This window comes from Paraburkholderia dipogonis (assembly GCF_046027395.1).
GTDB lineage: Bacteria > Pseudomonadota > Gammaproteobacteria > Burkholderiales > Burkholderiaceae > Paraburkholderia > Paraburkholderia dipogonis_A.
In genome coordinates, this window is record NZ_JAQQEG010000052.1 from 1 (window position 1) to 57166 (window position 57166).

Consider the following 57166-nt stretch of genomic DNA (forward strand, 5'->3'; position numbering starts at 1 on the left):
CGCCCCCCCCGCCCAAATGGCGCGGGCCGCCCCCCATCGCGGCAGCCGGCGCGTTTCAGTTTGAGCGCACAATAAGCGCGATCCGCGCGCGCACGACCCGATGAGGAGGCGATATCATGGCCACCCGAAAATCCACCAGCAAGTCCAGGCGCCCCGTCGCGCGCGGCAAGTCGGGCCGGCCGCCGCGCCAGCGGCACGCCCAGGCGCACGCGGCGCATCGCGCCAAAAGTCCGAAGAAGTGGTCGCACCACGTGATGGAAACCAGTGACGCGATGGATATCCAACACGATGTTTTCAAAACCGGCAGCGCCGAGTCAATCGCACAATCGCTCAAGCAGTCGTCCACGAAAAGCCGCCGCCGCAAAGGCACGCCGTTCCAGTCGGCCATGTCGATGCTGAACTTCTATATCAATCGCGCCGGCAGGAACCTGTCGAAAACGCGCCGCGACACCTTGCAGCAAGCCAAGCGCAAGCTGCGCGAAGCATTCGGACGCGCGCCGTGAAATGACGCGTCAGTGACTGACGCGTCCAGGCGCACCTTTCTTCAACCGGCCGCGCATGCAGCATGCGCATGCGGCCCTCACCGGATGCTCATGCACGAAACTTTGTGGTTTCTCATCGTTGGTGCCGTGCTCGTTTTTATGGGCCTGGCGGCAACGGCACTGCGGCGGCTACCTATGAGCGCCGCCATGTTTTATCTCGCGATCGGCTACTTCCTCGGGCCGCCCGGCATTGGCTTGCTGCGCCTCGATATGATCGCCGATGCGCGTGTGCTGCGCACCATCACCGAAGTCGCACTGCTCGTCTCGCTGTTTGCCATCGGCCTGCGGTTGCGGCTAGGCATGCTCGAAAAACTCTGGACCGTACCACTGCGTCTCGGCTTCCTTGCGATGCTCGCGACCATTCCGCTGCTGATGCTGTTCGGCGTGTACGTCCTGCATCTCGGCTGGGGGCCGGCCTTGCTGCTCGCGGCGATCCTCGCGCCGACCGATCCGGTATTGGCCCACGACGTTCAAGTGCACAACCCCGGCGATCACGACCTGCTGCGCTTCGCGCTCTCCGGCGAAGGCGGACTGAACGACGGCATCGCGCTGCCCTTCGTGATGCTCGGCCTGGCGCTATGCGCGGCGCCCGCCGCCGAAGCGGGCGATCTGTTGAACCTGGAGCTCGCGGGCAGCATCGTGTGGGGCGTGGCGGGCGGGATTGTCATCGGCGGCGCGCTCGGCTGGGCCACGACCCACGCAGTGGCATGGCTGCGCACGCGCCACGCGCAGGCGCTCGGACTCGAGGGGTTTTTCGCGCTCGGTTTGATCGTGCTGTCGTTTGGCGCCGCGCAGCTCGCGCACACCTATGGCTTTCTGGCCGTGTTCGCCGCCGGTGTCGCGATGCGCCGTGTCGAACACCGCGCGAGCGGCGGCCAGTCGCCTCGCGAAACCATCGGCACCGTCGATTCCGAAGACGTCGAAGCGACCGCGGCGAATCCAAGCAAAGCGCACGCGTATATGACGGAGTCGGTGCTCGGCTTCACGATCGAACTCGAACGCATCGCCGAGGTCGCCGTCATGGCGATGGTCGGCAACGTGCTCGCCACGATGCACATGCCGCTCTTCACCTGGCAGACCATTGCGCTGACCGCCGCGCTGTTCGTGCTCGTGCGGCCGATATCGGTGGAGTTGTCGCTGCTGGGTTCGAGCGCGACGCCGACGCAGCGCCGTTTGATGAGCTGGTTCGGGATACGCGGCATCGGTTCGTTTTACTACCTGGCGTACGCGCTCGAAAACGGCGCCGCGGCCGATGTCGCTCCGCTTGTGCATCTCACACTGGCTGTGATCGCGGCGTCAGTGGTGATTCACGGTGTCTCGGCTACACCGTTGATGAACTGGTATCGCCGGCTGCGCAGTCATGAAGGTTAGTCACGATCATTCAAACACGTTGATGCGCGAATCAGGTCTCTGCGCGACCGTCGATTGGAATCGCTAGAATACGGGACCTTTATGCTGCAACAAGCCTTCGCACCTTCGATGACTCCACCCGACAATTCCCAACGCACGGCACGGGCGAGCGCCGCCAACTCGCTGTTTGCCTTTCTCAAGTCGTTGCCGCTCGGCGAGCGCCTGATCGAAGGCAGCTTCATGGCCGTGCAGGCGGTCGCCGGCGCGAGTCTCGCCGTCGCCATCGGTCGCATGCTGCATACCGAGCAAACCTTCTGGGCCGCCATCACGGCGATCGCGGTCAGCCAGCATAGCTACGTCGACACCCGCAACCTGTCGCGCGATCAATTCATCGGCGCGATGGTCGGCGGCTTGTGCGGACTCGTGGGCGCCACGTTCGGCGCCGGCTATTTCGCGGCGTATGCGGCCACGGTGGGCGTGGCGATTGCCCTGTGCTGGATCCTGAACGTCGGCAGCGCGGCGCGTCTGGGCGGCATTACGGCGACGATCATGCTGCTGGTGCCGGGCATGGGGCCCGCGTGGGACAAAGCCCTGATGCGCCTCGGCGAAGTGACGCTCGGCACGATCTGCGCATTGCTGGTGGCCTTCCTGATGTCGTGGATCGAACGGCGCTGGTTCGGCAAACCTGGCAAGCCTTAGCTAGTTTTCAGTCAGATCGCTCTCTTGCGGACGACGCCGGTAGCGTCCCGGCGGCACGCCGACGCTTTGCTGAAACGCCTTGCCAAAGGCGGCCTCCGATTGATAGCCCACCGCCTCGCCAATCTCGGCCGCGCTGCGCTGCGTGCGGCGCAGCAGATCGCACGCGATGGTCATGCGGATCTGCGTGAGAAAGTCCATCACCGTCATGCCCGCGCGCTCGTTGAAATGGCGAGCGTAAGTCGCGCGCGACATGGCGGCGAGTTTGCCGAGTTCGGCGATGGTCCACGCCCGTTCGGGAGCGCGCAGCATGCCTTGCACGGAAGCGCCCAGGCGCGCATCGGCAAGCAGCGCGAGCACGCCTGAAGCCGATGCATTCTGCTCGCCGTGTGCCCTTAGCGCCATGGCGAGGAGCGCGTGGCTCAGTGCGGTGACGATCGCGAGGGCGCCCGCCTGGCGTCGTTCGGCCTCGCTGCGCATCAGCCTGATCACCGTTTGCAACGAGTCCAGCGTTTCCATGCCGCCCAGCGAGACATGGAACGGATCGGGCAACGCGTTCAGCAGCAAGGCCGACGAACCGGGCGAGTAGACAAAGCGGCCGCACAGAAGATCGAGGTCGGCAGGGATGCGCGCGCCGTCGTGGCCGTCGTTGCGTCGCAAAGGCAGCATGCCGTCATGGTCTTGCGTCAACGGTGCAGTGGCGGCCGAGCGTTGCATATCGCGCACTCGATGCGCCGCGCCGCGTGGAAACAGCATGAAGTCGCCCGCGCGCAATGCACGCTGCGCGCCGTCGGCGGTTTCGACGACGCATGCGCCATCCAGCACGACGTGGAACGGCGCGATGCCCGCCGCCTCTGGGCCATGATCGATATCGAAAGCGCCCGAGAGCAGGCAACGCAGATCGAGGCTGGCCTGGGGCCGGGCGAGGTCGATCAGTCGGCTGAGCGTATCCATGAGACGATCGCGCTAAAAATTGAGTGAATCGAGTATTCAGGATATCGCGGCGCAGCGCAATACTTGTCTCACGACGCCGGCACCCGCCGACGCACAACAGACCAAGGAGCACCGCCATGTTGAACTGGATCGAATACCGTCAAGAACTGGTCGGCCGGATCGGCGAGATCGCCAAACTGTCTCCGGAGACCGTCAAGGGCTATCAGGCGTTGTCGAGCGCCGGCCAGAAGAAGGATCTGCTCGGCGCGAAGACGCGCGAACTGATTGCGCTCGCGGTGGCGGTCAGCCTGCGTTGTGACGGCTGTATTACCGTGCACACCGCCGAAGCACTCAAGCATGGCGCGACGCGCGAGGAAATCGCCGAAGCGCTGGGCGTAGCGGTTGCGATCAATGCGGGCGCCGCGATGGTGTACTCGGCTCGCACGATGGATGCCGCCGCGGCTTATGCCGCGCAAGCGGCTGATGCGGGCCAGGCTGCTACGGAATGAGCGGATGCGCGGCGAGATGCTTGTCTACCTGAGACAGCGCAAGTGGCCGGAGCGGGAGCCTGATAGGCGTCCGCTCCGCCAGCCGCGCCGGCGGATGCCACAACCGCGCACCGCGTTCACAGACCGTGCTGTCCTCACACGGCGTCCAGCCGGCGCGGCTGGGTGCGGCCGGTTTCGCTGGCCGCTGCCACTACGCCGCCGGATGCCGCGCCTCTTCAAGCTGCTTACGTCGCGGCTCGCCCTGACGCTCCAGCATCCAGCCCGGATATTCCGCGGGCAGCGTGCTGACCTGATCGAGTTTCGCGAGTTCGTCCGCGGTGAGCGAAACGCCCGTCGCGGCGATATTGTCGTCGAGCTGCTCGACCTTCTTCGCGCCGACGATCACCGTGGTCACCACCCGTTGATGCAGCAGCCACGCTAGCGCGATCTGCGCGACCGACACCCGCTTCACCTCGGCGATATCGCGCATCACGTCGATACAGTCATAAGCGCGCTCGCGATTGACCGGCGGAAAATCGAACGTCGTGCGACGGCTGCCCGCTTCGCCCTGCTGCTCACGCCCAAACTTGCCGCTCAGCAAGCCGCCCGCGAGCGGACTCCACACCATCAGGCCGAGGCCTTCGCTGTGCAGCATCGGCGCGAGTTCCCGTTCGAGGTCGCGGCCCGCCAGCGTGTAATACGCCTGCAGCGTTTCGAAACGCGCGAGCCCAAGGCGCTCGGAAATGCCGAGCGCTTTCACGATCTGCCATGCGGCCCAGTTCGATACGCCCACATAGCGCACATGGCCGTGCTGCACCAGCGTGTCGAGTGCGCGCATGGTTTCCTCGATCGGCGTGGCCGGATCGAAACCGTGGATCTGATACAGGTCGACGTGATCGAGTTGCAGACGCTTCAGGCTCGCCTTCACACCGTCGATGATGTGATAACGCGAGGCGCCGCGCGCGTTGGGAAACTCGCCAGTCTGGCCGAAGACCTTGGTGGCCACCACCACTTTGTCGCGCGGCACCTTGAGGTTTTTCAGCGCCTGGCCCGTGATCTGTTCGGAGAGGCCCTCTGAGTAGACGTCGGCTGTGTCGATGAAATTGATGCCCGCGTCGAGCGCCCGGCCGACCAGCCGCTCCGCGTCCCCCTGTTGCAGATCGCCGATCTGCTTCCAGATGCCCCCGCCGCCGCCGAAGGTCATCGTGCCCAAACATAATTCTGAAACAAACACACCGGTACGGCCCAACTGGTTGTATCGCATCGTCGAAACTCCATCGTGGTTCGTGGATGGGTGAGGCGTAGAGAGTACTGCAATTGGCAAAGTCCGGCAGAGCGTGAGGCGGAATTGCGCGTGTCGTACCTCCTTATCCACGCTTCAAACTCCTTACGATTTGTGTAGCCGTGCGCCGGCTGCGTCACGCTGAGCGCCGACGGCAAAATTTGCCACCGCACAGCCGTCCATTGCGACATAAATACCGGCATGGGCTCGTCGGCAAAGCCCGCGTAAACCTGCCAGACTGATTCCTGATCCTTGCAACCGGCTGCTTTCGCCGTCCTCTGGATATGCCCCGCCCCGCCCCCATCTACGCCAGCATGACTCCGGCCTCCTCCACTACTGCCGCTTTGGGCGCGTCGCCCGCCACCGCATCCGTCGCGACGCCCGCCATTGGGCTGTCGACGGCCGGCGCGCTGGCCGATTTCCATCCCGCGGTCGCGAACTGGTTTCTCAAGACTTTCCCCGCGCCCACCGATGCGCAAGCCGCCGCGTGGCCGCAGATTCGCCGTGGCCGCTCCACGCTGGTGGCCGCGCCGACGGGTTCGGGCAAGACGCTCACCGCCTTCCTGTCCGCGCTCGACGATCTGGTCCGGCAAGGCCTCGGCAACGGCGGCGCACTGCCCGACGAAACGCTGGTGGTCTACGTGTCGCCGCTTAAAGCGCTCTCCAACGACATCCGCCTCAATCTGCAACTGCCGTTGCAAGGCATCGCCGCGGAACTCGACGCGAGCGGCTTGCCGGCGCTGGACATCCGCACCGCCGTGCGGACGGGCGACACTACGCAGCAGGAACGCAACGCGTTGAAGAAGCGCGCGCCGCATATCCTCGTGACCACGCCGGAATCGCTTTACGTGCTGCTCGGCTCGGACTCCGGCCGCCGCATGCTTTCGACCGTGCGCACGGTGATCGTCGATGAAATTCATGCGCTCGCCGGCAGCAAGCGCGGCAGCCATCTCGCGCTCAGTCTGGAGCGGCTCGACGCGCTATGCCAGCGGCGTTTGCCGCGTATCGGCCTGTCGGCAACGCAAAAGCCGGTAAGCGCGGTCGCGCGCTTTCTGGTGGGCCGCGGGAGTATCGACAGCGGCATTCCCGCCGATTGCGCGATCGTCGACGTGGGTCATATTCGCGAGCGCGATCTCGCGCTCGAAATCCCGCCTGTGCCGCTCGAGGCGGTGATGCCCAACGAGGTATGGGAGCGCGTCTACGACCGTCTCGCCGAACTGGTGGCGATGCACCGCACCACGCTGATTTTCGTCAACACGCGCCGCATGGCCGAGCGCGCCGCGCGTCATCTGACCGAGCGGCTGGGCAAGGAGGTGGTCGCCGCGCATCACGGCAGTCTCGCGAAGGAACATCGTTTCGATGCCGAGCAGCGCCTGAAACGCGGAGAATTGCGCGTGCTGATCGCCACCGCTTCGCTGGAACTCGGCATCGATATCGGCGACGTCGATCTGGTCTGCCAGATGGGTTCGCCACGCGCGATCGCGCCGTTCCTGCAACGCGTCGGACGTTCGGGCCATCACGTGGGCGGCATGCCCAAGGGCAGACTGTTTCCGAATTCTCGCGACGATCTGATTGAATGCGCCGCGCTACTCGATTGCGTGCGGCGCGGCGAGCTGGACGCGCTGCGGATTCCACGCGCGCCGCTCGATGTGCTCGCCCAGCAGATCGTCGCGGAAGTGTCGAGCGCGGAATGGAGCGAGGACGCGCTGTTCGACCTGATGCGGCGCGCCGCGCCGTACGCGGACCTCACGCGTGACCAGTACGACGCCGTGCTGCGCATGCTCGCAGAAGGCTACACGAGCCGCAACGGTCCGCGCGGCGCCTATATTCATCGCGACGTGGTGAGCGGCACGCTGCGCGGCCGGCGCGGCGGCAAGCTGGTGGCAGTTACGTCGGGCGGCACGATTCCCGAGAACGCTGACTATGCCGTCGTGCTCGAACCGCAGGCGATCAATATCGGCACCGTCAACGAGGATTTCGCCGTCGAAAGTCTGGCCGGCGACGTGTTTCAACTCGGCAACGCGTCGTACCGGATTCTGCGGATCGAAAGCGGACGCGTGCGCGTCGAGGACGCGCAGGGCCAGCCGCCGAATATTCCGTTCTGGCTCGGCGAAGCGCCGGGGCGCAGCGACGAATTGTCGTTCGGCGTCGCGCGTTTGCGCGAACAGATTGGGCGTCTTCTCGACGCAGAGGACACGGCGGCCGGTTTTGCGGACGCGACCGGCACCGAGGTCGAAACACTCCCCGTCCGCATCGACCACGCGATCCACTGGCTCGTCGACAACCTCGATCTCGACGAAGCCGCCGCCCGCCAGATCGTCGACTATCTCGCCCGTGCGCGCGCCGCGCTCAGCGTGCTGCCCACGCAGAACACGCTGGTCATGGAGCGTTTCTTCGACGAATCCGGCGGCACCCAGCTCGTCATCCACGCGCCGTTCGGCAGCCGGGTGAACCGCGCGTGGGGCCTCGCGCTGCGCAAGCGCTTTTGCCGCACCTTCAACTTCGAGCTGCAAGCCGCCGCCACCGAGGACGCGATCGTGCTGTCGCTGACCGGCAGCCATTCCTTCGTGCTCGACGACGTGTGGCGCTATCTGCATTCGAACAGCGCGGAGCATCTGCTGATTCAGGCGCTGCTCGATGCGCCGCTGTTCGGCGTGCGCTGGCGCTGGAACGCGACCACCGCGCTCGGCCTGCCGCGTTACACCGGCGGGCGCAAAACCGCGCCGCAATTGCAGCGCATGCGTAGCGAAGATCTACTGGCGAACGTGTTTCCCGAGCAGGCCGCGTGTCTGGAGAACGTAGTCGGCGAGCGCGAGCTGCCGCACCATCCGTTAGTGGACCAAACCGTCGACGACTGTTTGCACGAGGCAATGGACAGCGAACGCTGGCTTGCGCTGCTGCGCCGTATCGAACAGGGCGACGTGCAACTCGTTGCGCGCGACTTGCCGGCGCCCTCGCCGCTCGCCGCCGAAATCCTCAACGCGAAACCGTACGCCTATCTCGACGACGCGCCGATCGAGGAGCGTCGCACGCAAGCCGTGCTGAACCGCCGCTGGACCGACCCGTCGAGCGCCGACGATCTCGGCGCGCTCGATGCCGAAGCCATCGAAAGCGTGCGCGATGAAGCGTGGCCGCAGGCGCGCAACGCCGACGAGATGCATGAAGCGTTGACCGGCCTTGCCTGCATCACCGAGACCGAAGCGCGCCGCAATGAAGGCTGGCCGACATGGCTCGCGTCGCTGGCCGAGTCCGGCCGCGCCACCCGCCTGCCACTCGCCGGCGACTCCGCCGTGTGGCTGCCGGTCGAACGCGTCACCTGCTTTCAGTCGCTCTATCCCGACGCGCGCTTTGCGCCGCCGCTCGCCGCGCCGAAAGGCTACACAGAGACCTGGAACGCCGACGACGCCCTGATCGACGTGCTCCGTGCGCGCCTGACCGGCTTCGGCCCCCTGCCGGTCGGCGCGATTGCACAGGCGCTGACGTTGCCGGCGGCATCGGTCGAACAGAGCCTGACGCGCCTCGAAACCGAAGGCTATGTGATGCGCGGCCGCTTCACGCCGCAAGCCACCGACGAAGAATGGTGCGAACGACATCTTCTCGCGCGCATACACCGCTACACGGTAAAACGTTTGCGTCGCGAGATCGAGCCGGTGGAGCGGCATGATTTCATGCGCTTTCTGTTCGAGTGGCAGCATCTGACGCCGGACACACGCAGCGAAGGGCGCGACGCGCTGGCCGCGGTCCTCGAACAGCTCGAAGGCTTCCAGGCCGCCGCGGGCGCGTGGGAGGAAGACATCCTGCCCGCGCGCGTGAAGGCCTACGCGAATACTTCGCTCGACGAACTATGCCGCGCCGGCAAAATAGTCTGGACCCGCCTGACGGAACGCGCGCGCGGCGCTACGGGGCCCATCCGCAGCACGCCGATCGTGCTGCTGCCGCGCGCGCAAGTACGCATATGGAGCACGTTGCTCGATCCGTCGAAGCAACCGGAGTTGTCGGCACGCGCGCAGAGCGTGTATGACACGCTCGTGCAGCACGGCGCGATGTTCTTCGACGAATTGCTTGCTGAAGTTCGCGTATTGCGTATGGAACTGGAGAGCGCGCTGGGCGAACTGGTGGCCGCGGGTCTCGTGAATTCGGACAGTTTCGCGGGCTTGCGTGCTTTGTTGAAGCCGGTCGCCAAGCGCAACGCGTTTTCCAGCAACAGGCGCGCGCGTTCGAGCGCACTGATCGGCGGCATGGACGACGCGGGGCGCTGGGCGCTGGTCAGCCGGCCCACCACTGCTACTGCGTCTGAGACCGTGCCGGAACGCCGCCGGCCATTCCCACCTGAAGTGCTGGAACATGTCGCGATGACGCTGTTGCGCCGTTATGGCGTGGTGTTCTGGCGTCTGCTCGAACGCGAGGCCGAGTGGCTGCCGCCATGGCGAGACCTGCTGCGCATTTTTCAACGGCTCGAAGCGCGTGGCGTAATTCGCGGCGGGCGCTTCGTGAATGGCCTCGCCGGCGAACAATTTGCTCTGCCCGAAGCGATTCCCGTGCTGCGAGAAGTGCGGCGGCATGCGAACGACGGTGCTTTTGTCTGTGTCGCCGGGACCGATCCGTTGAATCTCGCCGGCACTTTGCTGGTCGGCGAACGTGTGCCCGCTGTGGCGGGAAACCGGATTCTGTATCGCGACGGCGTCGTGGTGGCCACGCTCGTGTCGGGGACTTTCTGGTTCGAAGCGTCGCTGGAAGCGGTTCCCGCCGAAAAGGAAAAGGCTCGCGTGTGGCTGGCGCGACGGTTTTAGCTGTTTAGAATGAGCGCGGGTTGCGGTCGAATACCTGCGCGTGACCGGAAAATAACACGTAAAAAACACGTAAAAAAGGCCTAAAGACGGAAGACTTACTGACCGTTAATCTTTATAAGCCCTAATTCCAATCGCTTCGCTACAATGGGGACAGTCTTAAGTATGATGAAGACTGTTTGCCGACTCCGCCTTCACGGCGGCCACCGGCACACACCGCCCGGGGATCTCATGAACGACGACCAACACGAGCAGGTGCTTTATGCCCAGTTCGGCACAAGCAGCCCATGCTGGCGTCTGTCGAACGACAGCAACGCGCTCGAACTCACGCCCGTCACTGGCGACGTGCCGGCCAATGTCGCTATTCCGCTGAATCCTCAGCAGGCCTCGCAAATCCGCTGCCTCACCGGCGTGACCTCGCATCTCGTCCTCGACGTACGGCTGTTCGGCGAACCGCTGCGTTTGCATCTCGTCGGCAAAAAACTCACCAGCAACAGCTGGGCCGGCACCGCCTCGGCCTATGACGACACCGAATCCGTCGCCCGCGATCTGGTCCACGGCCTCTCGTTTGCGGAACAGGTCGTGTCCGAAGTGAATTCGGTCGTCGTAATCGTTGACCGGCATGGCCGAATACAACGCTTCAACCGTCTTGCCGAAGAACTCACGGGCGTCAAGGAAGAGAACATCATCGGCCGCAACGTATGGGCGTTGTTCATGTCCACCGAAGACGGCGCGGCCTCCAGCCAGAACATTGCAGGCTTCTTCAATCGCGGCGTGTCGTACGAAGTCGAGCGGCGTGTCAAAACGGTGCATGGCGAACGGCTCTTTCTGTTCCGCAATAAATTCGTCCACAGCGGCAGCGGCGTCGAGGAACAATTCCTGATCTGCTCGGGCACCGACATCACCGAGGAACGGCTCGCGCAGGAACGCCTCACCGAACTGGCGAACACCGACTCGCTCACCGGCCTCGCGAACCGCAACGCGATCCAGGACAAAATCCGCACCGCCATCGAAGACGCCGCGCCGGACGAAGCGGTCGGCGTGCTGTTCCTCGATCTCGACAACTTCAAGAAGGTCAACGATCACTACGGCCACGTATTCGGCGACCGCCTGATCCGCGACGTGTCGGCGGCCATCAGCGAGTGCCTGAACGAAGGCGATACGCTCGCGCGCCTCGGCGGTGACGAATTCATCGTGCTCGCTGCCAGGGGCACGGCGCACCAACTCGAAACCACCGCGCAGCGCATTCTCGAACGCATGCGCACGCCGTTCGCCCTCGGGCTCGTGGAGGTCTACACGGGCTGCTCGATCGGCATCGCGCTGTCTCCGGAACACGGCGACAGCCTCGAGTCGCTGATCCGTTCGGCCGACACGGCCATGTACGTCGCCAAAGACGAAGGCAAACGTACGCACCGCGTGTTCTCGCCGGAAATGAACCGCCGGGTCGCCGAGTACATGTGGCTCGACACCAATCTGCGCCGCGGCCTCGAAGAGGGGCAGCTGACGCTGCACTACCAGCCGAAACTGTCGCTCGCCACTGGCGTGGTGCAAGGCGTCGAAGCGCTGGTGCGCTGGAATTCGCCGGAGCGCGGGCAGATCATGCCCGCCGAGTTCATCCGTTACGCGGAAGAGTCCGGGCTGATCGGCGTGCTGGGTCGCTGGGTCATGGTAACGGCCGCGAAACAGGCCGCCAAATGGAAGGCGGACGGCTACAACCTGCGCGTCGCGATTAACGTGTCGGCGCGGCAACTGGTCGATACGGCCGTGGTCCGCCATTTCAGCGAGGCGCTGCAGGCCGCCAATCTCGATCCCTGTCTGATCGATCTCGAACTGACGGAGAGCTGCCTGATCGAAGACGAAACGGCTGCGATCGATCTGATCAAGCAGTTCCGCCAGCTCGGCGCGCAGGTTCATCTGGACGATTTCGGCACCGGCTATTCGTCGCTGTCGCAGCTCGGCCGGATTCCGCTCGACGTCATCAAACTCGACCGTAGCTTCGTGCGCTCGATCAACGCCGACACCAAAGCGCAGGCACTGGTGCGCTCCATGGTGGCCGTCGCGCAGGAATTGAATTTCAAAGTGGTCGCCGAAGGGATCGAGACCGAGTCGGAAGAAGTGTTCATGAAGGGCTTGGGCGTGGATTACGTGCAGGGCTTCCTGTACGGCCAGGCCATGCCGGCGGCTGAATTCGAACGCTGGTTGCAGGACAGACAGAAGCTCAGGCTGATTGCCTGAGCTTCTGTCGCCGCCCCCGTTGCGGCCTGTTGTGGTCGCCCCCCGGTCAGTTCAGGCGAAATTGGCCGCGCTGACCGTCGTCTGACGCAGGTTCGAGGTGCGGCGATTCTGCAGCATCACCAGCCGCTCCATGAAGGCGAGGTCCTTCTCCTCGATCGTGAAGGCGGCGTCGACCCAATCCTCGGTAATCTCCATCAACTCGGCGCGCGAGAGTTGCAGCACGCGCTGGCGCGCGCGCAGCATCGCCCGGACGCCGTTCATTTTCGGCTTGAGCGTGTCGATGAAAGTACGGGTCGCCATATAGGCTTCGCCGGGCTCGAACAACTGATCGACCAGACCTTTGCCGTAGTGCCATTCGGCCGTATGCGATTCGCCGACGCCGATCAGCTCCTCCGCGAGCCGCATGCCGGCCTTGCGCGCCACCAGTGAATAACCGCCCATGCCCGGGAACAGATTGAACGCGATCTCCGGGAAGCCCATGCGTGCGTCGTTCTGCGCAAGCAGGAAATGATGCGCGAGCGCGGCCTCGAAGCCCCCACCGAGTGCCGTGCCCTCCACCATCGCGATCGAAATCGCCCCCGTGTCGAATCCCCGCGACGCCGCATGCACGCAATCCACACAGGCCCGTGCATAAGCCATGAGCGCCTGACGCTTGCCGGCGCGGATCGCGTCCGCGAAGAAATCCAGATCGCCGCCGACGTTGTACATGGTCGGAATCAACGAACCGGTGACCCAGAAATCGATCGGCAACCCCGACTCTCGTGCTGCCTGCGCGAGTTCCAGGATGTCGTGAACCAGATCGAGATTGAAACAGGGACGCGGCTGCGCCCGCAACATCATCCACATGACGTTGCGGCCTTCTTCGTAGTAAGCCGAGATTTGCGAAAGATTGCCGGCTTCGAGGAACGGGCGGCAGGCGTGGTGGTTATGCAGATTCATTTTGAACGGTCCTTTTAAGGTTAAACGCTGGTATTGCAATGCGAGCCTAAAGCAGACCGGAATCGGATGGGAGCGGGGTAACCAACAGATGAATGCAAGCCGCGTTCAAAAGCCCGCCAGCAGGCGCTCTGCGGGAAAGAGGCAAGTCGATGGCATGTCGCGCGGACGCAAACGCTTGCGCACCGAAGATGGGCGAAATTGGGCCACAAATAGGCACACCGCGTGCAATCAATTTGCGCACGGGCAAGGATTGAATTTCTTGCCGGATGGAAAAGAAAAAGAAATAGTCTTCGATTAGAAAATGCAATCGAAAATAATCAACGACGAATGGTTTTTTCTCTGATTGGTGGGCTAACAGACGGTGTATCCGCTTCGCATGATCAAACGCGGGCGGCCCACCGCGCCCCGCGCCTTTCCATCAGCGTCTTATTGCAGACGCGCGGACCAGTGGCCCGCTTCTTCCGCGCTCATGCCGACGGCCAGCGCCGCGGCGAGAATCTGCGCCCACGTGGCCGCGTCCACGGGAATACCCTCGGCCTCGCGCTGCGCACGCGTCACGCGCTCGGGTTCGCCGGGCTCATAGATACGGCCGGCGCCCGCCGCGAGCGGCGAGGCCTTCACCCAGTCGATAAACGCGTCGGCTTCGGCTTGCGCGTCCGGGGCGTCGAAGGCGGCCGGATCGATGATCACCGACAGCATGCCGTTGATGATCGCGTTGGTCGTGCCGAGCGTGGTCGAGTGCGTGGTAAAGCCGCCGGACAGCGCGCCGCCGAAGATCTCGCACAGGGCCGCGAGCCCGAAACCCTTATGGCCGCCGAACGGCGTCAGCGAACCAAACGGCGCTTCGTGCATGACTTTGGGTTCGAGCGTGGCCCGGCCCTCGTGATCGATCAGCGCGCCGGGTTGCACCTGTTTGCCTTGGTTATACGCAACGCGCGTCTTGCCGTATGCCACCGTGCTGGTCGCGAAGTCGAGCACGAGCGGCGGCTTGCCGGGCCGCGGATAAGCGGCGCAAAACGGATTGGTGCCGATGCGCCGGTCCGCGCCGCCGAACGGCGCGACGAGCGGATCGCCCGCCACGTTGACGAAGTGGAACGACACGAGACCCGCCCGTGCGCACTGTTCGGCCCAATGACCGATACGCCCGATGTGATGCGCGCCACGCAAGCCGACCGCGCAGATGCCGAGGCGCTTGGCGCGCTCGATGCCCTGCTCCATGGCCTCGAACGCCACCACCTGGCCGAAGCCCTTGCCGCCTTCGACGGTCAGCACGGCGCCCACGTCTTTCACCAGGTCAGCGTGCAGGTTCAGCTGAAGCTCCCCGTCGGCGAGCGACGCCACATAGCGCGGAATCATCCCCACGCCATGCGAGTCGTGACCGGTCAGATTCGCCGCCACCAGATGGTCGGCGACCAGTTCCGCTTCACGTGGCGTGCTGCCCGCCTGCTCCCAGATCGCCCTCACATAGGCATGCAATTGATCGGCCGGAATCCGGGGCGTGACGGGTTGAGCGGTCGAGTTATCGGTCATTCACAGTGTCGGCGGACGTGACGGGTTCAGGGCAAACGACGGTCGAAGAGCATGCTCAAGGCGCGGCGGCGATCACCTCGGCGACCGCGGCCGTGAGCTTCTTGCCGTACGGCACGTGCAGGAACTCGTTCGGCCCATGTGCATTCGACTTCGGTCCGAGCACGCCGCACACCATGAACTGCGATTTCGGGAAGCCCGCCTTCAGCACGTTCATGAGCGGGATGGTGCCGCCCTGCCCCATGTAGGCGACGTCAGCGCCGTAGTGTCGGCGCGACGCGTCGTTGAGCGCGGTGGCGAGCCACGGTGCGAGGTCGGGCGCGCTCCAGCCGCTCGCCGCCCCCGCGTCCGGCTTGAACGTCACCTTGGCGTTGTACGGCGGATCGACTTCGAGCAGCGCCTTCAGTTCGGCGACGGCCTTCTCCGCCTCGATCATCGGCGGCAGACGCAGCGACAGCTTGAACGCCGTACGCGGACGCAGCACGTTGCCGGCGTCGGCCAATGCGGGCAAGCCGGCCGCGCCCGTCACCGACAGCGAGGGACGCCACGTCGAATTGAGCAAGGCCTCTTGCGGATCGGTGGTGGTGGGCAGCACCTGGCGGCCGTCCTGGCCGCAGGCCCACGGCAGCTTCTTCCAGACGTCGTCGCCGAGAATCCGGGCGGTGGCTTCCGCTTCGCGCAGACGATCCGCCGGGATATCGACGTGGAAACCCTTCGGCAATAGCGTGCCGTTGGCCGAGTCTTCGAGACGGTCGAACAGTTGCCGCATGATGCGGAAGCTCGACGGCGCGATGCCGCCATAGCCGCCCGAGTGAATGCCTTCGTCGAGCACCTGCACTTCGAGGTCGCCGGCGACCAGTCCGCGCAGCGACGTGGTGAGCCACAGCTGATCGTAGTTGCCCGCGCCCGAATCCAGGCACACGACAAGACCTACCTTGCCGAGCCGCTCGCGCAGCGCGTCGACGTACGGGAGCAGATCGTAGCTGCCCGACTCCTCGCAGGTTTCGATCAGACCGACGCAACGCGGACGCTCGACGCCTTGCGCGTCCAGCGCGGCGAGTGCGGTGATGCTCGCGTAGATCGCATAGCCGTCGTCGGCGCCGCCGCGGCCGTAGAGCTTGTCGTTCTCAAGCTTGGGCGTCCACGGTCCGAGGTCGTTACGCCAGCCGTCGAACTCGGGCTGCTTGTCGAGGTGCCCGTACAGCACGATGGTCTCTTCGCTGCCCGACCGGGTCGCCGCCGACTCGAAGAAGATCACCGGCGTGCGGCCCGGCAAGCGGATGATTTCGAGTTTCAGGCCACGCACGGGCTGCTGTTCGGCCCATTGCGCCGCGTCGGTGATCACGCGCTCCAGATAGCCGTGCTTGACCCACTCGGGATCGAACGCCGGACTCTTGGCCGGCACGGCGATGTAGTCCGTCAGCGCGGGCACGATCTCGTCGTTCCACTTGCGGTCCACGAATTCGCGTAGGGTCTCGGGGTTGATGCGGTGAGCCTGCTGGGTATCGTCGGAGATCATGATGGCGGTCCGTGGGGATATGTTCTGTCGAAACGATCATGATAGTCCCGATGCGGGATTGGCTGAACCCCTCGCCGCGCATCGGGCTTGCAGAATGGCTTCCGCTGCCGCTCATTCCGGCCGTGTCGAGCGGCCCAAGCCTTTGCGGCGAGCTTACGCAAACAAAACAATCGCGCGACAATCGCGCCATAGGTCGCGTATCGGGAGCCGCTTCATGGGGGGCAACGTTGTCGTTCAGGCCATCGCCGCAGTGCTGGCGCTGGCGCTCTATTTTCTGCCGGCCATGCTGGCGGACCGGCGCAAACGCCATGACGTGCTGACGCTGGCGCTCTTCAACGCCTGTTTCGGGTGGACCGTGTTCGGCTGGCTGCTTGCGCTCTATTGGGCATTGCAACCGAACCCGCCGAAGAACATCGCGGGCGAGATCGTGGAGACGCGCAAGCTCGTGAAGATGCGAGCGTTTTCGTCCGCGCTGCTGGTGCGCGTGCAACGACGCGCAAGCGCGCGGGAACGCTCGGAAAAGTGAATCAGGCGTGGCGTGGATGAAGCAGAAAACAGACTGGTCGGCCGAAGCACCGGCCGACCGTGCGGGCTCTGTTCAGGCCGCGCGGCTCATGCGGTTCCACAGCACGGAACCAGCGGGAATGGAGCGCGGCTCGGCACGTACGCTCGCGGGTGAAAACATCTCGCGGCGCAATTCGCCGTGTTCGTCGAACCATTCGCAAATCAGCCAGTCACCGGGGTTGAGTGCCACTGGGCCTGCGTACGTCACCGTCATTCGTGAGCCCCCTTCCTTCAACGTGACGACGTCGCCGACATTGAACTGAGCGGCTGGCGGTGTCTGGAATGCGTCAATGGTAGCGGTCAGCATATTCATCCCCCTACGGAACCGTTGAACGGTATTTAAGTCATTGCGCCGGTTTTTTCGACTTTAGACCTGCTGAAGGAAAACGCTAAAAGATTTGGCAAGATTAACAATCGAAATTAATCGCTGCAAGTGCTTTTTATTGATACCGTTTTCATTGGCAGTGGAATGGCTTCCACTGCCGGCGGTCGATGGGTAAAACCGGGAAAACCCTTCAATGCGCCGCCTGGCCGCCCGTTCATGCGGCACTGCACTATCGCAAGACTTGCTGCGGGGTGTCGGCGCAGCCAGTAGAAAATGCGAACGCCGTTTCGTCATATCTAATGCGTCAGCAGACGGGTATTCAGGGTTTATTCCGATCCACCACAACAGAATTACCTGTGAATAACGAACTCACCGGTAAATGCGCCATGCTTAAAATCGGCCTTGTTTAAAAAAACGCCTAATAATTTCCGGCAGCTTTGTTGAAAACGATTCCCGCCGCCAGATTTTCAAACCGGCTGCGCCGAGCGGCGCAGCGCGAGTTGCTGGTGCCGCACCAGGAGATTCTGGAGGCGAGTTCCGGCCTTGCTGGTAACGGCCGGAACCCGGACGAGTTCTCATATTTTTCCGAAAGAACGGGGGCGCCGGCGCGGTTCGCGCGGGAAGTCTGGTATGACGATCGTCACGATAGATGCCGCCGGTACGAATCCCCCTAGCCAGCCGGGCAGCGTCGGGTAACGCGGCAGCCGCTGCCCCCGGTACTACCCGTCGTTTCGGCGCGTCTGGTTTCATGGTCACAGTTAGTCGATCCCTACAGGAGGCGGCGAGATTCCGTGAGAAACCAGCGAGGTGCAGCGATGACAGTTTCGGCAATAGGTAACGGCCCCACGAATTTCAACCATGCGGACACGAACGCGAGGCAAGACGATTCCGCGGATACTCAGCAGAGCACAGCGGCGGAGCAACGTGCTGGTGCGTCCAGACAGCTGATGGACCAGCAGTCGTCGAGCGCGACGCGAGGCGGCCAGCTAACTGATCAGCGAACACGAGGCCCGTCATTCGCGGCATCACAGGGCCGCACGCAAACCGGAGGGGAGGAGCGGAATGACCCGGCACGATTTCAGGGCGTGACGTCCGCGACGCCGAATGCAAGTGCGCTCACGTACCCGCCCAGACCCACATCCAGCTTTGCGAGCACCCTCTCCCGGGCGCGCCTGGACGCCGCGACCACACAGCAGGCCGGCGCGGCGCTGTTGCCGCTGGACGCCTCCCACCGAGAAGCGCCGGCGCATGGTGCGCAGCCGGGCGTAGGCGCTGCGGCCAACATGGCAGCAGGACATTCGGTTTCGAACGGTACGCGCGCCGACGGTCGAGTCAAGCGGCAGACGCCTCCCGTTCCCGATCAGTATGCGCAGACTTTCCACGCTTACGCAGGGTCCGCGGCAGGAGCGAACGGCTTGAGTTGGCTGATGCTCGCTTCGGCGGCCGGGCAGACGGACGGAGTGCATAACCATTGCGCGGGCCAGACCTGGCTAACCATGCATGAGGGGGTCGCCGGTCAATCGCACGACCTGATGGCAGCGACGCGCGCTGTTTATCAGCGGCTTCTCGACCCTTCCGCGCGGCGTTCGACGCTTAACGAAATTGGCCGCCTACAGACGGCGAACAGGTATGCGCCGCCCAGTGATGTGCCAGGCTACGAAATGCGTCCGGGTGGCGTGAGATTGACGAACCCCGATGCTCTCGTCAACGATTTGCAAGGTCACTTTTCGACCCCACTCCCGTCGCGAGACGGGTTGGGCACCGCGCAGGATACGTTCACGGACGTGACCTTGAGATTGGGGGACGGGAGTGAGCATGCGATCCTCATCCAGCGCGTTGACCGGTCGGCAGATTATCGAAACGATGAGTATCAGCTTTACGACCCGAATTACGGGGTGTTCAGATATGAGGGCTTTGACTCCCTGGACACTGCCATCCATCAGCTCTACGAGCATGGTTACAAGGAATTTGGTGGCGTTACCGGGGACGTCGACGACCTACTACGCAGACACGCTCACCTGGCGCCTCTACACGGGCGTCGCACCGGACGCCTATCAGGCGATGATGCAGAACGCCACGCTTCGTGCTTTCAGCCTCGAACGGCCCCCCCCGTGCTCGTGCCGACGGATCCCGGCCAACTGCCTCCGCCCCCGGATTTCGACCAGCCGGGTCCATCAGGCTGGGACGGTGGACCGCATACCGACCTCAAGCGATCCACCGGCGCGCAAGATGCCGCCGATCGACGACAGACTCAGCGTTGTCGAACCTTTGCTACCGGTGATAACCGTCGAGCCCGCGTTATAGGCCAACTGCACATTCTGTACAGCATTGGGATGACTGACCGCCACCGCACGACCTTGAGCATCGTAGTTCCACGTCGCAATGCGATTGCCCGACTCGTCGACCTCTCCGGTCAATGCTTCTTGAACCGCGTGTCGCCGTAGACATAGCGGCGCACATAACCGTCCGGCCAGGTGATCGAAACAAGATTGCTATTCGCGTCGTATCCGTACTGGGTCAGACCACCTAACGGATCATTGAGACGCGACAGACGACGCTTATCGTCGTAGTCGAGCCGAAGCGCGATGTCCTTGCTGGCATCCGTGCCTTCGGCGTGCTGCGTAACAGTGGTCAGCAAACCGGAGCCGTCATAGTTCAGCGTACGAACAAAGCCTGTCTTTGTGCGTTCAGTCAGCAGCGCGCCCTGGCCGGAGTACGATTCGACAGTGTCCGTATTCACGTCGGTGAGAGTCCATCCAGAGCCGCTTTGCGCAAGTACCAGGCCAGTGAAGGCCTTTGTTCGCCAAGTGCCAGCCGACCAATTGAAAGTAGCGGGCTCCCCGTTCTCCCGATAGGCCAGCACGGTTGATGTGCTGCCGTTATTGGCATTCGCCAATCCCAGGCTACGCTGCCAGCTATGGAACCAGACCGGCCCCATCACCGTCGCGGATGCCGTCAGTGACTTTGACCGGTACGTCCGCGTGAAAAGCATTGGAATGTCGTCGCCGCTGACGAAATCGGCGACAGTCAACGTAACCACTCCGCTGCCGGGGAAAACCGGGTCAGCAACCGGACAGCTCGCCTCCGGCTGGTCATCCGCCGGTGTCGCACACCACGCGTCGATAAGCGGCAAACTAGCGCAGTTGTAGTACTGCATGCCACCTGGTACGCCGGCGTAAGCATCCCATCGACAGGTGGGCGAACCTGGCTTTGCGCCAGTGGCTGCCCACACCGCATTGCAATCAGCGGCGTTTGCGCCGAACGCCATCATGAGCAACATGAATGCGGCCAGCAGACGGGCCGCCATTCCCCGGCCTCTCGTTAATTCTGTTTCTTATCATCGTTGTCCCTATTGGTTGTACTTGGTTAAAGCCCAAGCACCCTATAAGGACTGCAACGAACGAAAAATCCGACAACTCCTAAAAAAACGGCAACCATGTGCCAGTTCTGACGCGAGTCGACAAACACCGACCTACGTCGTAGGAACTTCGAATTGCAACGGTCAGACGACACCGAACCGCACTACGGAAATGTCTGATCCGATATCAACACACGAGAATGTCGGCTGAGCGCCGAGATGCAAAACCAAGGAGAAAACGGGGCGACGTAAAAGGCATTCCTGAGGGAGTGCCTCATAGCCGCCGCATTTTACAAGTCCCGCTTCACTTCCCCGCCACATACGCCTTCACAGCCGGCAACCCATCCTTCCCGTCATACGTCTTCACGCCCGCCAGCCACTTGTCGAGCACCGTCGGATTCGCCTTCAGCCATTCGCGCGCGGCCTTGTTCGGATCGGTCTTGTTCATGATCGGCAGCATCACGTGGTTCTCGATGTCGGTCGTGAACTGCAGGTTCGACACCAGCTTCGCGACGTTCGGGCAGCGCGCCGAATAATCGCTCGGCGTGACCGTCAGCACTTTGGCTTCGCCGTAGTTCGGGCCGAACACAGCGTCGCCGCCGGACAGATAATCGATCTTCATCTGCACGTTCATCGGATGCGGCTCCCAGCCGAGAAACACGATCGGCTTCTTGTCGCGGATCGCGCGGTTCACTTCGACCAGCATGCCCGCCTCGCTCGACTCCACCAGCTTGAACTTGCCGAGGCCATATTGATTGGTGTCGATCATCTTCTTGATCAACGCATTGCCGTCGTTGCCCGGCTCGATCCCGTAGATCTTGCCGTCGAGCTTGTCGTAGTTCTTCGCGATGTCGGCGAAGGTCTTGATGCCGGACTGATATGCGTAATCCGGCACCGCCAGTGTGTATTTCGCGCCGGTCAGATTCGGTGTGGGTAACACGCTGAGCTGGCCGGACTTCTTGAACGGATCGATCATCGGGTCCATGGTCGGCGACCAGTAGCCGAGGAACACGTCGATCTGCTTGCTCTTCACGCCCGCAAAGGTGATCGGCACCGAGGCGATCGTCTTGGTCGGCTTGTAGCCGAGCCCTTCGAGCACGGTCGACGCCAACCCGGTGGTCGCCGCGATATCGGTCCAGCCGACGTCGGCGAATCGCACGTCGCGGCAAGTGGCCGGTTCCGCGGCAAATACAGACGACACAGACAGCGCGCACAACGACGCAGCCCACAAACGTTTCATGGCGTTCCCTCAGGGTGATTGATGTTTGACTGGTTCTAATGAAGCGGATTGTTTTGCGTTGGCTGATTCCCGCTGTCCATCACGCGGACAAGCGCCGCTCGACGCTCGGCGCGTGACCGAACTGCGCGCGATACGCCTTGCTGAAATGACACGCCGAATGAAAGCCGCACACCGCCGTCACGCGCGCAATCGACGCATCCGTATTGCGCAGCAACTCACGCGCGCGCCGCAAACGCAGCGTCAGGTAATAATGCGTGGGCGACACGCTCAGGAACATCTTGAACATGCGCTGCAAATGACGTTGCGACAGATGCACGAGCCGCGCGAGCTCGTCGAGCGATAACGGCTCCTCGATATTCGCTTCCATCAGCCGCACGACCTCGACCAGTTCCGCGCGTGAGAAACCGACCCGCGCGTCGACGGGAATGTGTTGGTAATCGGTCGAGCCACGAATCCGCTCGACGATGAACTGCTCGGACACTTGCGCCGCCACCGCATGGCCCAGCCGCATGCCGACCAGCTTCAGCATCAGGTCGAGCGGCGCGGTGCCGCCCGTGCAGGTCATGCGGTCGCGGTCGATCACGAACAGTTCGTCGGCGAAACGCACATGCGGGTAGCTCTTGTGCAATGGCGACATGTCTTCCCAGTGCACGGTGCAGCGATAGCCGTCGAGCAAGCCCGCGGCCAGCAGCGCATACGGTCCCGTGCAGATACCGCCGAGCGGAATACCTTTGTCGGCCACCTCGCGTAGCAGCGCGATCACCGTGTCGTCCACGTAATCGCGCACATGCCAGCCGGCGCAGACGATCAGCACATCCGGCATGCCGGCTTCGGCCAGCGTCGTGGTGGGTTTCACCGTGATGCCGTTGCTCGCTCGCGCCGGTTCGCCGTCCGGCGAGATCACCGACCACCGGTAGTGCTCCGCGCGGCCCACGTAGTTGGCCATGCGCAGGACCTCGACCGCGCTGGTGAACGCGATCATCGAAAAGTTCGGCAGCGTCAGAAAGCCGACGTGCGCGAGCCCGGACAGCGGCGAATCGGCCTCGGGCTCGACAGGCGTGAGCGCGTCGCGCTTCATAGGCGGCTCAGCCGTGTTGCGCGGCCGGCTCGCGGCGCACTTTCATGACGCTGCGCAAGCCCGACAGCAGCGGCGCGCGCGCCATGCCCGGCGACCGGCCGAAGCTTTCCGTGATGCGGTCGAGAATGATCGCGAGCATCACCACTGAGAGTCCGCTTTCGAAGCCAAGCCCGATATCGAGCCGTTGAATACTGGCCAGCACGTCGTTGCCGAGACCGCCCGCGCCCACCATCGACGCGATGATCACCATCGACAAAGCCATCATGATGGTCTGGTTGACGCCCGTCATGATCGACGGCAGCGCGTTCGGAAACTGCACCTTGTAGAGCAACTGCCACGGCGTGCAGCCGAACGCCTGCCCGGCTTCGACGATTTCCCGGTTCACATGCTTGATACCGAGCGACGTGAGACGCACCGCCGGAGGCATGGCGAAAATCACCGTCGACAGAATCCCCGGCACGCGGCCGAGGCCGAACAGCATCGCGGCCGGAATCAGGTAGACGAACGCCGGCATGGTCTGCATCAGGTCGAGCACGGGACGCACGATCATCTCGACCGTGCGGCTCTTCGCGGTCCAGATGCCGAGCGGCACACCAAGCAGCAGACTGATCAACGTCGACGACAAGGTCAGGCCGAGCGTGATCACCATCTGATCCCAGAACCCGGTGCCGTAGATCAGCAGCATGGCCAGCAGCGTGAACAGCGCGAAACGCCAGCCCACCCGCCACAATCCAATGCCGACGAAGAACGCCATCAGCGCCCACATCGGCACTGCTTGCAGGCCGTGTTCGATCACCGCGGCAAAGCTCTCGATCACCTTGCCGATGGAGTCGAAAGTTTTTGCGTCGTGGTCGAGCAGGTAATGAACGCCGTGATCGACCCAAGCGCCAAGTGGAATGACTTCAGACATGGGAACTCCGATGGCGCGTGAGAACGTTCAGCACGTTCGTCTTGTTGACCGAACCACAGTAGGAGCCGTCGGCTTCGACAACCGGCAGCGGCGCACGGCTCGCTACCACGAGTTCGACGACGTCGTCGAGCGGCGTGGTGCGGCGGATGCATTCGATCTGGTTGAGCTGCGGCGAGGCGCTGCCCAACGCGTCGCGGCACACGAAGCCGCGAATCTTGCGTTCGCGGTCAACCACGAACGCGTAGTCGGCGCTGCCGTTGAGCGTGGCGGCCACACTCGACGCATCGATCTGCGGCGAGTGCTGCATGAGCGGCACGGCGTCGGTCTGCATCAGATCACCGGCGGTCAGATAACGGCTGGTGTCGATGCCTTCGAAGAACGCGCGCACGTAATCGTCGGCGGGATTGGTGATGATCTGCTGCGGCGTGCCGACCTGCACGACCCGGCCGCCCTCCATGATCGCGATGCGCGTGCCGATGCGCATCGCCTCTTCCAGATCGTGCGACACGAACAGGATAGTGCGCTGCTGTTCGCGTTGCAGGTCGAGCAGCACGTTCTGCATTTCCTTGCGCTTGAGCGGATCGAGCGCGGAGAAAGCCTCGTCCATGATCATCAGCGACGGGTTGACCGCCAGCGCCCGCGCGAGACCCACGCGCTGCTGCATGCCGCCGGACAGTTGCGCGGGCAGCTTCTCCGCGAACGGGGCGAGGCCGACCTGTTCGAGCACGGCCATCGCGCGCTTCTCGCGCTCCTTGCGGCCCACGCCCGCCACTTCGAGGCCAAACGCCGCGTTGGACAGCACGGTGCGCTGCGGCATCAGCGCGAAGGACTGGAACACCATGCTCATGTCCTTGCGGCGCAGCGCCGTCAGCTCGGAGCGCGGCACGCTGGCCACGTCGCGGCCGTCGATCAGCACCTTGCCGGCCGTGGGCTCGACGAGGCGATTGATCAGGCGGATCAGCGTCGATTTGCCGGAGCCGGACAGGCCCATCAGCACGAAGATCTCACCTTCCTTGACTTCGAACGATACGTTGTGGACGCCGACAATCTGACCGGTGCGCGCGAACACTTCCTCTTTCGTCGCGCCGCCTGCCAGCATGCCGATCGCCTGTTTCGGGTTGGTGCCGAACACCTTGCACAGCCCTTCGACCACGACCTTGGGGGAATTCATTGAATGCTCTCCTATGTCGACCGGAGTTAGCGCTTTAGCGCTTACTCCGGTCCCATGCACCGCGTCGACCGGAGTTGGCGCTTTAGCGCTTACTCCGGTCCCATGCACCGCATCGACCGGAGTTAGCGCTTTAGTGCTTACTCGGGTCCCATGCAAGATAGTTGCTGCAGTGGCGGACGTCCGTCCGCGCTGTGCATACATAGTTGCCAGAAAAAAGTATGGCTAGCCGACTATTTGCGACAACCACATGTGGAAATGCGACACCCATTTTTTGGGCACGCCGGCCGGTGAGGGCTGGAGCCTTGTGGGGCAAGGGTTTGGAGGGTGCTGCGGGGGGCGTTGAGGCGTGTCGCGCCAGAGCAAGTGGAGGCGGTGCGCGATAAAAAAATGCAGTTCGGCGGGGTCTGCGGGCACGGTTTCCGCAGCGCAGCAAGCACAAGCGCCAGAAACCTCCGTTCAAAACGCCTACGTTTGCCCCGCTCGACGGTCAGACGTGCCCGCTGAGACGGCATTCACGACACCGACACACCCAGCAACCGTCCCACCCCGAACGTGAACGCAGCCGCGATCAGCCCGATCACGACCTGCCGCAACGCGGAGAACCCTGCGCTGCGTCCATTGAAAAGCGACGTGAACACGCCGATCGATGCGAGCGCCAGCATGCTGAGCAGCACGCACTGCACGATCGCGTGGTACCCGTGCGTCCACAAAAACGGCATCACCGGAAAAATCGCGCCCACCGAGAAGAGGCAAAACGACACGCCCGCGGCGGACCACGGATTGCCGCCCAACTCCGCCGGATCGAGTCCAAGCTCCTCGCGAGTCAGCGTGTCGAGCGCCTTGCTTTTGTCGCGCATCATTTGCGACGCGACCCGCTTGGCCTCGCCCGCGTCGAGACCTTTGGCGCGATAGATCAGCGCAAGTTCGTGCTCTTCGGCTTCCGGCGACTCCTCGAGCTCCTGCGCCTCTTTCGCGATCTGGGTGCTGGCGAGTTCGCGCGCATTGGTCACCGAGAGCCATTCGCCCAGCGCCATCGAACACGCGCCGGCGATGAGCCCCGCCAGTCCCGTCAACAGAATCGCCTTGTTGCCGGTTCCCGCGCCGGCCACGCCCATGATCAGGCAGAAGTTCGAGACGAGGCCGTCGTTGGCGCCGAGCACGGCGGCACGCAAGTCGTTGCCCGCTCCCGCACCCTTGTGCCACGACTCGGCTGCTGCGATCCGCGCGCCTGGCGACAGGCTCGCATCGCCACCGCCATGAGCCAGCGCCTGAACCATCGCGGCGTGATGATGCTCGTCGGCCGACATGCGGCCCGCGTCCGGCTGGCGCTGGTATTTATTGCGATCGGCGTACTCCGCGGCTGCGAGCGTGGGCAGCACGAAGGCCGCGCCGAACACGCGGACCAGTCCTTTCATCAAACGTGTTTTGACGGCCTGGCCGGTCCCTTTCGGATGAAGTCCATTGGCTCTGAGCTTGTCGGCCCAGACTTGCGCATGATCGCGCTCGGACCTGGCGAGCTCGCTGTAGACCTGCTTGCGCATGCCGTCTTTCTCGACCTTGGCAAGGGTTTCGTACAGCGCGGCGCTGTGCAGTTCATCGGAGAGATTGGCTTTGTATCGTTTTACTTCGCGTCTGGATGCCATGGTGCTGTGCCCGTCTATCGAGTCCACAGCATCAAAGCGTAATCGATTCAGATACGGAAAAGATCAAAGCCCTAAAGCGCGTCGTGAGCGAGAAAGCCAACGCTTCTCATCACCATTCGAGATGCGGACGCTCGTGAAAAACAGCATGCGCGGCCTAAGGAAAAGTTAAGGGTCCGCTGCTTATTCTGTCGTCACGCACTCACCGAATGGATCAGTGCATCGCCCTCACCTCGTCCACACTGCTATTGGAGAATCACCATGAAATCCCTCAGGCATCTCATGCTCATCGCGTCGCTCGTTGCCATGCCGGCCTTGTCGTTCGCGCAGCAAATGACCACGCCGACGAACGGCGCCACGACGGCACCCGCCGCGTCGCTACACGATGCACAGGGCAATCAGGCGGTAACGCAATCTCAACGGCCGTCGCGCAACAGTTCGGGATACTCGGGCGAGAGTTCAGGTTATGGTGCTCCGGCCACAAGTTCATCGCAGTCGTCGGCGATGCGCTTTGTGGGCAAGCATTCGCCAGTGTTCGACCATTGATGTTCCGCGTGCGGGACTAGCGCATTGCCCAAGTGCCGGACACGACCCATATCGGTATGCGCGCGACGCTCAGTTCCGCCGCGCGCACGCCTGCGCTGTTACTGGCTCGCGGCTGTCCCGATGCCGGCCTTCTTCTGCGCTTTCTGCAGCTTATCCGGATAGTTCGGGTCGTTCTGGCCCGGCTGGTAGCCTGCATCTTCGAGCTTCTTCAGTTCGGCATTCTTCTTCGCGCGCGCTTGTTTGCGGGCCGCTTTACGCTCGGCTTTGGTCGGCTTCGCACTGCTCGCCGTGTCGGGCGACGCCGTCATGGTGGCGTCGCTCGCGCCTTGGGCCGCGGCGAGCGGAATGCTGCCTGCCACCATGGCGGTGACGGCAAGTCCGAGCATGATCTGTTTAATGGCAAAGCGCTTCATTTTCAATTCCCCTCTCGAAAGTTGGCAATAGCATTCAGCATTGTTGCGAGTCTTTTGTTCACTACCGCGAGCCGCACGACATTCAGCAAGGACTCGCGCTCAAAGCTTACAGGCAAACCATCAAAAGAGTATTCTCAGCGCCGCGAGTGGGTGTTGCATCGAGCAGACGAATCTCAAGAGCCAGCCGCGCGCGCCGCATCCTCTTCCTGCAATTTCCGCCACAAGATCTTGCCGCTGCCCGACTTCGGCAGCGACGCGACGAACTCGACGATACGCGGAGCCTTGTACGAAGCCATCTGCTCATGCGCCCAGTCGATGATCTCCTGTGCAGTAATCGTGCCTGCATGCGCCGCATCGGGCACCACCAGCGCCTTCACGGTCTCGCCGCGCGTCGCGTCCTTCACGCCGATCACGCAGACCTCGTGAATCGCCGGATGCCGGTACATCAGCGCCTCGACTTCAGCCGGCCATACTTTGTAACCGGACGCGTTGATCATACGTTTGAGACGATCGGTCATGAAGAAATAGCCGTCTTCGTCGATATGGCCGAGATCGCCGGTTCGCAGAAACCGCTTGCCATCGAGTTCGATGAACGCTTCAGCCGTCGCCTTCGGATTGCGCCAATAGCCCTGCATGACCTGCGGCGCGTGAGTGACGATCTCGCCGGTTTCGCCTTGCGGCAATTCCTCTAGCGAGACCGGGTCGATCACGCGCGAGTCCACGTCGAACACGGGAATGCCGAGGCACTGCGGCTTCGGGCGATGCGGCGGATTGATGTGCGTGCCGGCAATCGTCTCCGTCATGCCGTAGCCTTCGACATAGTCGAGCCCGGTCAGCGTCTTGAGCTTTCTGGCGATCGCGTCCGGCATCGCCGCGCCGCCACCACGCGTGCCGGTGAGGCTCGACAGATCGTATTCGCCGAGCTTCGGGTTCGAGAGGAAATCGACCATCATCGTCGAGATCGACTGCCAAGCGGTGACGCGATATTTCTGCATGCATAGCGCAGCGGCTTCGCGATCCCAGCGCGGCAACAGCACGATCGTTGCGCCGGAGAAGACCGCGCTGTTCATGCCGCCCTGCATGCCGGTCACGTGAAAGAGCGGCAGTACCGATAGATAAACGCCGTCCGGCGGCGACGAGAACCAGACGCAGCCGCCGAGCGCCGTGCTCATCACGCTGCGGTGCGTATGCATGCAACCCTTCGGCTTGCCGGTGGTGCCGGACGTATAGGGCATCACGCACAGATCGTCGGGACCGGTGGTGAGCGGCCCCGGCGCAACGCGCCGTTCGAGCACGTCCTGCCATGGCGTGACGCCGTGAATCGCGAACGTCTTGCGCGGCGCGGCGACGAATTCAGGCACGGGAATCGGCGATGCCTGCTTCAGATAATCGCTATACGTCGCCACGATGGCGTGCTCGAGGCCCTTGCCAGGCCCGTTGCCGATCAGCGGCTCGACGTTCGCGAACAGGCATTGTGGTGCGATGATCGTGGTCGCGCCGCTGTCCTCCACGTAATGCGCCAGCTCGGCGGTCATGTTCATCGGATTGACCGGCACCACTACCGCGTTCGCCCGCAGGATGCCGTAGTAAGCGATGATCCATTGCGGACTGTTCTGCATATAGAGCAGCACGCGGTCGCCTGCCTTGACGTGGCACTCCTGCTGCAGAAAGCCCGCGATCCGCTCGGCTTCGTCCTTGAATTCGGCAAACGTGATCGCCGTACCGTAGAAGATGATGAACGGCTTGTGAGGATAGCGCGCCGCCGAGACTTCGGCGTTATAGAAAAGATTGGTCGCGGGCAGCGTCAAATGCAGCGGCACTTGTGGTGGCCAATGCAGGTGATGGCGTTCGTTCATCAGCGTCTCCTGCTTTTTACTGTCGGTGCGCGCCCGATCTCTGCCGAGCGCTTCGTTCACATCGCCGCGTCGGACCAGCGTGACGCTCAGACGATGATCGCGCCGCCGTCCACCGCGAATTCCTGGCCGGTGATATGACGCGACGCCTCGCTCGCGAGGAACACGATCGGACCTTTGAGATCTTCGTCGCCGCCCAGACGCTGCAACGGCGTGCGCGAGACGATCGCGTCTTCGAGTTGGCCGAGCAGACCGGCCGTCATCTTCGAAGGAAAAAAGCCCGGGCAGATCGCATTGACGTTGATGTTGTACTTGCCCCATTCCGCGGCGAGCGCCCGCGTAAAATTGATCGCGGCGGCCTTGGACGTGTTGTACGCAATCGTGTTCATGCCGGGCGGCGAACCCTTCAAGCCCGCCACCGAAGCAATATTGACGATCTTGCCCGCGCGCCGCGGAATCATGCTGCGCTTGCCGACTTCGCGAGCGAGAAAGAACGGCGCGTTGACGTTCAGGTTCATGACCTTGTGCCACGCTTCGTCGGGATAGTCTTCGGCGGGCGCGCCCCATGTCGCGCCCGCGTTGTTGACGAGAATATCGATGCGGCCATGCAGGCCCAGCACTTCATCCACGAGGCCGGGGATACCTTCGAAGCGCTGCAGGTCGTTGACCACCGTTTGCACTTCGATGCCGAGCTGTTGCAGATGCGTTTTCGCTTCGGCGAGTTCGTCGGCCTTGCGCGCGGTGATGGCGACACGGCAGCCCATTTCGCCGAGTGCCTCGGCCATTTGCAGACCGAGGCCGCGCGAGCCGCCGGTGATGAGTGCAACCTTGCCGTCCAGTTGAAACAGGTCCTTCACAGACATTGCGTCGCTCCTCCAGATTTGTTCTGCCATGCAGATCGTCATGCCGCGTTTTGCGCCTCATCATACGTGCCGAAATTCAGTCTGTAAATAAAAGCACGATCATTCACTTTCGTTATAAACTGGCACGCAACATCGAGCGGCGTAGCATCGGGAATTACCCGAATACCGCGCTTTTCAATCGCGCCGCGCCGATCCGTTTGAGGGCGTTTTTTACGCGTGTCTTACGCGGCGGTTTCGCATAGCGGCTTACTTTTCACGGGTCTTCTTCCATGCAAGATGCGCTGATCATCAACTCACGCGATCTCGAGTTCCAGCTATTCGAAGTGCTCGACGCAGAGACGCTCACACGCCGCGCGCGTCACGCCGATCACAGCCGCGAGACCTTCAACGCTGCGCTCGAAACCGCGCACGCCGTCGCCGTGGAAAAATTCGCGACGCACAACCGTCTCTCGGACGAACACGAACCGCAGTTCGACGGTCAACGCGTCACCCTGCCCGCCGAGGTGAAGGACGCACTCGACGCGATGCGCGCCACCGGTTTTCTCGCCGCGGGCAAGGACTACGAATGGGGTGGCATGCAGTTGCCGTCGGTGATTTCGTTGGCGTGCCTGTCGCTCTTCAAGAGTGCGAACATTGCCACCGCGTCGTACGCCATGCTGACCACGGCGAACGCGAACGTGATCGAACGCTTCGGCAGCGCCGCGCAAAAGCGCAAGTATCTGCAAGCGCTCTTCGAAGGCCGCGCGTTCGGCACCATGGCGTTGACGGAGCCGCAAGCGGGTTCGAGCCTGTCCGACCTCGTCACGAGCGCCACGCCCAATGCGGACGGCACCTATTCGATTCGCGGCAACAAGATTTTCATTTCAGGCGGCGATCACGAGTTGAGCGAGAACATCGTTCATCTGGTGCTGGCGCGCATTCCCGGCGGGCCGCCGGGCGTCAAGGGCATCTCGCTCTTCACCGTGCCGAAGTTCCGCGTCAACGAAGACGGCAGCCTCGGCGCGCGCAACGACGTCGCGCTCGCGGGACTGATTCACAAGATGGGCTGGCGCGGCACGACGTCGACCATGCTGTCGTTCGGCGAACACGGCGAATGCATCGGCGAACTGGTGGGCGAGCCGCACCACGGTCTCGCTTACATGTTCCACATGATGAACGAGGCGCGCATCGGCGTCGGTCTCGGCGCGGTCATGCTTGGTTACCGCGGCTATCTGGCGTCGCTCGACTACGCGCGCGAACGGCCGCAAGGACGCCGCCCCGACAACAAGAACCCGCTCGATCCGCAATTGCCGCTGATCGAACACGCCGACGTGCGCCGCATGCTGCTCGCACAAAAAGCCTATGTGGAAGGTGCTTATGCGTTGTGCCTGTACGCGGCACGTCTCGTCGACGAACAGAACACCGGCGAGAGCGAAGCCGCGCGCACCGAAGCGGGCCTGCTGCTCGATCTGCTTACGCCGGTGGTGAAATCCTGGCCGTCCCAATGGTGTCTCGAGGCGAATAGCCTGGCGATCCAGATTCACGGCGGCTACGGCTATACGCGTGAATATCCGGTCGAGCAGTTCTATCGCGACAACCGGCTGAACATGATTCACGAAGGCACGCACGGCATTCAGGCCATCGATCTGCTCGGCCGCAAGGTGACGATGAAACAGGGCGCCGCACTTAAACAACTGGCGCGCGAAATCCAGCAGACGATCGACGCGGCGCGCGAACGCCCGGCATTGCATGCGCATGCCGATGCGCTCGGCGAAGCATGGACCGATCTGACTGCCACAGTCGCAGCATTGCTGCCCACGCTGGCCCATGAAAGCGAACGCGCGCTCGCCAATGCAAACGCATTTCTCGAAGCCTTCGGCCATATCGTGATTGCGTGGACATGGTTGCGCCAGGCGATCGTCGCAAGCGCCGCGCTACCCGCGTCGCATAGCGAAGCAGACGCGGACTTCTATCGCGGCAAGCTGCAGGCGTGCCAATGGTTCTTCCGCTGGGAACTGCCGCGCGTCGCCTTGATGCTCGCTACGTTGCGCACGTTGGACGACACCACGCTCAGCATGGCGCCACAATGGTTCTAGGCGCTTGAGCATAGATGGACTCGCAGCCCGATATGTGGAATATCCTCGTCACACGTGCGCAACGGAAGTCGTCGCAATGATTGTCGGAATGGCTGCCAATGCGGCGTTCCGGCCAGTTTTTCCAGCATGAGCGCTTCGGCTGGAGTATTGTTTAAGCGCGCCGGGAGCGTCGCGGCATCACTCTTCTACAAGACAGGGTGCTCCTCGTGGGCGGAAAAGTGCTCGCAAGCGCTTGGTTTTTTGCATGCAACGAAGCGACATCAACTTTTCGAGGATGGAGAAAACGTGAAAACAGTCAATCTTTTGAAGGCGCTCGGCATCGCATTGTGTTTAGCAACGGCGGCCAGCGCCTATGCGCAGTCGAGCGACGCGACGGCGTCCAGCGACACGTCGGCGCCCAGTGCCAAAACGGTGAAGAAGACGGACCGCGCGCTGGGTCTGCAGGTGCGCAAGGCTCTATCGAAAGCGCAGGGTTTTGACGTGTCGAACGTGTTCGTCCGGGCCCGCGGCGGTGCGGTGACGATCACGGGATCGGTGCCCGACGGCGCGCAGATTCCGCAGGCGGAAGAAGTGGCGAAGGGCGTGGCCGGCGTGAAGTCGGTGAACAATAAGCTCACGATCGGCACGCAGGGCGGTGGCGGAGGTTAAGCGCCCGCCTTCACCCGGTGACTTGCCGGTGACGACAGGCAACGCCGCTCGTCGCTCGATGCGAGCGTGAGGCGTTGCCTGTCGTCCTGGTATTTGAACCGTTTATTGAAGCGCCCATTGAAACGGACATGGAAGCGCTTATCGTCGAACGAGGCCGACCACGTAACGGCACACGTCCTCGCCCGCATTGAAGAACTCGCATTCGAGCGGCGCGCCAAGCTGCAGACAATCCCCCGCTTCCAGCCGGTATACCTGCTGACCTTCCCGGAAAGTCAACACGCCGAGCGTCACCCAGATCTGCTGATGCTGGAACACGAAAGCATCCGGTGGATACGGTACTTTCACGCCCGGCGGCAACTCGATCTCGAGCAATTCCAGCACGCCGCCCGTGGGTGGCGAGATGCGCCGGCGCGTGTAGCCGGTTTCCGGGTCTTGCCAGACCGATTGCTGCGCATGCCGCGCGAGCCGCTCGCCGGTCTGCTCGGCGAGCGCCAGCAAAGTCGACAAGGTCAGGCCGAACGCGCCTGACAGACGCCCGAGCACCGTCGCCGTGGGACTCGCCTCGCCTCGTTCGATCTTGCTGATCATCGCCTTCGACACCCCCGAGCGCTCCGCCAGTTCGCTCAGCGACCAGTTGCGCGCCTCGCGTTCGGTTTTCACGCGCGAGGAGATCGCCTGGGTCAGATCGATGGCAGCGGATTCGGACATGGAAAGATGGACGAGTCGAGGGTGGGGAGAGTAGGCACCGCAAATTATATCGAGGCGATATAGGCATGGACGCTGACGCCCACACCTGCCTCGCCGCCCATTAAAGGCCGGAATCAATGTCTTGCATAGTGATTTTTCGTCCACTATATTAAACGCAGGATCGCGCGGCATGCCCGCAAGCGCAGCCAGCGCGGCCCTACGCCACTCGAGCGGAGCCGCAAGCATTCGCCCACCCCAGCCGGAAGACACCATGCCGAAGGAAATCGTTCTCAACGCTTTTGACATGAACTGCGTCGGCCACATCCAGCAAGGCATGTGGACCCATCCGCGCGATCAGTCCGCGCGCTATACGGATCTGCAGTACTGGACCGACTACGCCCGCACGCTGGAAGCGGGCCTCTTCGACGGCATCTTTTTCGCCGATGTGGCGGGCGTCTACGACGTCTACGGCGGCAACCCCGACGCTGCCCTGCGCGGCGCCGTGCAGGTGCCGGTCAACGACCCGACGCTGCTGATTCCGGCCATGGCCGCGGTCACGCGGCATCTATCGTTCGGGGTCACGTCCAATCTCACGGTCGAGCAGCCGTATCTGTTCGCGCGGCGCATGTCGACGCTCGATCATCTGACGCGCGGCCGGGTCGGCTGGAACATCGTCACCGGCTATCTGGACAGCGCGTCGCGCGCGATCGGCCTGACCGGGCAGATGGCGCACGACGACCGCTACGACCTCGCCGACGAATACATGGAACTGGTCTACAAACTGTGGGAATGCAGTTGGGAAGACGGCGCGGTGCTGCGCGACAAAGTCCAGGGCGTGTATGCGGATGCCTCGAAAGTCCATGTGATCCATCATCACGGCAAGCAGTACCGGGTGGATGCCATGCATTTGAGCGAGCCGTCGCCGCAGCGTACGCCGGTGCTGTATCAGGCGGGGTCATCGGCGCGCGGCAAACAGTTCGCCGCGGCGCACGCCGAGTGCGTGTTCGTCAACGGCCAGGCGAGACCGGCCGTGAAAGCGATCGTCGACGATATTCGTGCGCATGCCGTGGCGGGTGGCCGCCACGCGGACGACATCAAGGTGCTGCTCGGACAAACCGTCATCACCGGACGCACGGACAGCGAGGCGCAGGAGAAGTACGCGGAGTACCGGCGTTATGTCAGTTCCGAGGCGGCGCTCGTGCATGCGGCGGCGTCGCTCGGGATCGACTTCGCGCGCTACGACCTCGACGACCCGATCGAAACCGGCAAGAGCCAGGCCATCGTATCGAACGTCGAAGCCATGACGCGCGCGGCGGGTCCGCAGTGGACCAAGCGCAAGCTGCTCGAACAGATGGTGCTGGGCAGCCGCCAGGCGCCGCTCGTCGGCTCGGCTGAACGGGTGGCGAGCGAGTTGATCGCGTGGACCGAAGACGCGGGCGTAGACGGATTCAATCTGTCGCGCACGGTCGCGCCGGAATGCTTCGAGGATTTCATCGCGCACGTCGTGCCGATCTTGCAGGAACGCGGCGCTTACAAGCGAGCGTATCGCGAGGGCACGTTGCGGGAGAAGCTGTTCGGTCATGCGCGTCTGCCTGCCAACCATACGGCGGCGAAGTTTCGCTCGCCGGATTGTGCCGTGGCGACGGTCCCGGGCGATGCCTGACACCAGCGCCGTGATGCACGCTTCAGTCATGTGCGTTCGCCCGCCAGGCGCGAAGCTGCAAGATGCCGCTTGCCCGTTTGCGCCACCGCCCTGGTTCCAGGTAATCCTTATCGATAGCACCGTCATGCAGGTTTCCACTTCGTGCCGCCCACGCCGCCATACAACGGCGCGGCGATCTTTCCGCAGAGGCTCACATGCTTGACAGGAGCACCTTCCGCGACGCGATGGCCGGTCTCGGCGCCGCCGTCAACATCATCACGAGCGATGGCGCAGCGGGGCTCGCGGGCTGTACCGCGTCCGCGGTCTGCGGCGTGACGGACGAGCCGCCCATGCTGCTCGTGTGCATCAATCGCAGCAGCCGCAACAACGCGGCCTTCCGCGCTAACGGCAAACTCTGCGTCAACGTGCTGAGCGCGGAACAGCAGGCGCTCGCCGCCCACTTCGCCACCAGCACGCTGCCGATGCCGGAGCGCTTTGCCGCCGCGCAATGGGATACCCTCGCGACAGGCGCACCGGTCCTGCAGGGGGCGCTCGCCTCGCTGGACTGCGAGATCGAATCGGTCACCGAAGTCGGCACGCACACAGTGTTCTTTTGCGCCGTCAAAGCCGCGCATACGCACGTCGCCGGCGACGCGCTGATCTACTACGGCCGCCGCTATCACCGGGTCGGCGCGCGCTCCGTGCACGCGACGCACGCGGCCGAAGCCGGCGCACTCGCCGCTGAATCGGCCGGCTAACGCAGGGTGCACGGCACAAGACACGCATGAAAGAGGCCTCGGCAAGCCCGCATCGATCGAGCCGCGCGATGGCCGGCAAGACGCGTTCGCTCGTGATTCTGCTGCTTTGCCAGGTAGGCGCGATGAGCGTGTGGTTTTCATCGTCGGCTGTCGTGGCGATCGTCAAGCAGGCAGAGAGTCTGTCTACCTTGCAGGCGACCTTGCTCACGAGCGCCGTACAGGCCGGGTTCGTGGCCGGCACCGTCACGAGCGCCCTGTTCTCGCTCGCCGACCGCTTCGATCCACGGCGGTTTTTCATGGCCAGCGCATTGACGGCGGGCGCGGCCACCGCATTTCTCGTGTTCCTCGCGCCAGCGAGTCCGCTCGCGATCCTGCTGCGGCTGTTGACGGGCATCTGCATGGCGGGCGTTTATCCGGTCGGCATGCGGCTCGCGGCGACGTGGGCGAAAGGCGACCTGGGCCTGTTGATCGGACTGCTGGTCGGCGCGTTGACCTTCGGTTCCGCGAGTCCACATCTGCTGGCCGCGCTCGGCGGTTCGAACTGGCGCGCGATCTATGGCATCTCGGCGTGCTGCGCGCTGCTGGCGGGCGTCGCGATTCTGCTGTGCGGCGTCGGCCCGAACATGGCACGCGCGACGCGTATCGAATGGTCCGCGTTGGCCGGCGCCTGGCGCAACCCCGCTTTGCGGCTCGCGAACCTCGGTTATCTCGGCCACATGTGGGAGTTATACGCGATGTGGGCGTGGCTCGCCGTGTTCCTGCAAGCGAGCTTTGCGGCAGCCGGCATGCGAGAGCCGCGCGCGGCGGCCGAATGGCTGACCTTCGGCGCGGTCGCGGCGGGCGCCGTCGGCGCATGGCTCGGCGGCGTCTTGGCGGACCGGTTCGGCCGCACGACGGTGACGATCGGCGCGATGGCCGTGAGCGGCGCGTGCGCCGCGCTGATGGGCTGGCTGCTCGGCGCGCCGGTCTGGCTGGTCGGCTGCGTGGCGCTGTGCTGGGGGATTTCGGTGATTGCCGATTCCGCGCAGTTCTCGGCGAGTATTGCTGAGCTCGCCGAGCCGGCGTCGATCGGGACGTTGTTGACTGCGCAGACTTGCGCGGGCTTTCTGTTGACGCTGGTGAGCATTCATCTGGTGCCGGACGTCGTCGCGCTGGCGGGTTGGCGCGGCGCCTTCAGCATGCTCGCGATCGGGCCGCTTCTCGGCTGCATCGCGATGGCGCGTTTGCGGCGTTTGCCGGATGCGCGACGGCTTTCGGGTGGGCGACGCTAGCGCCTTGAGCCGCTTGGGCTCAAGCCCGTTCGGCACCGCTACGCGCGCACGATGCCGCTCAGCGGCCGCCCCGCCGACGTCTGGCCGAACAGCGCGGACGCCGTGTGCTGCGGATCGAGCCCGAGGCTTTCGCTCGCGGTGCCCGCGATCAGCGCATCGAGCGAGGTAGTCGGTTTCAGGTCGCGTGCTTCGTAAAGGTTGTGCGGCGCAAGGCCTGGCCAATCGGCGATCACACGTCCGCCCTGCACTGAGCCGCCCAGCACCATCGCGACCGAACCCGTGCCGTGATCGGTGCCGCCCGTGCCGTTGGCGGCGGCGGTTCGGCCGAACTCCGTTGCGACCAGCACGGTGGTCTTGCTCCACAACGGACCCATGCCGTCGCGCAACGACGCGAGCATCGTGTCGAGCGCCTTCAACTGATTGGCGAGGCGCGCGTTCTGCGCGCTGTGCGTGTCCCAGCCGCCGGTTTCGATCATCGCGATCCGTGGACCGTTCTCGCGTGACAGGAAGCTGGCGGCGAGCTTGCCGAGACTCGCCGGATCCTGGCGCGCGCTGGCGTCGCCGGCGAGGCCGCGCGCGGTCATCGCCGACTCCCACAGCGGGCGCAACTGCGCGTCCTGGTCGTAGAGTTGCGAGACTCGCGTGAGCAGATCGTCGGGCGCTTGTGGCAACGCCGAGGGCGCATACGACGTCACCGCCGCTGGGCCGCGCAAGGCCATCGGCACGGTCGGCGCGAAGGCGATCGCGTTCTCGCGCGTGGCCGGCAGCTGCGCGACGAGCCGGTTCAGCCAGCCGTCTTTCATCTGATACGGCGACGTGCCGCCGGTCTCGAGCACGTTCTGTCCGTCGAAGTGCGAACGGTCGCGATACGGCGAGGCCACCGCGTGCACGAACAGCGCCTGATGGTTCGCATACAGCGCGGCGGTCTGCACCAGCGCGGGATGCAGCGCGAAGGTGCCGTTCAGGCGTGGCGCGTTCGAGGTGTCGATGGCGAGCGCGCCGCGCAGTGTGGCGTAGGCCGGTTCGGCGTAGGGCACGACGATGTTCAGACCGTCGGCGGCGCCGCGCTGGATCACGAACACGAAACGGTTCTCGGTGGCGACGCTCGCGAACACGATCTGCGGCGACACGAGCATCGCGCCCGCGCCGGCAGCGGCGACGCTCAGAAACTTGCGGCGTGACAGCATGGCATTCATCTCCGTTGAAAATCCGGCGAGACCAGCAACAGCGCGATCGCGGTGGACGCGCTGTCGGCGCGCGATACCGTCGTGGCCGTCGGCGCACTGAGCGAACCGGCGAGCAAGGTCTGGCCGAGTGCGCGCGCATCGAGCCGGTCGCCGACCTGCGACGCGAAACGCTGCGCCACTTCGACCCGGCGCACGAGCGCGTCGGGCGCGGCCCAGCTCGCGGCGATGTCGTCGTAACCGGCGGGCGAACCCGGGCGCCACACCGGCTGGCCGAGCTGCGTGAGAATGGGCGCCGTCTGCAGCTTGCCGAGGTCCTGCCAGCCGAGCCCGCGCATCGCGGAAATGGTCCACTCCCACGGCGTCTTGAACTTCACGGCGGTGGGCGCCCACGCTTGCGGCAGGTCGATCAACGCGCGGTAGACGGTCGGCAGATCGCCACCGCTGCGCTCGAACGCGCTAGCCAGATGCTCGCTCACACCGGGCAGCGGATTATCGGCGACGAAATGACGGGCCAGCTTGCCGCCGATATGCTGCGCGGTCGCGGGTGCGATCGCGAGGTCGTGGAGGATCGCGAGCGCCTGTTCTTCGCCCGCCTGATCGTAGCGGCGGCCCATGATGGTCCGCGAACCGGGCTCGTGCAGGGCGGCGCGAAACACGAAGGTGCCCGGTGCGGCGTTCTGCTGCATGGCCAGCCGGCCCGGATTGCCCACATTGCCGACGTTGGCCGGATTGCCCGCGACGCTCCAGCCGGTCAGCGCGCGGGCGAATTCGGTGACGTCGTCCTGGCTGTAGCCGCTGCGCACGCCGAGCGTGTGCAGTTCCATGATTTCGCGCGCGAAGTTTTCGTTCAGGCCGCGCTTGCGGTCCGGACTGCGCTGCGCGGCGCGCATGGCCGCCATGCTGTCCGGTCCCACCGAGCGCGTCTGATCGAGAAACAGTTGCATGGCCGGATGACGCTCGACGGCCACCAGCATGTCTTCAAAGCGGCCCAGCACGTGCGGGCGAATCGCCTCGGCCTCGAACGAACCGGCCAGCGCCGCGACGCTGGGCTTTTCGGTGGAGACCGCGAAGTGGTTGGCCCAGAAATGCACCAGCCGCTCGACGAACGGCGTCTGCGTGGTCAATGCACTCGTCACCCGTGCATTCACCGACGAGCGATAGATGTCGAGTATTTCACCGCGAATCGCTTTTCGTTCGGCTTGCCTGTCAGTTTGCGCGTTCGCTTGCGCCGGGCTTTGTGTGTCGGTCTGAGTGTTCGCTTGTGCGTTCGCCTGAGCGCTGGTTCGCCCGTCAGGCTGTGTCATGTTTTGCGCGTCGGCTGCTTGCGCGATGGTTTGCCCGCCAGCCCTTGCCATGTTCTGCGCGTTCGTGAAGCGAGTTGCCGCGCCCTCGCCCGTATTCTGACGAGCCTGCTGATTGAACTGCATGCGCTGCTGCACCAGCTCGGTCGAGAGCGCCACCGAGTCGGGCTGGCTCGCCCACGCAGCCGGCCGCGCCTGGTACTGTTCGAACTGGGCGAGCAGCCAGGCTTTAGGGTCGGCGGGCGGCGTGTCGTCGGCACGCGCGCCCAGGCCGAAGCGGTTCAGCGCAATCGCCGCGGTGTTCAGATTCGGTGAGTTGGCCATACCATCCTCTTCGGCTGTGGATATTCCTTGAACGGCCGCCACGGGAAAATCCGTCGCGGCCGCCGCAGGTTTTTTAATCGCCCGAAGATTCGCTCCATGCCTGATTCGCCGGTTTCTTCGCATTCGTCGCCGGCGCAGGTTCACGCCATTGCCCGCGCACTTTCAGGCTGTCGGCGAATTGAACCCGTTCCTCGGGCGACAAGCTCGCCGCGAAGTCCGCCACACTGCCTTCCACTTGCGCGCGCAGATGGCTGTCGGCTTCGCGGGTGCGCGCGAGCGCGGCGTCGAGCGCGGCGCGATCGAACTGCGGCGCCGCCAGCAGACGCAACACTTCGCGACGTCCTTCGCGGCCTTCGCGGGCATATTGCCGGCCGTCGCGGCGCGCGTCTTTCAAACCGTCGACAAAGGCTTTCTGGCGCTCAGCGGAAAGCGTTTCCGCAGCGAAGCGCAGCGCGCGCTGTTGCGCCAGCACGGGCGCCGTCGCGCCATGTGCGGCAAACCATTGATAAGCACCACCGACGATCGCGCCCACCAGAAACACGTTCAGCACCAGCGAGGCCACCAGCACGATTTTCCACGACCGGCCGTTCATTCGCCGCTCCAATCGGCGGACGAACCGCCGAAGCTCGAAGTTAAATAAGACGACTCATGCGCTTGCGGCGCCTGCGGTCCCGTTCCCGTCAGCACGAAGAACGACACGGCGAAAGCGCCAGCCACGCCGCCCAGCAGTCCGACGCCCGCGACCGCCGCGCCTGACCACCACAAGCGCCGCCGCGGCGCCGCCGGCTGTCGCACCGGCGCGCTGTCGAGCACGCACTCGAGCAGAGCCGCGTCCGGCGGCTCGACCTTGTCGGCGGCAAGCCACGCATCGACGCCGGCCGCCTCCGCCAGCAGCGCATCGGCTTCGGCGCGATGCGACTGCGCCCACGCCTGCGCCGCCGCGCGGTCCTGTTGCGGCCAGCGGCGCGGCTCGGCGCCGTAAGCCTCGACGATCTGCTGGAATCTCTCGGGCGTCATGACTTGTCCTTGCTAAGGCCGCTGCCGGCCAGTTGAGCGCGCAGATTGCGGCGCGCGCGTGCCAGCAGACTTTCCAACGCATCGACGCTGATGCCCATCAGGGCCGCGGCGTCGATGTTCGACATCTCCTGGTAGTAGTTGAGTACCAGCGCCTCGCGCTGGCGTGCGGGCAACGCGGCGAGTGCATCGCGAACCCGCTGGTCCTGGGCGCGCGCTTCGAGTCCGGCCTCAGGCACCGGCGCGGGATCGACCTCCTCGGGCATCTCGTCGCGCGGCTCCTCGCGCCGGCCGCGCAGCCGGTCATAGCAGAGATTGAGCGCGACGCGATGGACCCACGTGTCGAACTTCGCCTCGCCTTCCCGCCAGCGCGACGCCTGTTTCCAGATGCGCACGAACACCTCCTGCGCCACGTCTTCCGCTTCCATGCGGTCGCCCAGCATACGTGTGGCGAGCGCGAGCAGACGCGGCAGCTTGCGCGAGACGAGCGAGCGGACGGCGGCCGGATCTTGCCGGCCGACCTGTTCGAGCAGTTCCGCGTCGGGGTCGCGTTCGCTCAAGGCATGGCGCTCCTCAGCGCGAGTGCGTCGCGCCGCATGGATCGAGCCGTGGGATGAACGTCATGCCTTCCAATGCCTCTCATGCCGGCTACACCTCACACGGATGGTTGCACGCGCACCGGTTCGAACGGTGCGCGCGGGACAGAAGACAGCACGCCTTGCCATGCACGGCCGCAATCAATATACGACGACCGCCGGCCGATAGTAGGCCAGCCGCGCCGGGTACACCACACAGCCGGCGAGCGTGGCCACCAGCAGAATCATCACGAGCGTTTTCATAGCAGTCCGCCTGGCTGGAGGACGCGGCGCGTCGAAAAACGTCGAGCGCCGCGGCGCTTCCCGGTCATGCCCAATGCCCTTCGACCCAGCGCCAGTTGGGACCACGCGCCACCCAGTGCCCCGGCACCCAGCGATGACCGACGCGCACCGCCTGCCAGTGACCACCCACCCAGACATAACGGCCCTGGACCCAACGCCAGTGGCCCGGATCCCAGGCATAGCCGGCACGCGGCGGCGGCACCACTTCGACACGCGGCGCGGGCGGCGCCATCGGCGCGACGATCACCGCCTGCGCGAAGGCGGGCGCGGCGGCGAGCGTGGCGGCGCAGGTCAGCGCGGCGGTAAGCATGGCGGTGAGCAGGCGAACCGGTTTGGTGGATGTCATTTTCGTTTCTCCCGTGAAGGCCGAAGCCGGAAAGCGGCTCCGTTTCCTGTTGAACGCCGCAGCGGAAAAAATCCGTCGCCGCGGGCGTGTGAAAAATTCAAAAGGAGAGAAGGATGCGGGAAAAACCGCGGTGAAACGCGAGGCGCAGCGTCGCAGCCGGTTCCGTGTTGCCATGCGGCGTCAGCAAAACGACAGCAAAAGTTATGCAAATGAATAAAAAACGAGGGCTTCGGTAAGGTTCACGCCGCGAAATCTTAATTATCGAATGGTCCAATGCGCGCAGTTTGTCGCGGTAAGACCACTAGCACTAGCTGTATTTCTAACAATATCCCCAGCGAACGTCCACACATATACCCATGGAAACGCTGAACGGCGAAGTCGAATCTGGAGCTTGTCAAATGTTCCGTAGAACCCTCTTACCCATCCCGTTTGCGGCGCTGCTTACGCTCGCAGCTTGCGGCAACAACAGCGTGAACACGCCTGCGCCGGTGGTATCGGCTCAGGACGCCGTGGCCACGGCCACGCCGATCAAGCACGTCGTGGTGATCTTCGGCGAGAACGTTTCGTTCGATCACTACTTCGGCACCTACCCGAACGCTTCCAACCCGACCGGCGAACCGCAATTCGTCGCAGCCGCGGGCACGCCGACGGTCAACAACCTCAGCAGCAACAACCTGGTCACGGCGAACCCGAACGCGCTGGCCACCTCGCCGAACACGGCGGGCCGCACGGTCGGCAGCGTGACGATCGCCGGCCTCGGCCTGCCGGTAGCCGATCTGCTGCCGTTCCGCCTGGACCGCTCGCAAGCCAATACGTCGAGCCAGAACCACGCCTACGCGGCCGAAGAGCTCGCGTATAACAACGGCGCGATGGACGCGTTCCCGCTGTTTACGGCAGCCGGCTCGACGATCGCCGGCAGCACCGGCGCGTTCGCCACGAAGGGCCAGGTGCTCGGCTACTTCGACGGCAACACGGTCACGGCTCTGTGGAACTACGCGCAGAACTTCGCGATGAACCAGAACGCGTACACGGACACCTACGGTCCGTCGACGCCGGGTGCGCTCGAAGTGGTGTCCGGCCAGAACAACGGCGTGGTCGTGAGCGGAGGCACGTCGGCCAATGCGATTCCCGACTCGGCAGGCAGCTTCACGATGATCGGCGACCTCGACCCGACCGGCGACGTCTGCACGATCGCGGCAAAGAGCACGGTGACCGGCGCGATGTCGTCGAATAACAAGAACATCGGCGACCTGCTCAACGCGAAGGGCCTGACGTGGGGCGGCTTCATGGGCGGCTTCAACCTGCAGACCGTCAACCCGAACGGCACGGTCGGCTGCGCGCGCTCGACCTTCTCGCAAGTGCTGAACGCGAACAAGGCCGACTACGTGCAGCATCACGCGTGGTTCCAGTATTACGCGAGCACGGCCAACCTGGCGCATACGCGTCCGTCGTCGACGGCGGTGATCGGCGCGACCGATCCGCTCGACAACTCGGCCACGCCGGTGCACCACCAGTACGACACCGACGACTTCTTCGCCGCGGTGAAGGCGGGCAACTATCCGTCCGTCAACTTCCTGAAGGCGCCGGCGATCAGCGACGGCCACCCGGGCAATTCGGATCCGATCGACGAACAGGCTTTCGTCACGAAGGTGATCAACTTCCTGCAACAGCAGCCTGACTGGAAGAACACCGCCGTGATCATCGCTTACGACGATTCGGACGGCTGGTACGACCACCGCTTCAAGGCACCGACGAGCGCATCGTTCGATTCGACGACGGCGCAATCCGCGGGCGGCAAGACGGTGGCAGGCAGCGACAACCTGAGCGGCGTGGGCCAGTGCACGGCAGCGGGCGCGGTGCAGCCGCAAGGCGTGAACGGCGGCGCGGTGAACGGCCGGTGCGGCCCGGGTACGCGTACGCCGTTTATCGTGGTGTCGCCGTGGGCGAAGGTCAACTTCGTCGACGATACGCCGATCACCCAGGCCTCCGTGGTGCGCTTCATCGAGGACAACTGGCTGGGCGGTCAACGCCTGGGCGGTGGTTCGTTCGACGCGACGGCGGGCAGCATCATGAACATGTTCAACTTCTCGGGCTCCGGCAACAATCCGACGCTGTTCCTGGATCAGAACCTGGGTACGAAGCTGGCCGCCGCGCCGGCGATCTGATCCGCGGACGTGCCAGGCGCTCTTCTCTTCCGCTTGCCGTTGCGTGATGCACGGGTCGTATTCGTGCCTCACGCCGCGCGGCAACGCGTAGTGAAAAGCGTCGCGCACCCTGAGTCGTAGTTGGGCGTCGAGCCAGTGCAAACGTGCTGGCTCGATTTTGCTTTTTATCGCACCCGATCGAATTACCTGTCATCACCGCCATGAACCATCCTTCAGACGCCGTCCTGCCTTCGCATCTGCCAGCGGGCGGCGAGCCCGGCCCCGTGATCACCCGCCGCTCATGGCTCAGGCTGCTCGCGTGGAGCGCGGCCGGTATCGTGCTCGCGTTCATCGTCTACTGCGCCTACGCGCTCGTGTACCCGGAGCGCATGCCGTCCGCGGTCGGCGAGATCGTCGAGGAAATCACCGGCGCGAATGCGCATCCGGTGACGTTGATGCGTCCGCAGAGCGCGCCGCTGAGCGCGGTGGCGTTGCTCGGCAAACAGATTTTCTTCGACCAGAGTTTGTCGGCGTCCGGCACGCAGTCGTGCGCGTCGTGTCACTCGCCGCAGCATTCGTATGGGCCGGATAACGCGTTCCCGGTGCAACTCGGCGGCGCGCATATGAACCAGGCGGGTTATCGTCCGCCGCCTTCGCTCACGTATCTGTACCGTCAGGCGCCTTTCAGCATCGGTCCGGATCAGGGCGACACCGACGTACCGGTGGATATGACGCAACTGGCGACACAAGCCGTCGGCGTGCAGCGCGCGCAGAAGACGGCGCTCGCCGCGCCCGCCGCTCCGGCGATGGTGCCGCAAGGCGGATTGTTCTGGGACGGCCGTGTCGATACTTTGCAGGACCAGGCACTCGGACCTTTGACCAACCCCGTGGAAATGGCCAACGCAACGCCGGAGGATGTCGCCCACAAGCTGCTGGCGACCAGATATCTGGATCAATTCAAGCAGATCTTCGGACCCGGCATCGTCACCAATCCGAGCCTGATGATTTCCGAGGCGATGTTTGCCGTCGGGCGTTATCAGATCGAGGATCAGTCGTTCCACGCTTTCAGCAGCAAGTACGACTACTGGCTCGAAGGCAAGGCCCGTCTGACGCACGCCGAGTTGCACGGCTTGCAGTTATTCAACGACAAGGACAAGGCGAACTGCGCCGGCTGCCACTTGAGCCAGCCGAGCAAGGACGGCTTGCCCCCGGTATTCACCGACACGCAATACGAAGCGCTCGGCGTGCCGCGTAATCCGGCGATTCCCGCGAACAAGGATCCGAAGTTCTTCGACATGGGCGTGTGCGGCCCGTTCCGCGACGACCTCGCCAAACAGACGCAATATTGCGGCATGTTCCTCACGCCGACGCTGCGTAATTCGGCTGAACGCAAGGTGTTTTTCCACAACGGCGTGTACCACGATCTCAAGCAGGTGATGGACTTCTACAATCTGCGCAATACATCGCCGGAGAAAATCTATCCGCGCGATGCGTCGGGCAAGGTGCAGAAGTACAACGATCTGCCGGCTCAGTACCATGCCAACGTGGACGTGGCCGACGCGCCGTTTGATCGCAAACTCGGCGATCAACCGGCAATGAGCGATCAGGATATTCAGGACATTATCGCGTTCATGAAAACGCTGAGCGACGGGTACAAGGACTGAGGTTCAGAGTTCGGCGCAAGGCTGCTTATGCGGCCTTTGCGCTGCGGCGCGCGAGCCGGTGAGGTATCCTTGCCGGTTCCGCGAACTTTATCCGTACCCTGCCTGATGGCCGATTTCCCCTTCGACGCCGTACTCTTCGACTGCGACGGCGTGCTCGTCGACTCCGAACCCATCACCAACCGCGTGCTCACCGAAATGCTCGGCGAGCTGGGCTGGCACTTGAGCGTCGAAGAGACGATGCGTATCTTCGTCGGCAAAGCCGTCCGGGACGAAGCCGCGCTGATCGAAGCGCGCACGGGCGTCGCGATCACGACCGACTGGCTCATGCAGTTTCGCGCCCGTCGCAATGCGGCGCTGGATCTCGAGCTGGTTGCGATTCCCGGCGCGCCGGATGCGGTGCGCGCGCTTCATGCGGCGCTGAATGGGCGCATAGCGGTCGCGTCGGGCGCGGATCGTATCAAGGTGGAGATGCAACTAGCCAAGGCAGGCATTTTCGACTGCTTCGAAGGACGCATTTTTAGCGGCCATGAAATGCCTCGTAGCAAGCCCTTTCCTGATGTTTATCTGGCGGCGGCCGCGGCGCTGGGTGTGGACCCACGCCGGTGCGCGGTGATCGAAGACACGGTGACGGGCGCGACCGCTGGCGTTGCTGCGGGCGCCACCGTGTTCGGCTATTGCCCGATCGAACTCGGCCACAGCAGCGCGACCGCCTTGCATGGCGCGGGTGCCACGCATGTGTTCAGGGACATGGGAGCGTTGCCCGCCTTGCTGGCGGGATGGCGCGCTGAAACGCACTGACGAAGGTGCTGACCTCCGCGCTGACCTCCGCGCCGCATCCCGCGTTGATGACGGCGCGGAAAATATCGCGCCGACTCTGACGCTCGCCGCAGCTCTTACTCGAAGGCAGGATCGATCGGCACGCGGTATCCCACGGCCAACCGATTCGTCTCGTTGGCCATGCCCACGACCGCGAGCAATTCGCCGAACATCTCGTCGGTCATGCCGGCGCGGCGCGCTGCCGCCGTGTGGCTCGCCACGCAGTAGCCGCAGTTGTTCGTCACGCTCACCGCGACGTAGAGCAGTTCCTTGATCAGCGGATCGAGCGCGCCGGGCGCCATCACATCCTTCAGACTGTCCCACGTGCGCGCCAGGGTCGGCGGATGCTGGGCAATGTACTTCCAGAAGTTGTTGACGTCGTCGACCTGACGGGTCTGCTTGATATCGTCGTAGACGGCTTTGACTTCCGGCGACGCAGCGGAATATTCGACTGCTTTGAGCTGGCTCATGCGTTCTCCTTTCCTTGCTGACGAGATTCGGCGAACCCTGCGCGCCATGCGCACGGTTTGCGGTGACGGTCTATTGTGACGTGATTTTTAGCGAGCTTCACGACTGCATGACGGGGCGACGGATGTCGGCGAGTTGCCGACATCGCCTTCCAGCTAGTTGGCCGATCTCCATCACAGTTGCTTGGGAAAACGGCGGAGAAGCACGCGGCACAGCGCTTTGCTGGCGATGGCATGGTGTGTGCAAGCAACTGCCGTGAGTGCGGCATTTTTCCCGCTCTCCTTGATCCACCTCGATCCACTCACTCCGCTGGAGATCCATCATGAAAACGCTCGTCCTCAAAGACCTAGCCCGCATCGACGAACTCGACCGCTCGGCGTCGCTATCGATTCGCGGCGGCATTGCCTACCTGACACGTGAAGCGCCTTCCGGTTGTGGCGGCCTGGAACAGCCCGCGCTCATTCGACGCGGCTGGGATGCATTTCCGCCGGTTCATCTCGGTTGCGGTCCGGTGTACTTCCCGTTCGGCAACCTGCCTTCGCACTCGGAACCGAAGGTGGTGCCGCTGTAGTGTGCCGGCAAGGCCCGATGGAAAACGGCGCGGCGGTTGCGCAAGCCTGAACGCTGCCGCCGCGCCGTCTGGCCGTCTGTCAGTCTTTCGCGCTATTGCCCTTTGTCGCGTCGGCGCAGCACGGGGCCGTTTGCGCTGTCTTCCAACAGCCAGCCGGCTGCCGTTAATGCATCACGCAAACGGTCCGCTTCGGCCCATTGCTTCGCGGCGCGCGCTTGCTCGCGTTCGTCAGTGAGTGCTGCAATATCCACTGGAATCTCGGCCGCATCATCTTCTTGCCAGCCGGCGAGACCCAGTCCAAGCATCGCATCGAAACAATCGACGGTAGCCCTTCGCATCGCCGCCGGCAGATCGCTTCTGACCACGTCCCACAACACCGCGAGCGCGCGCGGCACGTTCAGGTCTTGATCGACCTCTGCCTTGAAGCGCACCACGCTCGCGGCGTCCGGCGTACCGCCTTGCGGCCATTGCGCATAGCTGCGGCGCAACCGGTCCAGTGCGGCTTGCGCGGCATCCAGCGCGGCCTCGCTGAAGCGCAAGCTGCTGCGATAGTGCGCGCTCAGGCATAAATAGCGATACGCGAGCGGATCGTTGCCGCGCTCGATCAGCGTTTGCAAACGCACGAAGTCGCCGCCCGACTTCGACATCTTGCCGGCGTCCAGCAACAGGAAATGGCCGTGCATCCAGAAGTTGGCGAGCCGTGTGCCGTGGCGCGCCTGGGTTTGCGCGATCTCGTTGCTGTGATGAACGGGAATGTGATCTTCGCCGCCGCAATGAATATCGAACCACGGGCTCAGATACTTCGCCGACATCGCCGAGCACTCGATATGCCAGCCTGGAAAGCCGCGGCCCCACGGACTGTCCCACTCCATTTGCCGCGTGGCGCCGGGCGGACTGAATTTCCACAGTGCGAAGTCAGTCGCGCGCTGCTTCTCGCCGGGCGCAACACGCTTGCCCGCCTGCAAGCCCGCCACATCGAGACGAGCCAGATAGCCGTAGTCATCCTGCCTGCTGGTGTCGAAATAGACGCCGTCGGCCGTACGGTACGTGTACCCACTACGCTCGAGTTCGGCGATAAAGTCGATCTGCTCCGCGATGTGATCGGTCGCGCGGCACCAGAGGGCAGGTTCCAGCAAGTTGAGCGCGCGCCAGTCGTTCATGAACGCCGCCGTGTAGCGCTCGGCGATCGCCCACGCCGATTCGCCGGTACGCCGGCTGCCCTTCTCCATCTTGTCTTCGCCTTCATCCGCATCGGACACCAGATGGCCGACATCCGTGATGTTGACGACGTGCCGCACGTTATATCCGTTCAACACCAGCGCGCGCCGCAGCACGTCTTCGAACACATAGGTCCGGAGATTACCGATATGCGCGTGGTCGTACACCGTCGGGCCGCAGCAATACAGGCCGACCTGATCCGGATGAATCGGCGTGAATTCGCGCACGGCGCGCGACCAGGTGTCGTAGAGGCGAAGCGGCATGTGATGTCTCCGGGCGCTGGATGTTCAAAAGCAAAAAGGCCACCGGTCGCGTGACGGGTGGCCTCAGGGATGCGGACGTGTGCAGATCGACTCGCTAGACGCAATCTCCCCTCGGCAGGCTGTGACAGCATGCGCGCAAAGAATGCGGACGGGAAATGATAGAAGCGATCATGGAAACGATCCTAACGCGGGCCTGCTGGTTCGGTCAATCTTCAACGCACTTGAGGCAGCCACGTGCGCTTGCGCTCGCCGAACGAAAAAAACCCCGCAAGACTTTCATCTTGCGGGGCTTCGTCGTTTCAGCGGCTAGGTTGTCCGTCTAGCGCGACATCATGTGCATGCTGACGTTGTGCATGACCCACAACGTGCCGCCGATCACGATGACGGCGGTGAGTAGCGTGAAGGCAAACGCCATCACGTTCCAGCGTTGCTCCGACGACGTATTCAGATGCAGGAAGAAAATCAGGTGCACGACGATCTGCACGAGCGCGAGGCCCGCGATCGCGAGCAACGCGTTCTCACCCGTCAACGTGCCGGTCATGACGAGGCCGAAAGCGGCGACGGTCAGGACGACGGAGAGAATGAAGCCCGTCGTATAGCTGCCGATGCTGCCGTGACTTTCACCTGCGTGGGCGTTATGGCTATGGTCCATTTAGATCACGCTCGCAAGATAGACAAAGGTGAAGACGCCGATCCACACGACGTCCAGAAAGTGCCAGAAGAGGCTCAGGCACGTCAGGCGAATCATGTCGCGTTCGGTCAGATCGCGATGGCTGATCACCTGAATGGCGAGCACCACCATCCAGATCAGGCCGCACGTGACGTGCAGGCCGTGCGTGCCGACCAGCGTGAAGAACGACGACAGGAACGCGCTACGGCTCGGACCGGCGCCTTCGGCGATCAGATGCGAGAACTCGCGCAGTTCCAGCACGAGAAACGCGAGACCGAGCAGGAAGGTCACGCCGAGCCAGAACAGCAGCACGCCCTTGCGGTTCTTGTGCGCCCCGAGCATTGCGAAGCCGTACGTAATGCTGCTCAGGAGCAGCATCGTCGTTTCGAGCGCGACGCCCGGAATCTCGAACAGATCCTTACCGCTCGGACCGCCCGCGAACTGGTGGCCCATCACCGCGAACACGGCGAACAGCGCCGCGAAGATGATGCAGTCGGTCATTAGATACAGCCAGAAGCCGAACACCGATTGCGACGGTACGTGGTCCGCGTCGTGATGCGAGCCGGCGTCAATAGTCTTGGTTAACATCAATCCACCTCCACCGCGACCTGCGCACCCGCGCCGGAGCGTTGTTTCTCTTCAATCATTGCGACCGTGGCGGCCGGGATGTAATAGCCTTCATTCTTCTGGAAGCTATAGACGATCACGGTGCCGACCGCGCCGACCAGGCCGACGATCGCCATCCACCAGATGTGCCAGACACCGGCGAAGCCGAGCACCAGCGAGAACAGACCGGCGATCACACCCGCGGACGTATTCGACGGCATGTGAATGTCGCGATACACCGGCTTGGCTTCCGTATCCTTGCGCGACTTCATGTCGGTGAACGCGTCCAGCTTGTGCACCGTCGGGATGATCGCGAAGTTGTAGACCGGCGGTGGCGAACTCATCGCCCATTCCAGCGTGTGGCCGTTCCACGGATCGCCCGTGACGTCGCGGTTTTGCGGCAGATTGCGATCGCGAATGCTGACGATGATCTGCAACACCTGCAAAGCGATACCAATAGCGATCAGCGCCGCACCGCCTGCGGCCAGGATCAGCCACGGGTGCCACAGCGGGTTGTCATAGTGGTTGATCCGGCGCGTCATGCCCATGAAGCCGAGCACGTACAGCGGCGTGAACGCCACCCAGAAACCGATCTGCCAGAACCAGAACGAGGCCTTGCCCAGCTTTTCGTTCAGCTTGAAACCGAACGCCTTCGGGAACCAGTAGTTGAAGCCGGCCAGATAACCGAACAGCACGCCACCGATGATCACGTTGTGGAAGTGAGCGATCAGGAACAGGCTGTTGTGCAGCACGAAGTCCGCGCCCGGGATCGCCATCATCACGCCGGTCATGCCGCCGATCGTGAAGGTGATCATGAAGCCGATGGTCCACAGGATCGGCGGGGTGAATGTCAGCCGGCCCTTGTAGATCGTGAACAGCCAGTTGAACACTTTCACGCCGGTCGGAATCGCGATCACCATCGTGGCGATGCCGAAGAACGCGTTGACGTCGGCGCCCGAACCCATCGTGAAGAAGTGATGCAGCCACACGAGGAACGACAGCACCATGATCGCGCAGGTCGCCCACACCATCGTCTTGTAGCCGAACAGCGGCTTCTTGGCGAAGGTCGCCACAACTTCCGAGAAGATACCGAACGCCGGCAGGATCAGGATGTACACCTCGGGGTGACCCCAGGCCCAGATCAGGTTCAGGTACATCATGGCGTTGCCGCCACCGTCGTTCGTGAAGAAGTGCATGCCGAGGTAGCGGTCCAGACCCAGCAGCGCGAGCGTCACGGTCAGGATCGGGAACGAAGCCATGATCAGCACGTTGGTGCAGAGCGCCGTCCACGTGAACACCGGCATCTTCATGAACGTCATGCCCGGCGCGCGCATCTTCACGATCGTCGCGAAGAAGTTCACACCGGTCAGCAAGGTCCCGATACCGGAGAGCTGAAGACTCCACAGGTAATAGTCGACCCCGACACCCGGACTGAACTGCAATTCGGAGAGCGGCGGATAAGCCAGCCAGCCGGTTTGCGCGAATTCACCGATCACCAGCGAGATGTTGATCAGGATCGCGCTGACCGCGGTCATCCAGAAGCTCAGCGAGTTGATGAACGGGAACGCGACGTCGCGTGCGCCAATTTGCAGCGGCACGATGATGTTCATCAGGCCGATCATGAACGCCATCGCCATGAAGAAAATCATGATGACGCCGTGCGCCGTGAACACCTGGTCGTAGTGATGCGGCGGCAGATAGCCCGGGTTCGCGTAAGCGAGCGCCTGTTGCAGACGCATCATGATCGCGTCAGCGAAGCCGCGGAACAGCATGATCAGCGCGACGACGATGTACATCACGCCCAGCTTCTTGTGGTCCACCGACGTGAGCCACTCGGTCCACAGATAGCGCCACTTGCCGAAATAGGTGATCAGACCCAGGACCGTCGCACCGCCGATGGCGATCATCGCGGCCGTCACCATGATGATCGGCTCGTGGTACGGAATCGAGTCTAGTGAGAGTTTGCCGAACATGTGTTACCCCTTGCCCTTTGGCGCACAGTTGGCGTCCTTCATGTTATCGAGGACGTTACCGTTGTTGTATCGGGCAATGATGTTGTGAAAGAGCTTCGGATCGACGCTCGAGAAGTAGCGCACCGGCTCTTTCTCGGTCGGCGCGGACACCGTGTGGTAACGGTCCATGCTGAGGTTGTCCGACGAAGCGCGTACTTTCGCAACCCATGCGTTGAACTCTTCAGGCGAGGTGGCAAGCGCGCGGAATTTCATGTCCGAGAAACCCTTGCCGCTGAAATTCGCCGAGGCGCCCGCGTAGTTGCCGGCTTCATCCGCGATCAGATGCAGGCGCGTTTGCATGCCCGCCATCGCGTAGATCTGGCCGCCGAGTTGCGGGATGAAGAACGAGTTCATCACCGTGTCCGACGTGATCGTGAAGTTCACCGGTGTGCCGACCGGGAACGCGAGCTGGTTCACCGACGCAATGCCGAGGTCCGGATAGATGAACAGCCACTTCCAGTCGAGCGCGACGACTTCGACGTTGATCGGCTTGACCTGCGACTCGAGCGGCTTGTACGGATCGAGCTCGTGCGTGGTCTTCCACGTCAGCACGGCGAGGAACAGAATGATCAGCGTCGGAATCGTCCAGATGGCGATTTCGATACCGGTCGAATGCACCCAGCCCGGACGGTAGTCGGCGTTCTTGTTCGACGCGCGGTAACGCCACGCGAACAGCAGCGTGAGCGCGATCACCGGAACGACCACGATCAGCATGGCCCAGGTGGACGTGGCAATCAGCTCACGTTCCGCCAGACCCACACTCCCCTTCGGATTCAGAATATCGAGGTTGCTGCAACCCGAGAGCAACAACACGAAGCTCGCGGAAATGAAACTCATCGACCCTCGCAGAGTCTTTCCTTTCATATCCATTGCCTCTTTTTTACGTCTTCAACGAACGTCATTCGACCGCTCTCCAATAGTAAGCGCTCGCATAATAGGGGGACGTTCGGCGGTAATAAACACTCGATTTAGCAACGATCTATTGCGTCGCAGCACCGTGCGACACGTTGCCGCATGGGTGCGCGTGGGTGAACGTTTGCAAGGCACTCTTGCCGAGTATCGAAATGCCGACGAAACGCAAAAACCCCTTTAAACAAGCGCGAAAACGCGACGCGGCCTGAACGGCCACGCCGCGTGTCATGCGTGCAAAGAGACTTGATTCATAAAGAAAAAGCGTGCTGACAAGGCAGCATTCGGACGGCGAATGCTGCGACTGCGCGATAGTTCGTTCGATCAGCCCGGCGAGCGGCTCGCCGCGACGGCCGGCGCGGGCACTGCGGCTTGCAGATGCTCACCGCCGTCAGCCGGAACGGCGTCCGAAGGATGAGCCGAGCGCTCCGACTGAGCCAGCAGCGTGCCGACTGACGGATCGATCGCGTCGGTGAACGGCTTCGGATTGATGCCGATGGCGAGCACCAGCAGCGCCATCGCGCCGAGCAGCACGAATTCGCGCTTGCCGAGGTCCTTGAGGTTCGCGACGCGCGCGTTGGCAATCGCACCGAAGATCACGCGCTTGTACATCCACAGCGTGTAGGCCGCGCTCAGAATCAGCGTGGTGGCCGCCATCGCGCCGATCCAGAAATTGAAGCGGATCGCGCCCATCAACACCATGAATTCGCCGACAAAACCCGAGGTGCCCGGCAGGCCGATGTTGGCCATGGAAAACAGCATCACGAAAGCGGCGAAGCGCGGCATGGTGTTGGCCACACCGCCGTACTCGGCGATCGACGCGGTCTTCGTGCGGTCGTAGAGCATGCCCGTGCACAGCAGCATCGCGCCCGACACCACGCCGTACGACAGCATCTGCACGATCGCGCCGGCCTGGCCGATGCGGTTGAACACGAACAGGCCGAGCGTGACGAGGCCCATGTGAGAGACCGTCGAATACGCGAGCAGGCGGCGCATGTCGGTCTGCACGAGTGCGAGCAGGCTCGCATAGATCACCGCGACCAGCGAGAGCGTGATCATCATCGGCGCGAAGAAGTGGCTGGCCTGCGGCGCGATCGGCAACGCGAAACGCAGCAGACCGTAGCCGCCCAGCTTCAGCATGCCGATCATCACGGCGGCGCCCGTCGGACCGTCGAGGTGGACGTCCGGCAGCCACGAGTGCAGCGGCCACATCGGCACCTTCACGCCGAAGGCGGCGAGGAAACCGAGGAAGATCAGGACCTGCGGCCACGTGCCGAGATGCGTCTCACGCCACAACGCGAGGTCGAAGCTGTGCGTCTGGCTGTACAGATACAGCATCGACATCAGCATCAGCAGCGAGCCGAGGAACGAGACGAAGAAGAACTTCACCGCGGCGTACGAGCGGTTCGACTGGCCCCACGTGCCGATCAACAGATAGAGCGGAATCAGCGTCGCTTCGAACGAGATGAAGAACAGCATGCCGTCGAGCGATGTGAACACGCCCTGCATGAAACCCGACAGCATCAGAAACGCGCCGAAGTACTGCGCGGTCCGCTCGGTGATCGACTCCCATGAGGCGACCACGATGATGATCGTGGTGAGCGCAGTCAGCGCGACGAGCCACAGCGAAATCCCGTCCACGCCCACATGCCAGGCGATATCGAACGTGGGCGACCAGCGCACGTTCTCGACGAACTGCATCGACGTGACGTCGTTGCGGAAATTCGACACCAGTGGAATCACCGGCAGGAAACCCGCAATCGCGCCGATCAGCGCGAGCCACCTGGTGCGACTACGTGCCGCGTCGGATCCGGCACGCAAAACCACCACGCCGGCGACAATAGGGATCCAGATTAAAAGGCTAAGAAGAGGCAATGGCATGTGCTCTATCGAAAACTTGAGGTACAAAACGCCGTATCAACGCCTTCAGAATCGAAAGCATTGAAATGGATATGTAGGCTGGATTTCGCTGAAATTGACGTGCAGTCGGGGTTGTCCGCTACACGTTTACCCGCAGTCGAATGACCAAGGGTGGGAGATTACCAAGATAAGAATACTTTTGCAGCGCAACAACGCTGCAAAGCCGCTGGCAATGCATTATTGCCACGTCAGCGCTTGCGAAATGGGTAAAAATGTGCAGATGCACAAACCGACCGACATGGTCCGTAGGCGGCGAATTTTGCGAGAAAAAGCGTGCAGTTGATGGTTAGTTAGGAACTCTTGCGCGGATGTCCAAGCGCGCATCCCGAGCGGGAATAGAACATGCCGGTGCATGGCGCGGTGGATGCGCGAATTTCGAAGGTCGGGAGAAAATATTGCTTACCTACGAGCAGAAAATTTTTTTGGTCCTGCACTCTAAATAATCCGGCGCGCGGCACGGAAAAGTTCGGGCGCAGCTGGCAGCGACTCATGCGTCAGCCCGGTCCTCGACACGTGCGGCAGGCTTCTGCGTGCCTTACAGAAGCCGAATATACTTCGGCGATTCAATGGCCGATGTTCGAGCATGAGTGCGCCGCATTTTCGTCTGCGTTTCGCCCGCCCGGACGCCGCCCTCACCGGCCACACTTTTCGGAAACCGCATGCTTCGTGACGAAGGCGTCGTTCCCGCGCTCGAGTGCCGCGGGCTCAGCAAGACCTACGGCGCAGGCCGCATCGTGCTGGCGCAACTGGACTTCACACTCGGACCCGGTGAGTTCGTCGCGATCATGGGCGATTCCGGCGTCGGCAAATCGACACTGCTCAATCTGGTGGCCGGCCTCGACCGCGCGGATAGCGGCGAGGTGATCATCGACGGCAGCGCCGTTTCGCGTCTGGACGACAACGCGGCGACGCGTCTGCGCCGGCAGAAACTCGGCTTTGTTTTCCAGGCGTTTCACGTGCTGCCGCATCTGACGCTTGCGCAGAATGTGGCGCTGCCACTGCTGCTCAACGAACTGCCCACTGCCGCCGCGCTCGACATGCTCGCGGCGGTCGGGCTGGGCGGACGTGGCGATGATTTTCCGCGCCAACTCTCGGGCGGTGAACTGCAGCGGGTTGCGATAGCGAGAGCGCTCGTGCATCGCCCGAAACTGCTTCTCGCTGACGAACCCACGGGCAACCTCGATCCCGATACCGCGCACGAGGTGCTCGGCCTGTTCCGTGCGCAAAGCAAGGCAACCGGCGCGGCCACGATCATGGTGACGCACTCGGAAGCCGCCGCGGCCGTTGCCGACCGCATCCTGACTCTGAGCGACGGCGGCCTGCATGCCGCGCCCGGCGCAGGCGTGACTTTCGGCTCCCGTACCCGCGCGTCTTCCGCCGATGATGTCCGCTGATTCTCGTCCTCTGCCGCGCTTGCGAGGACACCGCGTTCTTGCGCGCTGGCTGCTGGGCGCCGAATGGCGCAGTCATCGCGGACGCGCCCTGGTTGCAATCGCAACGATCGCGCTGGGCGTC

General features: G+C 63.4%; 50 protein-coding genes (1 of these 50 cut by a window edge). 21 read left to right on the forward strand and 29 right to left on the reverse strand.

The genetic code is table 11. The features are described from left to right. Nucleotides 1-116 precede the first annotated feature (116 nt). The 3 genes from PQR32_RS36505 (at nucleotide 117) to PQR32_RS36515 (ending at nucleotide 2591) form a co-directional block, all read left to right on the forward strand. Nucleotides 117-503 carry a DUF3175 domain-containing protein gene (locus PQR32_RS36505; RefSeq protein ID WP_408239078.1) on the forward strand — a complete coding sequence of 129 codons (387 nt, stop codon included), beginning with the start codon at nucleotides 117-119 and terminating at the stop codon, nucleotides 501-503. A 90-nt stretch (nucleotides 504-593) separates the two neighbouring features. Further along, entirely contained in the window at nucleotides 594-1913 is a 1320-nt protein-coding gene (locus PQR32_RS36510; RefSeq protein WP_408239081.1) for a cation:proton antiporter, read from the forward strand. A gap of 108 nt (nucleotides 1914-2021) precedes the next feature. Next, nucleotides 2022-2591 (forward strand): FUSC family protein, encoded by a 570-nt coding sequence (locus PQR32_RS36515; protein WP_408239084.1) that lies wholly within the window; start codon nucleotides 2022-2024, stop codon nucleotides 2589-2591. Here PQR32_RS36515 and PQR32_RS36520 read toward each other — a convergent pair whose 3' ends face one another. Beyond that, nucleotides 2592-3542 (reverse strand): cupin domain-containing protein, encoded by a 951-nt coding sequence (locus PQR32_RS36520; protein WP_408239087.1) that lies wholly within the window; start codon nucleotides 3540-3542, stop codon nucleotides 2592-2594. A 116-nt stretch (nucleotides 3543-3658) separates the two neighbouring features. Between PQR32_RS36520 and PQR32_RS36525 the strand changes: the two genes are divergently transcribed. Then, on the forward strand, nucleotides 3659-4030 hold the full coding sequence (locus PQR32_RS36525) for a carboxymuconolactone decarboxylase family protein (RefSeq protein WP_408239090.1): 372 nt from the start codon (nucleotides 3659-3661) through the stop codon (nucleotides 4028-4030). 190 nt (nucleotides 4031-4220) lie between these two features. Here the strand turns inward: PQR32_RS36525 and PQR32_RS36530 are convergent, their stop codons facing one another. Beyond that, nucleotides 4221-5273, reverse strand: coding sequence for an aldo/keto reductase (locus tag PQR32_RS36530; protein WP_408239093.1), 1053 nt, complete (start codon nucleotides 5271-5273; stop codon nucleotides 4221-4223). A gap of 332 nt (nucleotides 5274-5605) precedes the next feature. Here PQR32_RS36530 and PQR32_RS36535 point away from each other — a divergent pair, with 332 nt between their 5' ends. Together PQR32_RS36535 and pdeR are read left to right on the forward strand one after the other, a co-directional pair. Continuing rightward, nucleotides 5606-10081: a DEAD/DEAH box helicase gene (locus PQR32_RS36535; protein WP_408239096.1), complete on the forward strand. Its 4476-nt coding sequence runs from the start codon at nucleotides 5606-5608 to the stop codon at nucleotides 10079-10081. A gap of 228 nt (nucleotides 10082-10309) precedes the next feature. Continuing rightward, complete coding sequence (pdeR, locus tag PQR32_RS36540; RefSeq protein ID WP_408239099.1) at nucleotides 10310-12313, forward strand: cyclic di-GMP phosphodiesterase; 2004 nt, start codon at nucleotides 10310-10312, stop codon at nucleotides 12311-12313. A gap of 51 nt (nucleotides 12314-12364) precedes the next feature. Here the strand turns inward: pdeR and PQR32_RS36545 are convergent, their stop codons facing one another. The 3 genes from PQR32_RS36545 to PQR32_RS36555 form a co-directional block, all read right to left on the reverse strand. Beyond that, entirely contained in the window at nucleotides 12365-13252 is an 888-nt protein-coding gene (locus PQR32_RS36545) for a crotonase/enoyl-CoA hydratase family protein (RefSeq protein WP_408239102.1), read from the reverse strand. A gap of 426 nt (nucleotides 13253-13678) precedes the next feature. Next, the gene (locus tag PQR32_RS36550) at nucleotides 13679-14782 is read right to left on the reverse strand and encodes a malate/lactate/ureidoglycolate dehydrogenase (protein ID WP_408239105.1); all 1104 of its coding nucleotides are present in this window, start codon (nucleotides 14780-14782) and stop codon (nucleotides 13679-13681) included. Nucleotides 14783-14837: 55 nt separating this feature from the next. Then, nucleotides 14838-16298, reverse strand: coding sequence for a M20 family metallopeptidase (locus PQR32_RS36555; protein WP_408239108.1), 1461 nt, complete (start codon nucleotides 16296-16298; stop codon nucleotides 14838-14840). Between the two features lie 214 nt (nucleotides 16299-16512). On the opposite strand from PQR32_RS36555, the gene PQR32_RS36560 reads away from it, so the two are divergent. Beyond that, nucleotides 16513-16824 carry a superinfection immunity protein gene (locus tag PQR32_RS36560; protein ID WP_408239111.1) on the forward strand — a complete coding sequence of 104 codons (312 nt, stop codon included), beginning with the start codon at nucleotides 16513-16515 and terminating at the stop codon, nucleotides 16822-16824. Between the two features lie 72 nt (nucleotides 16825-16896). Here PQR32_RS36560 and PQR32_RS36565 read toward each other — a convergent pair whose 3' ends face one another. After that, on the reverse strand, nucleotides 16897-17169 hold the full coding sequence (locus PQR32_RS36565) for a YodC family protein (RefSeq protein WP_408239114.1): 273 nt from the start codon (nucleotides 17167-17169) through the stop codon (nucleotides 16897-16899). Between the two features lie 1433 nt (nucleotides 17170-18602). Between PQR32_RS36565 and PQR32_RS36570 the strand changes: the two genes are divergently transcribed. Next, the gene (locus tag PQR32_RS36570) at nucleotides 18603-19631 is read left to right on the forward strand and encodes a hypothetical protein (protein WP_408239117.1); all 1029 of its coding nucleotides are present in this window, start codon (nucleotides 18603-18605) and stop codon (nucleotides 19629-19631) included. On the opposite strand, the gene PQR32_RS36575 is transcribed toward PQR32_RS36570, so the two are convergent. The 6 genes from PQR32_RS36575 to PQR32_RS36600 all read right to left on the reverse strand — a co-directional run bounded on the left by PQR32_RS36575 (nucleotide 19601) and on the right by PQR32_RS36600 (nucleotide 26587). Continuing rightward, entirely contained in the window at nucleotides 19601-20494 is an 894-nt protein-coding gene (locus PQR32_RS36575) for a DUF6531 domain-containing protein (RefSeq protein ID WP_408239120.1), read from the reverse strand. The genes PQR32_RS36570 and PQR32_RS36575 overlap by 31 nt on opposite strands. Before the next feature lie 355 nt (nucleotides 20495-20849). Continuing rightward, nucleotides 20850-21785 (reverse strand): choline ABC transporter substrate-binding protein, encoded by a 936-nt coding sequence (locus PQR32_RS36580; RefSeq protein WP_408239123.1) that lies wholly within the window; start codon nucleotides 21783-21785, stop codon nucleotides 20850-20852. 79 nt (nucleotides 21786-21864) lie between these two features. After that, nucleotides 21865-22863 (reverse strand): GlxA family transcriptional regulator, encoded by a 999-nt coding sequence (locus PQR32_RS36585; RefSeq protein WP_408239126.1) that lies wholly within the window; start codon nucleotides 22861-22863, stop codon nucleotides 21865-21867. Between the two features lie 7 nt (nucleotides 22864-22870). Further along, a complete protein-coding gene (choW, locus tag PQR32_RS36590; RefSeq protein WP_408179140.1) occupies nucleotides 22871-23773 on the reverse strand; it encodes a choline ABC transporter permease subunit in 903 nt (300 codons plus the stop codon). Continuing rightward, nucleotides 23766-24944 (reverse strand): quaternary amine ABC transporter ATP-binding protein, encoded by a 1179-nt coding sequence (locus tag PQR32_RS36595; RefSeq protein ID WP_408239129.1) that lies wholly within the window; start codon nucleotides 24942-24944, stop codon nucleotides 23766-23768. The genes choW and PQR32_RS36595 overlap by 8 nt, the downstream gene beginning before the upstream one ends. Nucleotides 24945-25456: 512 nt before the next feature. Beyond that, nucleotides 25457-26587, reverse strand: coding sequence for a VIT1/CCC1 transporter family protein (locus PQR32_RS36600; protein ID WP_408239131.1), 1131 nt, complete (start codon nucleotides 26585-26587; stop codon nucleotides 25457-25459). Between the two features lie 258 nt (nucleotides 26588-26845). Here PQR32_RS36600 and PQR32_RS36605 point away from each other — a divergent pair, with 258 nt between their 5' ends. Beyond that, nucleotides 26846-27130 carry a hypothetical protein gene (locus tag PQR32_RS36605; RefSeq protein WP_408239134.1) on the forward strand — a complete coding sequence of 95 codons (285 nt, stop codon included), beginning with the start codon at nucleotides 26846-26848 and terminating at the stop codon, nucleotides 27128-27130. A gap of 98 nt (nucleotides 27131-27228) precedes the next feature. Here the strand turns inward: PQR32_RS36605 and PQR32_RS36610 are convergent, their stop codons facing one another. The 3 genes from PQR32_RS36610 to PQR32_RS36620 form a co-directional block, all read right to left on the reverse strand. Then, complete coding sequence (locus PQR32_RS36610; RefSeq protein WP_408239137.1) at nucleotides 27229-27543, reverse strand: hypothetical protein; 315 nt, start codon at nucleotides 27541-27543, stop codon at nucleotides 27229-27231. A gap of 173 nt (nucleotides 27544-27716) precedes the next feature. Next, nucleotides 27717-29399 (reverse strand): long-chain fatty acid--CoA ligase, encoded by a 1683-nt coding sequence (locus PQR32_RS36615; protein ID WP_408239140.1) that lies wholly within the window; start codon nucleotides 29397-29399, stop codon nucleotides 27717-27719. A gap of 86 nt (nucleotides 29400-29485) precedes the next feature. Next, a complete protein-coding gene (locus PQR32_RS36620; protein ID WP_408239143.1) occupies nucleotides 29486-30259 on the reverse strand; it encodes an SDR family oxidoreductase in 774 nt (257 codons plus the stop codon). Between the two features lie 269 nt (nucleotides 30260-30528). On the opposite strand from PQR32_RS36620, the gene PQR32_RS36625 reads away from it, so the two are divergent. Continuing rightward, complete coding sequence (locus PQR32_RS36625) at nucleotides 30529-32334, forward strand: acyl-CoA dehydrogenase (RefSeq protein ID WP_408239146.1); 1806 nt, start codon at nucleotides 30529-30531, stop codon at nucleotides 32332-32334. Nucleotides 32335-32619: 285 nt separating this feature from the next. After that, nucleotides 32620-32982, forward strand: a complete 363-nt coding sequence (locus PQR32_RS36630) for a BON domain-containing protein (protein ID WP_408239213.1) — start codon at nucleotides 32620-32622, stop codon at nucleotides 32980-32982. Between the two features lie 138 nt (nucleotides 32983-33120). On the opposite strand, the gene PQR32_RS36635 is transcribed toward PQR32_RS36630, so the two are convergent. Then, on the reverse strand, nucleotides 33121-33690 hold the full coding sequence (locus PQR32_RS36635; protein ID WP_408239149.1) for a helix-turn-helix domain-containing protein: 570 nt from the start codon (nucleotides 33688-33690) through the stop codon (nucleotides 33121-33123). Nucleotides 33691-33940: 250 nt separating this feature from the next. Here PQR32_RS36635 and PQR32_RS36640 point away from each other — a divergent pair, with 250 nt between their 5' ends. The 3 genes from PQR32_RS36640 to PQR32_RS36650 all read left to right on the forward strand — a co-directional run bounded on the left by PQR32_RS36640 (nucleotide 33941) and on the right by PQR32_RS36650 (nucleotide 37340). Beyond that, a complete protein-coding gene (locus tag PQR32_RS36640; RefSeq protein ID WP_408239152.1) occupies nucleotides 33941-35332 on the forward strand; it encodes an LLM class flavin-dependent oxidoreductase in 1392 nt (463 codons plus the stop codon). A gap of 194 nt (nucleotides 35333-35526) precedes the next feature. Further along, complete coding sequence (locus tag PQR32_RS36645; RefSeq protein ID WP_408239155.1) at nucleotides 35527-36069, forward strand: flavin reductase; 543 nt, start codon at nucleotides 35527-35529, stop codon at nucleotides 36067-36069. Between the two features lie 26 nt (nucleotides 36070-36095). Beyond that, nucleotides 36096-37340: an MFS transporter gene (locus tag PQR32_RS36650; RefSeq protein WP_408239158.1), complete on the forward strand. Its 1245-nt coding sequence runs from the start codon at nucleotides 36096-36098 to the stop codon at nucleotides 37338-37340. Nucleotides 37341-37378: 38 nt separating this feature from the next. On the opposite strand, the gene PQR32_RS36655 is transcribed toward PQR32_RS36650, so the two are convergent. From PQR32_RS36655 to PQR32_RS36680, 6 genes are all read right to left on the reverse strand, one after another. Continuing rightward, nucleotides 37379-38527, reverse strand: a complete 1149-nt coding sequence (locus PQR32_RS36655) for a DUF1501 domain-containing protein (RefSeq protein WP_408239161.1) — start codon at nucleotides 38525-38527, stop codon at nucleotides 37379-37381. 5 nt (nucleotides 38528-38532) lie between these two features. Next, entirely contained in the window at nucleotides 38533-40152 is a 1620-nt protein-coding gene (locus PQR32_RS36660) for a DUF1800 domain-containing protein (protein WP_408239164.1), read from the reverse strand. Between the two features lie 73 nt (nucleotides 40153-40225). After that, complete coding sequence (locus PQR32_RS36665) at nucleotides 40226-40744, reverse strand: periplasmic heavy metal sensor (RefSeq protein ID WP_408239167.1); 519 nt, start codon at nucleotides 40742-40744, stop codon at nucleotides 40226-40228. Next, entirely contained in the window at nucleotides 40741-41169 is a 429-nt protein-coding gene (locus PQR32_RS36670) for a hypothetical protein (RefSeq protein ID WP_408239170.1), read from the reverse strand. Before PQR32_RS36670 ends, PQR32_RS36665 begins: the two co-directional genes overlap by 4 nt. Continuing rightward, nucleotides 41166-41768, reverse strand: coding sequence for an RNA polymerase sigma factor (locus tag PQR32_RS36675; protein ID WP_408239216.1), 603 nt, complete (start codon nucleotides 41766-41768; stop codon nucleotides 41166-41168). Before PQR32_RS36675 ends, PQR32_RS36670 begins: the two co-directional genes overlap by 4 nt. A gap of 301 nt (nucleotides 41769-42069) precedes the next feature. Beyond that, the gene (locus PQR32_RS36680) at nucleotides 42070-42390 is read right to left on the reverse strand and encodes a hypothetical protein (protein ID WP_408239173.1); all 321 of its coding nucleotides are present in this window, start codon (nucleotides 42388-42390) and stop codon (nucleotides 42070-42072) included. On the opposite strand from PQR32_RS36680, the gene PQR32_RS36685 reads away from it, so the two are divergent. The 4 genes from PQR32_RS36685 to PQR32_RS36700 all read left to right on the forward strand — a co-directional run bounded on the left by PQR32_RS36685 (nucleotide 42380) and on the right by PQR32_RS36700 (nucleotide 46996). Continuing rightward, nucleotides 42380-42607: a hypothetical protein gene (locus PQR32_RS36685; protein ID WP_408239176.1), complete on the forward strand. Its 228-nt coding sequence runs from the start codon at nucleotides 42380-42382 to the stop codon at nucleotides 42605-42607. The genes PQR32_RS36680 and PQR32_RS36685 overlap by 11 nt on opposite strands. Nucleotides 42608-42788: 181 nt before the next feature. Further along, nucleotides 42789-44555, forward strand: a complete 1767-nt coding sequence (locus PQR32_RS36690; protein ID WP_408239179.1) for a phospholipase C — start codon at nucleotides 42789-42791, stop codon at nucleotides 44553-44555. A gap of 200 nt (nucleotides 44556-44755) precedes the next feature. Continuing rightward, nucleotides 44756-46198, forward strand: a complete 1443-nt coding sequence (locus PQR32_RS36695; RefSeq protein WP_408239182.1) for a cytochrome-c peroxidase — start codon at nucleotides 44756-44758, stop codon at nucleotides 46196-46198. Nucleotides 46199-46303: 105 nt separating this feature from the next. Continuing rightward, complete coding sequence (locus PQR32_RS36700; RefSeq protein WP_408239185.1) at nucleotides 46304-46996, forward strand: HAD family hydrolase; 693 nt, start codon at nucleotides 46304-46306, stop codon at nucleotides 46994-46996. Between the two features lie 95 nt (nucleotides 46997-47091). Here the strand turns inward: PQR32_RS36700 and PQR32_RS36705 are convergent, their stop codons facing one another. Next, entirely contained in the window at nucleotides 47092-47484 is a 393-nt protein-coding gene (locus PQR32_RS36705) for a carboxymuconolactone decarboxylase family protein (RefSeq protein ID WP_115777533.1), read from the reverse strand. Nucleotides 47485-47804: 320 nt separating this feature from the next. On the opposite strand from PQR32_RS36705, the gene PQR32_RS36710 reads away from it, so the two are divergent. Further along, nucleotides 47805-48053, forward strand: a complete 249-nt coding sequence (locus tag PQR32_RS36710; RefSeq protein WP_408239189.1) for a hypothetical protein — start codon at nucleotides 47805-47807, stop codon at nucleotides 48051-48053. A gap of 92 nt (nucleotides 48054-48145) precedes the next feature. Here the strand turns inward: PQR32_RS36710 and cysS are convergent, their stop codons facing one another. The 6 genes from cysS to PQR32_RS36740 form a co-directional block, all read right to left on the reverse strand. Further along, the gene (cysS, locus tag PQR32_RS36715; protein WP_408239191.1) at nucleotides 48146-49534 is read right to left on the reverse strand and encodes a cysteine--tRNA ligase; all 1389 of its coding nucleotides are present in this window, start codon (nucleotides 49532-49534) and stop codon (nucleotides 48146-48148) included. Between the two features lie 319 nt (nucleotides 49535-49853). Continuing rightward, complete coding sequence (gene cyoD / locus PQR32_RS36720) at nucleotides 49854-50186, reverse strand: cytochrome o ubiquinol oxidase subunit IV (RefSeq protein ID WP_012426887.1); 333 nt, start codon at nucleotides 50184-50186, stop codon at nucleotides 49854-49856. Further along, nucleotides 50187-50792 (reverse strand): cytochrome o ubiquinol oxidase subunit III, encoded by a 606-nt coding sequence (cyoC, locus tag PQR32_RS36725; protein ID WP_408239195.1) that lies wholly within the window; start codon nucleotides 50790-50792, stop codon nucleotides 50187-50189. Next, complete coding sequence (gene cyoB / locus PQR32_RS36730; protein WP_408239198.1) at nucleotides 50792-52783, reverse strand: cytochrome o ubiquinol oxidase subunit I; 1992 nt, start codon at nucleotides 52781-52783, stop codon at nucleotides 50792-50794. The genes cyoC and cyoB overlap by 1 nt, the downstream gene beginning before the upstream one ends. A gap of 3 nt (nucleotides 52784-52786) precedes the next feature. Then, on the reverse strand, nucleotides 52787-53686 hold the full coding sequence (cyoA, locus tag PQR32_RS36735) for a ubiquinol oxidase subunit II (RefSeq protein ID WP_408239201.1): 900 nt from the start codon (nucleotides 53684-53686) through the stop codon (nucleotides 52787-52789). Between the two features lie 369 nt (nucleotides 53687-54055). Further along, nucleotides 54056-55612, reverse strand: coding sequence for a complex I subunit 4 family protein (locus PQR32_RS36740; RefSeq protein ID WP_408239204.1), 1557 nt, complete (start codon nucleotides 55610-55612; stop codon nucleotides 54056-54058). Between the two features lie 698 nt (nucleotides 55613-56310). On the opposite strand from PQR32_RS36740, the gene PQR32_RS36745 reads away from it, so the two are divergent. Both PQR32_RS36745 and PQR32_RS36750 read left to right on the forward strand, forming a co-directional pair. Then, nucleotides 56311-57045: an ABC transporter ATP-binding protein gene (locus tag PQR32_RS36745; RefSeq protein WP_408239207.1), complete on the forward strand. Its 735-nt coding sequence runs from the start codon at nucleotides 56311-56313 to the stop codon at nucleotides 57043-57045. Beyond that, on the forward strand, nucleotides 57032-57166 hold the start of the coding sequence (locus PQR32_RS36750; protein WP_408239210.1) for an FtsX-like permease family protein. It continues 2439 nt past the right edge of the window; only the first 135 of its 2574 coding nucleotides appear in the window; the start codon lies at nucleotides 57032-57034; its stop codon lies off the right edge, out of view. The genes PQR32_RS36745 and PQR32_RS36750 overlap by 14 nt, the downstream gene beginning before the upstream one ends.

Excerpts from the sequence above, each read along its gene's own strand:
- PQR32_RS36690 (WP_408239179.1), top strand. The coding sequence starts at position 42,789 with ATGTTCCGTAGAACCCTCTTACCCATCCCGTTTGCGGCGCTGCTTACG.
- PQR32_RS36645 (WP_408239155.1), top strand. The coding sequence starts at position 35,527 with ATGCTTGACAGGAGCACCTTCCGCGACGCGATGGCCGGTCTCGGCGCC.
- PQR32_RS36615 (WP_408239140.1), bottom strand. The coding sequence starts at position 29,399 with ATGAACGAACGCCATCACCTGCATTGGCCACCACAAGTGCCGCTGCAT.
- PQR32_RS36620 (WP_408239143.1), bottom strand. The coding sequence starts at position 30,259 with ATGTCTGTGAAGGACCTGTTTCAACTGGACGGCAAGGTTGCACTCATC.
- PQR32_RS36660 (WP_408239164.1), bottom strand. The coding sequence starts at position 40,152 with ATGGCCAACTCACCGAATCTGAACACCGCGGCGATTGCGCTGAACCGC.
- PQR32_RS36705 (WP_115777533.1), bottom strand. The coding sequence starts at position 47,484 with ATGAGCCAGCTCAAAGCAGTCGAATATTCCGCTGCGTCGCCGGAAGTC.
- cyoB (WP_408239198.1), bottom strand. The coding sequence starts at position 52,783 with ATGTTCGGCAAACTCTCACTAGACTCGATTCCGTACCACGAGCCGATC.
- PQR32_RS36580 (WP_408239123.1), bottom strand. The coding sequence starts at position 21,785 with ATGAAACGTTTGTGGGCTGCGTCGTTGTGCGCGCTGTCTGTGTCGTCT.
- PQR32_RS36710 (WP_408239189.1), top strand. The coding sequence starts at position 47,805 with ATGAAAACGCTCGTCCTCAAAGACCTAGCCCGCATCGACGAACTCGAC.
- PQR32_RS36520 (WP_408239087.1), bottom strand. The coding sequence starts at position 3,542 with ATGGATACGCTCAGCCGACTGATCGACCTCGCCCGGCCCCAGGCCAGC.
- PQR32_RS36515 (WP_408239084.1), top strand. The coding sequence starts at position 2,022 with ATGACTCCACCCGACAATTCCCAACGCACGGCACGGGCGAGCGCCGCC.
- PQR32_RS36575 (WP_408239120.1), bottom strand. The coding sequence starts at position 20,494 with ATGGCGGCCCGTCTGCTGGCCGCATTCATGTTGCTCATGATGGCGTTC.
- PQR32_RS36700 (WP_408239185.1), top strand. The coding sequence starts at position 46,304 with ATGGCCGATTTCCCCTTCGACGCCGTACTCTTCGACTGCGACGGCGTG.
- PQR32_RS36655 (WP_408239161.1), bottom strand. The coding sequence starts at position 38,527 with ATGCTGTCACGCCGCAAGTTTCTGAGCGTCGCCGCTGCCGGCGCGGGC.
- PQR32_RS36560 (WP_408239111.1), top strand. The coding sequence starts at position 16,513 with ATGGGGGGCAACGTTGTCGTTCAGGCCATCGCCGCAGTGCTGGCGCTG.
- PQR32_RS36555 (WP_408239108.1), bottom strand. The coding sequence starts at position 16,298 with ATGATCTCCGACGATACCCAGCAGGCTCACCGCATCAACCCCGAGACC.
- PQR32_RS36565 (WP_408239114.1), bottom strand. The coding sequence starts at position 17,169 with ATGCTGACCGCTACCATTGACGCATTCCAGACACCGCCAGCCGCTCAG.
- PQR32_RS36530 (WP_408239093.1), bottom strand. The coding sequence starts at position 5,273 with ATGCGATACAACCAGTTGGGCCGTACCGGTGTGTTTGTTTCAGAATTA.
- cyoD (WP_012426887.1), bottom strand. The coding sequence starts at position 50,186 with ATGGACCATAGCCATAACGCCCACGCAGGTGAAAGTCACGGCAGCATC.
- PQR32_RS36635 (WP_408239149.1), bottom strand. The coding sequence starts at position 33,690 with ATGTCCGAATCCGCTGCCATCGATCTGACCCAGGCGATCTCCTCGCGC.
- PQR32_RS36740 (WP_408239204.1), bottom strand. The coding sequence starts at position 55,612 with ATGCCATTGCCTCTTCTTAGCCTTTTAATCTGGATCCCTATTGTCGCC.
- cysS (WP_408239191.1), bottom strand. The coding sequence starts at position 49,534 with ATGCCGCTTCGCCTCTACGACACCTGGTCGCGCGCCGTGCGCGAATTC.
- PQR32_RS36670 (WP_408239170.1), bottom strand. The coding sequence starts at position 41,169 with ATGACGCCCGAGAGATTCCAGCAGATCGTCGAGGCTTACGGCGCCGAG.
- PQR32_RS36585 (WP_408239126.1), bottom strand. The coding sequence starts at position 22,863 with ATGAAGCGCGACGCGCTCACGCCTGTCGAGCCCGAGGCCGATTCGCCG.
- PQR32_RS36745 (WP_408239207.1), top strand. The coding sequence starts at position 56,311 with ATGCTTCGTGACGAAGGCGTCGTTCCCGCGCTCGAGTGCCGCGGGCTC.
- PQR32_RS36545 (WP_408239102.1), bottom strand. The coding sequence starts at position 13,252 with ATGAATCTGCATAACCACCACGCCTGCCGCCCGTTCCTCGAAGCCGGC.
- PQR32_RS36505 (WP_408239078.1), top strand. The coding sequence starts at position 117 with ATGGCCACCCGAAAATCCACCAGCAAGTCCAGGCGCCCCGTCGCGCGC.
- PQR32_RS36665 (WP_408239167.1), bottom strand. The coding sequence starts at position 40,744 with ATGAACGGCCGGTCGTGGAAAATCGTGCTGGTGGCCTCGCTGGTGCTG.
- PQR32_RS36600 (WP_408239131.1), bottom strand. The coding sequence starts at position 26,587 with ATGGCATCCAGACGCGAAGTAAAACGATACAAAGCCAATCTCTCCGAT.
- PQR32_RS36550 (WP_408239105.1), bottom strand. The coding sequence starts at position 14,782 with ATGACCGATAACTCGACCGCTCAACCCGTCACGCCCCGGATTCCGGCC.
- PQR32_RS36510 (WP_408239081.1), top strand. The coding sequence starts at position 594 with ATGCACGAAACTTTGTGGTTTCTCATCGTTGGTGCCGTGCTCGTTTTT.
- PQR32_RS36535 (WP_408239096.1), top strand. The coding sequence starts at position 5,606 with ATGACTCCGGCCTCCTCCACTACTGCCGCTTTGGGCGCGTCGCCCGCC.
- PQR32_RS36680 (WP_408239173.1), bottom strand. The coding sequence starts at position 42,390 with ATGACATCCACCAAACCGGTTCGCCTGCTCACCGCCATGCTTACCGCC.
- cyoC (WP_408239195.1), bottom strand. The coding sequence starts at position 50,792 with ATGTTAACCAAGACTATTGACGCCGGCTCGCATCACGACGCGGACCAC.
- choW (WP_408179140.1), bottom strand. The coding sequence starts at position 23,773 with ATGTCTGAAGTCATTCCACTTGGCGCTTGGGTCGATCACGGCGTTCAT.
- PQR32_RS36525 (WP_408239090.1), top strand. The coding sequence starts at position 3,659 with ATGTTGAACTGGATCGAATACCGTCAAGAACTGGTCGGCCGGATCGGC.
- PQR32_RS36595 (WP_408239129.1), bottom strand. The coding sequence starts at position 24,944 with ATGAATTCCCCCAAGGTCGTGGTCGAAGGGCTGTGCAAGGTGTTCGGC.
- PQR32_RS36695 (WP_408239182.1), top strand. The coding sequence starts at position 44,756 with ATGAACCATCCTTCAGACGCCGTCCTGCCTTCGCATCTGCCAGCGGGC.
- PQR32_RS36640 (WP_408239152.1), top strand. The coding sequence starts at position 33,941 with ATGCCGAAGGAAATCGTTCTCAACGCTTTTGACATGAACTGCGTCGGC.
- PQR32_RS36625 (WP_408239146.1), top strand. The coding sequence starts at position 30,529 with ATGCAAGATGCGCTGATCATCAACTCACGCGATCTCGAGTTCCAGCTA.
- cyoA (WP_408239201.1), bottom strand. The coding sequence starts at position 53,686 with ATGAAAGGAAAGACTCTGCGAGGGTCGATGAGTTTCATTTCCGCGAGC.
- pdeR (WP_408239099.1), top strand. The coding sequence starts at position 10,310 with ATGAACGACGACCAACACGAGCAGGTGCTTTATGCCCAGTTCGGCACA.
- PQR32_RS36610 (WP_408239137.1), bottom strand. The coding sequence starts at position 27,543 with ATGAAGCGCTTTGCCATTAAACAGATCATGCTCGGACTTGCCGTCACC.
- PQR32_RS36650 (WP_408239158.1), top strand. The coding sequence starts at position 36,096 with ATGAAAGAGGCCTCGGCAAGCCCGCATCGATCGAGCCGCGCGATGGCC.
- PQR32_RS36605 (WP_408239134.1), top strand. The coding sequence starts at position 26,846 with ATGAAATCCCTCAGGCATCTCATGCTCATCGCGTCGCTCGTTGCCATG.